The sequence below is a fragment of the Streptomyces sp. NPDC101191 genome, from assembly GCF_044767915.1.
GTDB lineage: Bacteria > Actinomycetota > Actinomycetes > Streptomycetales > Streptomycetaceae > Streptomyces.
On the sequence record NZ_JBIWOU010000012.1, the window covers coordinates 161,293 to 218,963 of the forward strand.

General features: G+C 72.7%; 43 protein-coding genes, 1 other RNA gene and 1 pseudogene (1 of these 45 running past the window's edge). 16 read left to right on the forward strand and 29 right to left on the reverse strand.

Annotated elements, in window-relative coordinates; genetic code table 11:
- Nucleotides 1-169: 169 nt before the first annotated feature.
- Both ACIRQF_RS34615 and ACIRQF_RS34620 read right to left on the reverse strand, forming a co-directional pair.
- On the reverse strand, nt 170-460 hold the full coding sequence (locus ACIRQF_RS34615; protein WP_037879418.1) for a DUF3039 domain-containing protein: 291 nt from the start codon (nt 458-460) through the stop codon (nt 170-172).
- A gap of 50 nt (nt 461-510) precedes the next feature.
- Nucleotides 511-1,071 carry a YqgE/AlgH family protein gene (locus ACIRQF_RS34620; RefSeq protein ID WP_376637851.1) on the reverse strand — a complete coding sequence of 187 codons (561 nt, stop codon included), beginning with the start codon at nt 1,069-1,071 and terminating at the stop codon, nt 511-513.
- A 263-nt stretch (nt 1,072-1,334) separates the two neighbouring features.
- Between ACIRQF_RS34620 and murA the strand changes: the two genes are divergently transcribed.
- The gene (gene murA / locus ACIRQF_RS34625; protein WP_376637852.1) at nt 1,335-2,681 is read left to right on the forward strand and encodes a UDP-N-acetylglucosamine 1-carboxyvinyltransferase; all 1,347 of its coding nucleotides are present in this window, start codon (nt 1,335-1,337) and stop codon (nt 2,679-2,681) included.
- Nucleotides 2,682-2,868: 187 nt separating this feature from the next.
- On the opposite strand, the gene ACIRQF_RS34630 is transcribed toward murA, so the two are convergent.
- The 4 genes from ACIRQF_RS34630 to ACIRQF_RS34645 all read right to left on the reverse strand — a co-directional run bounded on the left by ACIRQF_RS34630 (nt 2,869) and on the right by ACIRQF_RS34645 (nt 8,277).
- Complete coding sequence (locus ACIRQF_RS34630) at nt 2,869-3,150, reverse strand: HU family DNA-binding protein (RefSeq protein ID WP_017237029.1); 282 nt, start codon at nt 3,148-3,150, stop codon at nt 2,869-2,871.
- A 347-nt stretch (nt 3,151-3,497) separates the two neighbouring features.
- Complete coding sequence (locus tag ACIRQF_RS34635) at nt 3,498-4,937, reverse strand: NAD-dependent malic enzyme (RefSeq protein ID WP_376637853.1); 1,440 nt, start codon at nt 4,935-4,937, stop codon at nt 3,498-3,500.
- A gap of 351 nt (nt 4,938-5,288) precedes the next feature.
- Nucleotides 5,289-7,655, reverse strand: a complete 2,367-nt coding sequence (locus tag ACIRQF_RS34640; protein ID WP_404098549.1) for a HelD family protein — start codon at nt 7,653-7,655, stop codon at nt 5,289-5,291.
- Between the two features lie 61 nt (nt 7,656-7,716).
- On the reverse strand, nt 7,717-8,277 hold the full coding sequence (locus ACIRQF_RS34645; RefSeq protein WP_404098553.1) for an ABATE domain-containing protein: 561 nt from the start codon (nt 8,275-8,277) through the stop codon (nt 7,717-7,719).
- Between the two features lie 339 nt (nt 8,278-8,616).
- Between ACIRQF_RS34645 and ACIRQF_RS34650 the strand changes: the two genes are divergently transcribed.
- Nucleotides 8,617-9,441 (forward strand): helix-turn-helix domain-containing protein, encoded by an 825-nt coding sequence (locus tag ACIRQF_RS34650; RefSeq protein ID WP_404098556.1) that lies wholly within the window; start codon nt 8,617-8,619, stop codon nt 9,439-9,441.
- A gap of 185 nt (nt 9,442-9,626) precedes the next feature.
- Nucleotides 9,627-10,172, forward strand: a complete 546-nt coding sequence (locus ACIRQF_RS34655) for a DUF1772 domain-containing protein (RefSeq protein ID WP_403531266.1) — start codon at nt 9,627-9,629, stop codon at nt 10,170-10,172.
- Nucleotides 10,173-10,260: 88 nt separating this feature from the next.
- Here the strand turns inward: ACIRQF_RS34655 and ACIRQF_RS34660 are convergent, their stop codons facing one another.
- From ACIRQF_RS34660 to ACIRQF_RS34670, 3 genes are all read right to left on the reverse strand, one after another.
- The gene (locus ACIRQF_RS34660; RefSeq protein ID WP_382484668.1) at nt 10,261-11,418 is read right to left on the reverse strand and encodes a uroporphyrinogen-III synthase; all 1,158 of its coding nucleotides are present in this window, start codon (nt 11,416-11,418) and stop codon (nt 10,261-10,263) included.
- Nucleotides 11,419-11,532: 114 nt separating this feature from the next.
- Nucleotides 11,533-12,900: a nitrate/nitrite transporter gene (locus ACIRQF_RS34665; protein WP_376637858.1), complete on the reverse strand. Its 1,368-nt coding sequence runs from the start codon at nt 12,898-12,900 to the stop codon at nt 11,533-11,535.
- 95 nt (nt 12,901-12,995) lie between these two features.
- Nucleotides 12,996-13,979, reverse strand: a complete 984-nt coding sequence (locus ACIRQF_RS34670) for a LysR family transcriptional regulator (protein WP_404098559.1) — start codon at nt 13,977-13,979, stop codon at nt 12,996-12,998.
- An 84-nt stretch (nt 13,980-14,063) separates the two neighbouring features.
- On the opposite strand from ACIRQF_RS34670, the gene ACIRQF_RS34675 reads away from it, so the two are divergent.
- On the forward strand, nt 14,064-15,521 hold the full coding sequence (locus ACIRQF_RS34675) for an MFS transporter (RefSeq protein WP_404098561.1): 1,458 nt from the start codon (nt 14,064-14,066) through the stop codon (nt 15,519-15,521).
- Nucleotides 15,522-15,692: 171 nt separating this feature from the next.
- On the opposite strand, the gene ssrA is transcribed toward ACIRQF_RS34675, so the two are convergent.
- The 5 genes from ssrA to ftsE all read right to left on the reverse strand — a co-directional run bounded on the left by ssrA (nt 15,693) and on the right by ftsE (nt 19,620).
- Nucleotides 15,693-16,061: a transfer-messenger RNA gene (gene ssrA / locus ACIRQF_RS34680) on the reverse strand.
- Nucleotides 16,062-16,163: 102 nt separating this feature from the next.
- The gene (gene smpB, locus ACIRQF_RS34685; protein ID WP_376637861.1) at nt 16,164-16,709 is read right to left on the reverse strand and encodes an SsrA-binding protein SmpB; all 546 of its coding nucleotides are present in this window, start codon (nt 16,707-16,709) and stop codon (nt 16,164-16,166) included.
- A gap of 18 nt (nt 16,710-16,727) precedes the next feature.
- A complete protein-coding gene (locus ACIRQF_RS34690; RefSeq protein WP_404098564.1) occupies nt 16,728-17,912 on the reverse strand; it encodes a S41 family peptidase in 1,185 nt (394 codons plus the stop codon).
- A gap of 79 nt (nt 17,913-17,991) precedes the next feature.
- Nucleotides 17,992-18,909 carry a permease-like cell division protein FtsX gene (ftsX, locus tag ACIRQF_RS34695; RefSeq protein ID WP_376637864.1) on the reverse strand — a complete coding sequence of 306 codons (918 nt, stop codon included), beginning with the start codon at nt 18,907-18,909 and terminating at the stop codon, nt 17,992-17,994.
- A gap of 21 nt (nt 18,910-18,930) precedes the next feature.
- Nucleotides 18,931-19,620 carry a cell division ATP-binding protein FtsE gene (ftsE, locus tag ACIRQF_RS34700; protein WP_046910798.1) on the reverse strand — a complete coding sequence of 230 codons (690 nt, stop codon included), beginning with the start codon at nt 19,618-19,620 and terminating at the stop codon, nt 18,931-18,933.
- 225 nt (nt 19,621-19,845) lie between these two features.
- Between ftsE and ACIRQF_RS34705 the strand changes: the two genes are divergently transcribed.
- A complete protein-coding gene (locus tag ACIRQF_RS34705; RefSeq protein WP_376637865.1) occupies nt 19,846-20,031 on the forward strand; it encodes a hypothetical protein in 186 nt (61 codons plus the stop codon).
- A gap of 121 nt (nt 20,032-20,152) precedes the next feature.
- Here the strand turns inward: ACIRQF_RS34705 and ACIRQF_RS34710 are convergent, their stop codons facing one another.
- The 4 genes from ACIRQF_RS34710 to ACIRQF_RS34725 form a co-directional block, all read right to left on the reverse strand.
- On the reverse strand, nt 20,153-20,821 hold the full coding sequence (locus ACIRQF_RS34710) for a hypothetical protein (protein WP_404098569.1): 669 nt from the start codon (nt 20,819-20,821) through the stop codon (nt 20,153-20,155).
- A gap of 394 nt (nt 20,822-21,215) precedes the next feature.
- A complete protein-coding gene (gene prfB / locus ACIRQF_RS34715; protein ID WP_376637867.1) occupies nt 21,216-22,328 on the reverse strand; it encodes a peptide chain release factor 2 in 1,113 nt (370 codons plus the stop codon).
- A 43-nt stretch (nt 22,329-22,371) separates the two neighbouring features.
- Entirely contained in the window at nt 22,372-23,613 is a 1,242-nt protein-coding gene (locus tag ACIRQF_RS34720) for a serine/threonine-protein kinase (protein ID WP_376637868.1), read from the reverse strand.
- 127 nt (nt 23,614-23,740) lie between these two features.
- A complete protein-coding gene (locus ACIRQF_RS34725; protein ID WP_389758493.1) occupies nt 23,741-25,525 on the reverse strand; it encodes a serine/threonine-protein kinase in 1,785 nt (594 codons plus the stop codon).
- Between the two features lie 480 nt (nt 25,526-26,005).
- On the opposite strand from ACIRQF_RS34725, the gene ACIRQF_RS34730 reads away from it, so the two are divergent.
- The 4 genes from ACIRQF_RS34730 (at nt 26,006) to ACIRQF_RS34745 (ending at nt 33,485) form a co-directional block, all read left to right on the forward strand.
- Entirely contained in the window at nt 26,006-29,614 is a 3,609-nt protein-coding gene (locus ACIRQF_RS34730; RefSeq protein ID WP_404098574.1) for an FtsK/SpoIIIE domain-containing protein, read from the forward strand.
- A gap of 119 nt (nt 29,615-29,733) precedes the next feature.
- A complete protein-coding gene (locus ACIRQF_RS34735; RefSeq protein ID WP_404098577.1) occupies nt 29,734-31,101 on the forward strand; it encodes an ABC transporter substrate-binding protein in 1,368 nt (455 codons plus the stop codon).
- 3 nt (nt 31,102-31,104) lie between these two features.
- Nucleotides 31,105-32,529, forward strand: coding sequence for a carbohydrate ABC transporter permease (locus ACIRQF_RS34740; RefSeq protein ID WP_404098580.1), 1,425 nt, complete (start codon nt 31,105-31,107; stop codon nt 32,527-32,529).
- A complete protein-coding gene (locus ACIRQF_RS34745) occupies nt 32,526-33,485 on the forward strand; it encodes a carbohydrate ABC transporter permease (protein WP_382484638.1) in 960 nt (319 codons plus the stop codon). Before ACIRQF_RS34740 ends, ACIRQF_RS34745 begins: the two co-directional genes overlap by 4 nt.
- 280 nt (nt 33,486-33,765) lie before the next feature.
- Here ACIRQF_RS34745 and ACIRQF_RS34750 read toward each other — a convergent pair whose 3' ends face one another.
- A complete protein-coding gene (locus ACIRQF_RS34750) occupies nt 33,766-34,380 on the reverse strand; it encodes a TetR/AcrR family transcriptional regulator (protein ID WP_376637874.1) in 615 nt (204 codons plus the stop codon).
- Nucleotides 34,381-34,522: 142 nt separating this feature from the next.
- Here ACIRQF_RS34750 and ACIRQF_RS34755 point away from each other — a divergent pair, with 142 nt between their 5' ends.
- From ACIRQF_RS34755 to ACIRQF_RS34765, 3 genes are read left to right on the forward strand one after another with little or no spacing between them, the layout of a single operon-like run.
- On the forward strand, nt 34,523-35,455 hold the full coding sequence (locus ACIRQF_RS34755) for an ABC transporter permease (protein WP_389758480.1): 933 nt from the start codon (nt 34,523-34,525) through the stop codon (nt 35,453-35,455).
- Nucleotides 35,448-36,179 carry an ABC transporter ATP-binding protein gene (locus ACIRQF_RS34760; protein WP_376637876.1) on the forward strand — a complete coding sequence of 244 codons (732 nt, stop codon included), beginning with the start codon at nt 35,448-35,450 and terminating at the stop codon, nt 36,177-36,179. Before ACIRQF_RS34755 ends, ACIRQF_RS34760 begins: the two co-directional genes overlap by 8 nt.
- A 26-nt stretch (nt 36,180-36,205) precedes the next feature.
- Complete coding sequence (locus tag ACIRQF_RS34765) at nt 36,206-37,603, forward strand: glycosyltransferase 87 family protein (protein ID WP_404098585.1); 1,398 nt, start codon at nt 36,206-36,208, stop codon at nt 37,601-37,603.
- Nucleotides 37,604-37,707: 104 nt separating this feature from the next.
- On the opposite strand, the gene ACIRQF_RS34770 is transcribed toward ACIRQF_RS34765, so the two are convergent.
- Nucleotides 37,708-42,666, reverse strand: a complete 4,959-nt coding sequence (locus ACIRQF_RS34770; protein WP_404098588.1) for an NAD-glutamate dehydrogenase — start codon at nt 42,664-42,666, stop codon at nt 37,708-37,710.
- A 380-nt stretch (nt 42,667-43,046) separates the two neighbouring features.
- Between ACIRQF_RS34770 and ACIRQF_RS34775 the strand changes: the two genes are divergently transcribed.
- Complete coding sequence (locus ACIRQF_RS34775; RefSeq protein ID WP_389758469.1) at nt 43,047-43,604, forward strand: DJ-1/PfpI family protein; 558 nt, start codon at nt 43,047-43,049, stop codon at nt 43,602-43,604.
- Nucleotides 43,605-43,707: 103 nt separating this feature from the next.
- Here ACIRQF_RS34775 and ACIRQF_RS34780 read toward each other — a convergent pair whose 3' ends face one another.
- Nucleotides 43,708-44,367, reverse strand: coding sequence for an HAD family hydrolase (locus ACIRQF_RS34780; protein WP_376637880.1), 660 nt, complete (start codon nt 44,365-44,367; stop codon nt 43,708-43,710).
- A gap of 48 nt (nt 44,368-44,415) precedes the next feature.
- Nucleotides 44,416-44,922: a DUF6912 family protein gene (locus ACIRQF_RS34785; RefSeq protein WP_404098592.1), complete on the reverse strand. Its 507-nt coding sequence runs from the start codon at nt 44,920-44,922 to the stop codon at nt 44,416-44,418.
- A gap of 287 nt (nt 44,923-45,209) precedes the next feature.
- On the opposite strand from ACIRQF_RS34785, the gene ACIRQF_RS34790 reads away from it, so the two are divergent.
- A complete protein-coding gene (locus tag ACIRQF_RS34790; protein WP_389758465.1) occupies nt 45,210-45,638 on the forward strand; it encodes an Rv3235 family protein in 429 nt (142 codons plus the stop codon).
- 257 nt (nt 45,639-45,895) lie between these two features.
- On the opposite strand, the gene secA is transcribed toward ACIRQF_RS34790, so the two are convergent.
- Nucleotides 45,896-48,700 carry a preprotein translocase subunit SecA gene (gene secA, locus ACIRQF_RS34795; RefSeq protein WP_376637883.1) on the reverse strand — a complete coding sequence of 935 codons (2,805 nt, stop codon included), beginning with the start codon at nt 48,698-48,700 and terminating at the stop codon, nt 45,896-45,898.
- 253 nt (nt 48,701-48,953) lie between these two features.
- Between secA and ACIRQF_RS34800 the strand changes: the two genes are divergently transcribed.
- Nucleotides 48,954-49,535, forward strand: coding sequence for a GNAT family N-acetyltransferase (locus ACIRQF_RS34800; protein ID WP_404098597.1), 582 nt, complete (start codon nt 48,954-48,956; stop codon nt 49,533-49,535).
- 66 nt (nt 49,536-49,601) lie between these two features.
- Entirely contained in the window at nt 49,602-50,765 is a 1,164-nt protein-coding gene (locus ACIRQF_RS34805; RefSeq protein ID WP_404098599.1) for a winged helix-turn-helix domain-containing protein, read from the forward strand.
- 61 nt (nt 50,766-50,826) lie between these two features.
- Here the strand turns inward: ACIRQF_RS34805 and ACIRQF_RS34810 are convergent, their stop codons facing one another.
- The 6 genes and pseudogenes from ACIRQF_RS34810 to mtrA all read right to left on the reverse strand — a co-directional run.
- The gene (locus tag ACIRQF_RS34810) at nt 50,827-51,582 is read right to left on the reverse strand and encodes a response regulator (RefSeq protein WP_376637886.1); all 756 of its coding nucleotides are present in this window, start codon (nt 51,580-51,582) and stop codon (nt 50,827-50,829) included.
- Between the two features lie 235 nt (nt 51,583-51,817).
- The gene (hpf, locus tag ACIRQF_RS34815; RefSeq protein WP_376637887.1) at nt 51,818-52,495 is read right to left on the reverse strand and encodes a ribosome hibernation-promoting factor, HPF/YfiA family; all 678 of its coding nucleotides are present in this window, start codon (nt 52,493-52,495) and stop codon (nt 51,818-51,820) included.
- A 294-nt stretch (nt 52,496-52,789) separates the two neighbouring features.
- A pseudogene (locus ACIRQF_RS34820) lies at nt 52,790-53,619 on the reverse strand (ComF family protein).
- A gap of 158 nt (nt 53,620-53,777) precedes the next feature.
- Nucleotides 53,778-55,544 (reverse strand): LpqB family beta-propeller domain-containing protein, encoded by a 1,767-nt coding sequence (locus ACIRQF_RS34825; protein WP_389758451.1) that lies wholly within the window; start codon nt 55,542-55,544, stop codon nt 53,778-53,780.
- 97 nt (nt 55,545-55,641) lie between these two features.
- Nucleotides 55,642-57,630: an MtrAB system histidine kinase MtrB gene (gene mtrB / locus ACIRQF_RS34830; RefSeq protein ID WP_376637890.1), complete on the reverse strand. Its 1,989-nt coding sequence runs from the start codon at nt 57,628-57,630 to the stop codon at nt 55,642-55,644.
- Between the two features lies 1 nt (nt 57,631).
- Nucleotides 57,632-57,671: the end of a two-component system response regulator MtrA gene (mtrA, locus tag ACIRQF_RS34835; protein WP_030250475.1), read on the reverse strand. The gene runs 638 nt beyond the window's last position; 40 of the gene's 678 nt are visible here — the last part of the coding sequence; the start codon falls outside the window, past its right edge — the gene reads right to left on this strand; it ends in the stop codon at nt 57,632-57,634.

The window sequence follows — 57,671 nt, forward strand, 5'->3', positions numbered from 1 at the left end:
GCGGGTATCAAAACTACTCCGCGTCCCCCCCCGGGGGGCCCCGGGCCCCCCCCGGCCCGGGGGGGCCCCCCCCCCCGCCCCCCCCGCGGCCCGGGCCCCGCGGGGCCCCCCCCCCCCCGGGCCCCCCCCCACGCCGGGGGCCGTCCCCGACCGCCGGGAGGACCGGCGGCTACTTGCCCTTGCCGCCCTTGTCCTTGTCCTTGTCTCCGCCGGAGCCCATGGACTCGTAGATCTCCTTGCACATCGGGCACACGGGGTACTTCTTGGGGTCGCGCCCCGGTACCCAGACCTTGCCGCAGAGTGCCACCACGGGAGTGCCGTCGAGGGCGCTCGCCATGATCTTGTCCTTCTGGACGTAGTGGGCGTAGCGCTCGTGGTCGCCGTCACCGTGGGACACCTGCGGCGTCGGCTCGACGAGGGTTCCCGTACCTGCCCCGCGCTCGGGCTCGAGAGTGCTCATGCGCTCCAGGGTACTGAAAGACCCGGGGCCCGGGCGCCGCCCGGCCCGGCTCAGTTCAGCGAGGGATCGTCCGGGTACGTGGCGACCATGGCCAGGTCGCCGCGCTGGCGGCGGAGGACCTGGCGCCAGAGGGTCTCGGGGCGGGGGGAGGAGACGTCGCCGGGCTCGGACTCCACGACGTACCAGGCTCCGTCGCCGAGCTCGGTCTCCAGCTGGCCCGGGCCCCAGCCCGCGTAGCCGGCGAAGATACGCAGGGCCCCGATGGCCGGCCCGAGGAGTTCCGGCGGGGTCTCCAGGTCGACCAGCCCGATCGCCCCGTACACCCGGCGCCAGCCCAGTGGACCCTCGTCGCCGGGGATCACGGCGAGGCCGAGGGCCGCGTCGAGGGAGACCGGACCGCCCTGGAAGACGACGCCGGGTTCCCCCGCGAGGTCGGCCCAGGGCGCGAGGATGTCGCCGACGGTCACGGGGGTCGGCCGGTTCAGGACCACGCCGAGGGAGCCCTCGTCGTCGTGGTCGAGCAGGAGGACGACCGCGCGGTCGAAGTTCGGGTCCGCCAGCGCGGGCGTGGCGACCAGCAGTCGCCCTGTGAGCGAGGACACCTCGGTCATGCGACACATGATCCCGCATCTTCGGCGATTAGGGGGGTTCTCCGGCCGGGTCCGGGGTAGGCGTGCGCCACCGCAGGTCAGCCGCGGCTCCCGGAGGGCGGTCGGAAACAAGTGGACGGTGACGCTCCGCAAGATCACGGGAACGGAGGGTGTTGTGCCGAATTCATTACGTTCGCGGGGCACCCTCAGCCATACAAGTGGGGTCTCCTTGACCCTTACCCTTTTCTCTGGCCACCCGACCGACGACCCGGAACGCGAGATTCATGACCGGCACAGACAGCCATGATGTACTGCTTGTCCACGGCGGTACCCCGCTGGAGGGCGAGATCCGCGTCCGCGGCGCGAAGAACCTCGTGCCCAAGGCGATGGTCGCCGCACTGCTCGGCAGCGAGCCGAGCCGCCTGCGCAACGTGCCCGACATCCGTGACGTCCGCGTGGTCCGCGGACTGCTCCAGCTGCACGGTGTGACGGTCCGCCCCGGCGAGGAGCCGGGTGAGCTGATCATGGACCCGACGCACGTCGAGTCCGCCAACGTGGCCGACATCGACGCCCACGCCGGCTCGTCCCGCATCCCGATCCTCTTCTGCGGCCCGCTGCTGCACCGTCTCGGGCACGCCTTCATCCCGGGCCTGGGCGGCTGCGACATCGGCGGCCGGCCGATCGACTTCCACTTCGACGTGCTGCGCAAGTTCGGCGCGACGATCGAGAAGCGGGCGGACGGGCAGTACCTGGAGGCCCCGCAGCGCCTGCGCGGCACCAAGATCGCCCTCCCGTACCCCTCCGTCGGCGCGACCGAGCAGGTACTGCTCACCGCCGTCCTGGCCGAGGGCGTCACCGAGCTGTCCAACGCGGCCGTGGAGCCGGAGATCGAGGACCTCATCTGCGTTCTGCAGAAGATGGGCGCGATCATCGCCATGGACACCGACCGGACCATCCGGATCACCGGCGTCGACAAGCTCGGCGGCTACAACCACCACGCGCTCTCCGACCGCCTGGAGGCGGCCTCCTGGGCGTCCGCGGCGCTCGCCACCGAGGGCGACATCTACGTGCGCGGCGCCCAGCAGCGCTCGATGATGACCTTCCTCAACACGTACCGGAAGGTCGGCGGCGCCTTCGAGATCGACGACGAGGGCATCCGCTTCTGGCACCCGGGCGGCTCGCTCAACGCGATCGCCCTGGAGACGGACGTGCACCCCGGCTTCCAGACCGACTGGCAGCAGCCGCTGGTCGTCGCGCTGACCCAGGCCGCGGGCCTGTCCATCGTGCACGAGACGGTGTACGAGTCGCGGCTCGGCTTCACGTCCGCGCTGAACCAGATGGGTGCCCACATCCAGCTGTACCGCGAGTGCCTGGGCGGCTCGGACTGCCGCTTCGGGCAGCGCAACTTCCTGCACTCGGCGGTCGTCAGCGGCCCGACCAAGCTGCAGGGCGCCGACCTGGTCATCCCGGACCTCCGCGGCGGCTTCTCGTATCTGATCGCCGCCCTCGCGGCCCAGGGCACGAGCCGGGTCCACGGCATCGAGCTGATCAACCGCGGCTACGAGAACTTCATGGAGAAGCTCGTCGAGCTGGGCGCCAAGGTCGAGCTCCCGGGCAGCGCGCTCGTCTGACCGGACTGCGAGGCGCGGCCCCCGTCCCCGTCAGGGGGCCGGGGGCCGCGCCTCGCAGCGCGTCCGTCCGGCGCTCCCACCGGCCCCCTGAGGGCATACGAGAGGGCGGCCACCCCCTGACAGGGTGGCCGCCCTCTCCGCTTGCCTCAGGCCGCCTGAGCGGCCTCAGCGCGCTGCCTGCAGGCCCTTACTTGCCCTTGGCGGCTTCCTTGAGCTTCGAGCCCGCGGAGACCTTCACGCTGTAGCCGGCCGGGATGTTGATCGGGTCGCCGGTCTGCGGGTTGCGGGCGGTGCGAGCGGCACGGTGGGTGCGCTCGAAGGTCAGGAAGCCGGGGATGGTGACCTTCTCGTCACCCTTGGCGACGACCTCGCCGACGGTCTCGGCGAGCGCGGCCAGAACGGCGTCGGCGTCCTTGCGGGTCACCTCGGCACGGTCGGCCAGGGCGGCCACCAGCTCACTGCGGTTCATTTCGTTACTCCCGTGTTTCTTCTTGCCTGTGAGGCGGGTTGCCTGTGAGGCGGGCCACGCGGCGGGGCCGCATGATGGGCACTGCGAAGCCGATGCTGCCAGGGCCCTCGGACAGTGCCCGGACCCGGGTCTGGTGCCAGACCCTCGCGCCCAGACCGCATCCTGCCCCCACCAGCGGCGGGAACGCCAATCCGGCACCCTCTGGGGTCACACGAAAAGCGCCAGTGCCCCTTGGTGGTGACGTAGCGTCGACTCCTCACGAACCGTGCGGAGCCGGACTACCACCCTAAAGGCGGGTTTCGGGTGCGGCGACCCGCGACACGCGCCGCGGGCCGCCTCCCCGCCCGTCAGACCAGCGTGGAGGAACCGTGGTTGGCGCCCGCGCCGGCGGCCTTCGCCGCGGTGCGGACGGCGCCGGCGACGGCTCCCGCGACCTTGTCGTTGAAGACCGACGGGATGATGTAGTTCGGGTTGAGCTCGTCCTCGGTGACGACGTCGGCGAGGGCGCTCGCGGCGGCCAGCATCATCTCGGTGTTCACGGTGCGCGACTGGGCGTCCAGCAGACCGCGGAAGACGCCCGGGAAGACCAGCACGTTGTTGATCTGGTTCGGGAAGTCGGAGCGGCCGGTGGCGACCACGGCGGCCGTCTGGCGGGCGATCGCCGGGTCGACCTCGGGGTCGGGGTTCGCGAGCGCGAAGACGATCGCGCCCTCCGCCATGGCGGCCACGTCCTCGGCGCCCAGCACGTTCGGGGCGGAGACGCCGATGAAGACGTCGGCGTCGACGACGGCCTGCTTGAGGGTGCCGGTGACGCCCTCCGGGTTGGTGTTGTCGGCGATCCAGCGCAGCGGCGAGTCGGGCGTGGCGTCGACCAGGTCCTCGCGGCCCGCGTGGACCACGCCGTGGATGTCGGCGACGACGGCGTGCTTGACGCCGGCCGCGATCAGCAGCTTGAGGATGGCCGTACCGGCGGCGCCGGCACCGGACATGACGACCCGTACGTCGCCGATGCCCTTGCCGACCACGCGCAGGGCGTTGGTGAGGGAGGCGAGCACGACGATGGCGGTGCCGTGCTGGTCGTCGTGGAAGACCGGGATGTCGAGGGCCTCGCGCAGCCGGGCCTCGATCTCGAAGCAGCGGGGCGCGGAGATGTCCTCCAGGTTGATGCCCGCGAAGCCGGGGGCGATGGCCTTGACGATCTCGACGATGGCGTCGGTGTCCTGGGTGTCGAGGCAGATCGGCCAGGCGTCGATGCCGGCGAAGCGCTTGAAGAGGGCGGCCTTGCCCTCCATGACCGGCAGGGCGGCCTTCGGGCCGATGTTGCCGAGGCCGAGGACGGCGGAGCCGTCGGTCACGACCGCCACGGAGTTGCGCTTGATGGTGAGGCGGCGGGCGTCCTCGGGGTTCTCGGCGATCGCCATGCACACGCGGGCGACGCCCGGGGTGTAGACCATGGACAGGTCGTCACGGTTGCGGATGGGGTGCTTCGACGCCATCTCGATCTTGCCGCCGAGGTGCATCAGGAACGTACGGTCGGAGACCTTGCCGACGACGACGCCCTCGATGGTCCTGAGCTGCTGGACGATCTCGTCCGCGTGCGCCGTGGAGGTCGCGGCGATGGTGACGTCGATACGGAGCTTCTCGTGGCCGGAGGCGGTCACGTCGAGGCCCGTGACGGAGCCGCCGTGGGTCTCGACGGCCGTGGTGAGCTGGGAGACCGCGGTGCCGCTCGCGGGCACCTCCAGGCGGACCGTCATCGAGTACGAGACGCTGGGCGCCGTTGCCATGGCCGTGTTCCTCTTTCCCTAGCTGCGTTGCTACGCCGGCCCGGCTGGTTGCCCGGCGGCGCCCTCCGATCGTCGCACCTACCCGCCGGTAGCAGGTAATACGGTCGTTTCGTTTTCGGAAAGTAGTTTCCACCATACGAGAGACGGTGGGGAAACAGAAGAGGCCCCCGTCACCCGAAGGTGACGAGGGCCTCCACACGTGAGCGGCACCGACCCGCCATGCTCGCCTCGCGGCAAGTGGTCCCTCTGAGGGACGAAGGTTGGGCCCGGGGGCTTGGATCGAGCCGGTGCCACGACCAGGCTAACAAACCACCCCGGCAAGTGATTCCTCCGGCGCGGGATGACTCGAAATCAGTCCCGCAGCAGGTCCGGTACCCCGTCGGCGTCCGGCAGGTCGCGGTCGCCCGCGACCACCGTGAGGGCCTGCGTGGAGCGGGTCAGCGCCACGTAGAGCACCCGCAGACCGGCCGGCGACTCGTCCGCGATCTCCGCGGGCGAGACCACCACCGTGGCGTCGTACTCCAGGCCCTTCGCCTCCAGGGAGCCCAGCGCCACCACCCGGTCGCCGAGCCCGGCGAGCCAGCGGGCGGCCTGGGCGCGCCGGTCCATGGCGACGACGACGCCGACCGTGCCGTCCACCTCGGAGAGCAGCCGCTCCGCCTCCGACCGCACGGTTTCGGCCAGCCGGCTCTTGTCCTCCACGGAGACGAAGCGGGGCTTGACGCCCGTCGAGCGGACCGCCTTCGGGGACTCCTTGCCGGGCATCGCGAGCGCGAGGACCTTGGCGGCGAGCTCGGCGATCTCGGCCGGGTTGCGGTAGTTCACGGTGAGCTCGAAGCGGCGGCGCGGGCGGGTGCCCAGGGCCTCGTCGCGGGCCGCCGCGGCCTCGTCCGGGTCGGACCAGGAGGACTGCGCCGGGTCGCCGACGACCGTCCAGGTGGCGTGCCGGCCGCGGCGGCCGACCATGCGCCACTGCATGGGCGTGAGGTCCTGCGCCTCGTCGACGATGACGTGGGCGTACTCGGTGCGCTCGGCGGCGAGCCGCTCGGCCCGTTCGCGCTGGGTCTCCTCGCGCACCGGCATCAGCTCCTCCAGGCCGGAGAGCTGGTCCAGCGGGTCGTACTCGCGCTTCTTGCGGGGCCGGGCCGGCGTGCCGAGGAGCGTGGCCAGCTCGTCGAGCAGGGCCACGTCGTGCACCGAGAGGCCGGGGCGGCGCAGCGAGCGGGCGAGCCGGCGCACCTCGCCGGGGTTGAGGATCCGGCGGGCCCAGCGCCCGAGGCGCTTCTCGTCGCCCATGGCCTCCAGGACCCCGCGCGGGGTGAGCTCGGGCCACCAGGCGTCCAGGAAGGCGAGGAAGGAGTCCTCGGTGGACACGTCCTCGTCGAAGGAGGAGCGCAGTTCGGCGGCGAGCTCGGGATCGCTGTGCCGGCCGGCGGCGCCGGACCTGGCGTACAGCGCGTCGAGCAGCAGCCGGCGGGCGCGGGGGCGGAGCAGGTTGACGGGGGCGGTGCCGCCGAGAACGTTGTGACGGATGCGCCGGAGCTCGTCGGCGCCGAGCTCCAGGCGGCGCCCGAAGGCGACGACGCGCAGCAGGGTCGGGGTACCGGCCGGGGCGCGGGGGGCCTCGTCCTCGTCCGACTCGCCCAGTGCGAGCTGTCCGCCGTCGGCGGCGGGTCGGGGCGCGGGCGTCTCCAGGGCGCCGCGGGCGGCCTTGCGCAGGACGGCGACCATCCGGGAGGAGCCCTTGACCCGCGAGACGGCGGGCTCGTCGTACGCGTCGGCCTCGGCACCGTCGACCAGCGAGCCGAGGGCCCGGATGGCGACCTGGCCCTCCTCGCCCAGCGAGGGGAGCACGCCCTCGGTGTACGAGACCAGCAGCGGGGTCGGGGAGACGATCAGGATGCCGCCGGAGTAGCGCCGCCGGTCCTGGTAGAGCAGGTACGCGGCACGGTGCAGCGCCACGGCGGTCTTGCCGGTGCCCGGCCCGCCCTCGACGTACGTCACGGAGGCGGCGGGGGCACGGATGACCAGGTCCTGCTCGGCCTGGATCGAGGCGACGATGTCGCGCATGGTGTGGCCGCGGGCCTGGCCCAGCGCGGCCATGAGGGCGCCGTCGCCGATGACGGGCAGCGCCTCGCCGTCGAGGGTGGCCGTCAGCTCGGGACGCATCAGGTCGTCCTCGACGCCGAGGACCTGGCGGCCCTTGGAGCGGATGACGCGGCGGCGCACGACCCGGCCGGGGTCGACCGGCGTGGAGCGGTAGAAGGGTGCGGCGGCGGGGGCGCGCCAGTCGATGACGAGCGGGGCGTAGTCGGCGTCGAGGACGCCGATGCGGCCGATGTGCAGGGTCTCGCCGATCTCGGCGTACTGGCCGGTGCCGTCGGTCCGCACGGCGTCCTCGGCGGGCTCGACGGAGGTGTAGGCGCCGTCGGGCCCCTTCTTGCCGTCCTTGCCGAAGAGCAGGTCGATCCGTCCGAAGAGGAAGTCCTCGAACTCGTTGTTGAGCCGGTTGAGGTGGATCCCGGCCCGGAAGACCTGGGCGTCGCGCTCGGCGAGGGCGCCGGGCGTGCCGACCTGGCCCCGCTGGGCGGCGTCGTTCATCAGGAACTCGGCCTCGTGGATCTTCTCCTCGAGACGCTGGTAGACCCGATCCAGATGTTCCTGTTCGACACCGATCTCGCGGTCTCTGACCGTGTCGACGGCTTCCTGCGCGGCCACCTGGCCCCCTTCTCACGTGCACTGAGCAGCCTTCGAGGCTACGCCACCGGGGGGTGCCGTGTCAGGCCTGGTGGCGGGCGGGCCGGGGGTGGGCGGCACGGTGCCGGGCGACGCGGGCCCGGTTGCCGCAGACCTCGCTGGAGCACCAGCGTCTGCGGCGGCCGCGGGAGGTGTCGAGGTAGCACCGCCGGCAGCCCGGTCCTTCGCAGCGGCGGAGCAGGGCGCGGGCGGCCGGATCGGTGAGCAGGTCGACCGCGTCGCGGGCGACGGCGGCGAGCAGGGCACGGCAGTCGGGCTCCCCGCTGAGGGCGCGCACGAGAACACCGGATCGAGTGCGTACGGCGCGGGGCGCGGGGGGCGCGGAGGCGGCGGCGAGGGCGTTGAGGAGCTCCAGGGCCGCGGGCCGGGCGGGCCGGCCCTCGACCTGGTCGCCGACGAGTTCGGCGACGCAGTCGCGCAGCTCGCGGAAGGCGGCGAGCCAGCGCGTGTCGAGGGCGCGCAGCCGGGTGCCGGGCGGGACCAGGCCGGTGGTGCGCAGGAAGCGGACGAGGGCCTCGGGGCGGTCGAGGGGTTCGTCGGCGAGGTCGAGGCAGACGCGTCCGGAGTCGAACCGCACTGTCATGCTCCTGCCACCCCCTGGCCCGGGAACGTCCCGACCAGAGTGCCCACGGACGGGGCGGGTGGCTAGGTCGCGGCCCTCGGATCAGACCGGATCAGGCTGGATCAGGGCGGGCGGCCGGCGCGAGAGGCGGGCGACGGCATGGGGACACAGGTCGGCCCGGGCGTACGGGGGAGCCGCCCGGGCCGACCGGTAACCGGACCGCTCGGGGGAGGGCTGTCCGGTTGTCCGGGTGCGTCCGTGCAGGTCAGCACGGGGCACCCACAGCATTAACGTTCAACTGTTTATTATCTACGGACTGTTTTTCCTACCAATTCACACACGGACTTATCGGGGGGTGCGGTGAACAGGACGGCGCTACGGGCCCTCCTCAAGGAACGCCGGGAGCTGATCGCCCCCGAGGCGCGCGGGCTGTCCCGGCCGACCGGCCGCGGCCGCCGGGCCCGCGGGCTGTCCCAGCACCAGGTCGACGAGCTCACCTGCCGTGCGGTCGACACGTACAACCGCCTGGAGACCGGCCGCTACCCGAACCCGCCCGCCGACTACCTGCGGCAGGTCGCGCACCTCTTCGGCCTCACCGAGCAGGAGTGGGTCCTGCTCTGCCGCTACGCGGGCATCGGCGACCCGCCCGGACCGCTGCACGCCTCCTCCGGCCTGGAGATCCCCGGCGTGTGGCAGGAGGCCGTCGACGGCATCGGCCACATGGCGTACGTGACCGACGCCTCCTGGAACCTGATCGCGCACAACCGGCACTTCGCCGACCTGTACCCGGGCGGCCGGGCCCCCGCGAACACGATGCGCTGGATGCTCCTGGACAAACAGGCCCGCGAGACCACGATCATCGACTGGCGCCGGGTGTGGGCACCGCTGATCCTCCCCCAGCTGCGCGCCGCCCTGGCCGTGCGCGGCGAGGACGAGACCCTGCGCGGCATCGAGCGGGAGGTCCGCGCCGACCCCGACCTCGGCCCGCTGTGGGCGGCCGGCGGCGTCACCGTCCACCCCGACGGCGACGAACGCCCGCTCCACCACGCCCTCCTGGGCCCGGGCCACGTCAGCATCTGCGCCGCCCAGCCCCTCACCGCCCCCGGCGCCCGCCTGATCATCATGATCTTCCGCACGGGCCTGCAGAAGTCCCACCCCCGGGCCCCGATGCTGCGGGCCCGGTGACCGCGCGGATCACTGCTCGGCGGTGACCCTCCAGCGGACCGCCGAGGGCGCGGTGATCACGCCGGGCGCCGCCGGCGCGGTGGTACGCCGGGGGCGGGGGCGCCGCCGTGGGGTGTAGACGCCCGCGTATGCCGGTGCGACGCAGAACGATGTCCTCCGGTCGACTCCGGCCCTTGAATGAGGACATGACACAGAGCAGCAGGGACGGAAAGGGCGCCGGAGCGGTCCTCGGCGCGGCGACGGTGGCGACCGGACTGGTCGCGGGGATCTGGTTCGCGTACGGGTGCTCGGTGATGCCGGCCCTCGCACGCAGCGACGACCGGGTCTACGTCGAGGTGATGCGGAACATCAACGACGTGATCCAGAACCCGGTGTTCTTCACGCCGTTCTTCGGAGCGCTGCTCCTCACGGCGGTGGCCGCCTGGCAGCACCGCGCCGGCCGCGCCCGCGGCTGGACCTGGGCCGCGCTCGCGCTCTACGCGGCCGTCTTCGTCGTCACGTCCGCGGCGAACGTCCCCCTCAACGACGCCCTCGCCGCGGCCACGGACCCGGTCCGGGCCCGCGCAGACTTCGAGGGCCCGTGGGTGGCCTGGAACCTCGTCCGCGCGGTCCTGACCGTCGCCGGATTCGTCTGCCTCCTGCGCGCCTCGGCCGTCCGCGGCCGCGGACGGCGGGACGGCCACGACACCGCGTACGACGGGACCCGCCGCGGGACGACGACGCCCGTCTAGACGGTCCCCGGACCTCGCCGGTCAGGTGGGGTCGGCAAGCCCCTGACCCCCGCCCCGCTCATCGTCCCGACTCCCGCCCCCGCCCCACTCATCGTCCCGACTCGTCCTCGGCGCCGTACTTGGTCTCCGACACCGGGTCCAGCGCCAGCCGGTAACCCCGCTTCACCACCGTCTGGATCAGCTTCGGGGTGCCGAGGGCCGTCCGCAGCCGCGCCATCGCCGTCTCCACGGCGTGCTCGTCGCGGCCCGCGCCCGGGAGGGCGCGGAGGAGCTCGGGACGGGCGACGACCCAGCCGGGCCGCCGGGCGAGCAGGCCCAGGAGGGCCATGCCGGCCGGCGGGACCGGGCGCAGGGCGCCGTCGACGAGGACCGCGTGGCCGCGGATCTCGATCCGGTGCCCCGCGACCGGCAACACCCGGGCCCGGGCGGGCAGTTCCCGGCAGAGCAGCTGCACGAGCGGACCGAGCCGGAAGCGCTCGGGCTGATGGGTGTCGACGGCGAGGGCCTGCAGCGGCAGTGCCGTGACCGGGCCCACGCACACCGCGAGCACGTCGTGGCGCAGGGCCGCCGACAGCTCGTCGAGCAACCCGCGTTCCCGCGCCCGGTCGATGAGCGAGGCGGCGGCCGGGGCGCTGGTGAAGGTCACCGCGTCCAGCGCGCGGGACACGGTCGCGTCCAGCAGCCGGTCGAGCGGGCCGAGGTCCTCGGGCGGCATCCAGCGGTAGACCGGGACGGGCACGACCTCCGCCCCGCCGGCCGTGAGCGTCTCCACGAAACCGGGCAGCGGCTCCCCGTGCAGCTGGAGGGCGATCCGCCGCCCGGCGACGCCCTCGTCGAGGAGCCGGTCGAGGACCTCCGCCATCGACTCCGACGACGGCGACCAGTGCTCCGTGAGCCCGGCCGCCCGCACCGCGCCCTTCACCTTGGGCCCGCGGGCGAGGAGTTCGACCCCCCGGAGCCGGTCGAGCAGCTGCTCGCCGTGGCCCCAGCCGTCGGCCGCCTCGACCCAGCCCCGGAAACCGATCGCCGTGGTGGCGACGACCACGTCCGGGGCGTGGTCGATCAGGTCCTTGGTGGCGGCGAGCAGTTCGGTGTCGTCGGCGAGCGGCACGATCCGCAGCGCGGGACCGTGGACGACACCCGCGCCCCGGCGGCGCAGCAGCGCGATCAGCTCGTCCGCGCGCCGTGCCGCCGTGACCCCGACCGTGAAGCCCGCCAGGGGGCCCTGCTCCTGCTGCTCGTCCATCTCGCGCTCGCCCCTGTCGTCCTCGTCCCTGTCGGCCGAGAGTGCCGGGGCCGCGTGTCGGTCTCGGTTCACGCGCATTTCCTGGTCGTTACGGCCGTGCGGGGCCACTGTGACTCACACCTCGGCGGCTTCGCGCGCGCCGGACGCGCTCGGCTCGACGCCCGCGGCGGTGTCGGGAACGGGGGCCACGGCGGCGGGCCGGCGAAGGTATACCGCCCAGGTGACCAGCATGCACACCCCGTAGAAGGCGAGGAAGGCGACGAAGGCGCCCGTACCGGAGCCGACCGAGAGGAAGGACTGCCGGAAGGCGAGGTTGATGCCGAGCCCGCCGAGCGCGCCGACCGCGCCGATGAGGCCCATGGAGGCGCCGGAGAGCCGCCGCCCGTACGCCTCCGCCGCCTCGCCCGACAGGCCCTTGCGGTGCCCCTGGGTGAGGAAGATCGCCGGGATCATCTTGTACGTGGAGCCGTTGCCGAGGCCGCTGAGCGCGAAGAGCGCGATGAAGCCGACCAGGAAGATGCCCAGGGACGCGACGACGGACGCGTAGAGGACGACTCCGGCGGCGGCACTCATCGCGGCGAAGGTGGCCAGGGTGATGCGGGCCCCGCCCACCCGGTCGGCGAGCGCGCCGCCGACCGGCCGGACGACCGAGCCGAGCAAAGGGCCGACGAAGGTGAGCGAGGCGGCCTGCAGCGGGGTGCGCCCGAACTGGGTCTGCAGGACCAGGCCGAAGGCGAAGCTGTAGCCGATGAAGGAGCCGAAGGTGCCGATGTAGAGGAAGGCCATGATCCAGGTGTGGCGGGAGCTCACCGCCTCCTTCACGGCGCCGGTGTCGTTCCTGACCGGAGCCAGGTTGTCCATGAACAGGGCGGCGCACACGGCGGCGACGACGATCAGCGGCAGGTAGACGCCGAGGACGATCCTGGGGTGCAGGGCCCCCGCGGTGCCGATGACCAGCAGGCCGACCAGCTGCACGACGGGGACGCCGATGTTGCCGCCGCCCGCGTTCAGGCCGAGCGCCCAGCCCTTCTTCCGCAGCGGGAAGAAGGCGTTGATGTTGGTCATCGAGGACGCGAAGTTGCCGCCGCCGACCCCGGTGAGCGCGGCGACCAGCACGAACGTCCCGTACGAGGTGCCCGGCTCCATCACCGCGAAGGCGAGGCCCGTCGGCAGCAGGAGGAGCAGCGCGCTGATGACGGTCCAGTTGCGCCCGCCGAAGCGGGCGACCGCGAAGGTGTACGGGACCCGGATGAAGGCGCCCACCAGGGTGGCGGTCGCGATCAGGAAGAACTTGCCCGCCGGGTCGACCCCGTACTGCGGCCCCATGAAGAGCACCATGACGGACCACAGGGTCCAGATGGAGAACCCGATGTGCTCGGCGAGCACCGAGAACCACAGGTTCCGGCGCGCGACGCGCTCTCCCCCCTCACGCCAGAAGGTCTCGTCCTCCGGCTCCCACCGTTCGATCCACCGGCCGCCCATGTCGTACCTCCACGGTGTCGTTTCGCTTTCCGGTGACGCTAGAAAGGCCGCGTTTCAGGGCGGTGCCGGGAGGTGACGGGAGCGGAACCTTGCTCTCACCCGGCGCTCGGGACCGCTGTGAGCGCCCCCAGGACCTCTCCGTCCGGCAGCCAGGAACCGGCCGGGCGCTCGTACCAGCCCTCCTGGGCGGAGAGCTCGGCGGCAGCTTGGCGCAGCGCGTCGAGGCCGGGGTGCCGCAGCCCCTTGCGCCAGACGAGGCTAACGGGCGACAGCGGCACCGGGTAGACCAAGGGCCGCAGGACGCTGCCGGGCATCGGCGGGAAGTCGACCACGGCGAGCACCGGGGTCGGGGCCTTGGCCATGACCCGGCGGAACTCCTCCATCCCGACGACGAGCGGCGCGGGCGGGGCGACGCGGATGCCGTGGCCAGCGAAGAGCCGCGCGGCGAGCTCGGTCCACTCGGGCGTACGGTCGTTGCCCGCGCCCGCGTAGACGTCACGACCGGCCAGGGCGGCGAGCGGGACCTCGGGCAGGGCGGCCAGCGGGTCGTGCTCCGGGAGCAGCACGGCCATCGGCTCGTACCGCACGAACTGCGCCTCCAGACGGGACCGCAGCCCGGGCGCGAGCCCGCCGTAGCGCCCGAAGGAGGCGTCCAGGCGCCCGGCAAGGATCTCGTGGACGGCACCGGTCAGGCCGCTCTCGTAGCGGGCCATCAGCTCCAGTTCCGGGGCGAGTTCACGGGCCCGGTGCACGACGCGCTCGTGGCCGAGGCCCGCGCTGTTGAGGTCGACGAGCAGCGGACGGGGCTCGCCGCGGAAGGCCTCGGCGAGTTCGTCGTGCGCGGTGAGCACCGCGTGCGCGTACGGCAGCAGCCGCTCGCCGTCCGGAGTGAGCGCGACCTGCCGGGTGGTCCGCACGAACAGCTCGGCGCCCAGCTCCCGTTCGAGCCGCCGGATGTCCCGGCTGAGCGCCTGCTGGGCGACGAAGAGCCGCCCGGCGGCGCGGGTGAAGTGCAGTTCCGCCGCGACGGCGACGAAGGCGCGGAGGAGACGGGGATCGACGTCGTACGAGGAGGCCACGGCCGGTATCCAACAACAGAGGTGCGTGAATCACCACCGAATAGGTGTTGGACCGCGGAGGACCCGCCCCCGGACCCTTGCCCCATGCCCCACCCGGACCTGACGCACGCCCCAGCGGGGCCGACCCCGGCCCCGCACACCGAGGCTCCCCCGACGCCTGAGACGCCCGACGGGCCCGGGACCCACGAAGCCCCTTGGGCCCAGGCGGCCCACACAGCTCCCGAGGCTCACGAAAGGCCCGAGACCCACGAAGCCCCTCGGGCCCACACAGCTCCCGAGGCTCACGAGGCACGGGCGGCCCGTGCAGCCGCCGAGGCCCACGAGGCCTCCCCGGGGCGGCGCGCCCCCGAGCACACCCGCACCCCCGCCCCCGCCCCCGCGAACCCCTACCGCCGCCTCTTCACCGTCCCCGGCGCGCGGGCCTTCACCCTCGGCAATCTGATCGCACGGCTGCCCGCCGGCATGTTCAGCGTCAGCTCCGTCGTCATGATCGCCGGGGCGTACGGCTCCTACGCCCTCGCCGGCGCCGTCAGCGCGGCCGGCCTGGTGGTCGGCGCGCTGACCGCGCCCTGGATCGCCCGGCTCGTCGACCGCCACGGCCAGGCCCGGATCGCCGTACCCGCCACCGTCTGGGCGGTCCTGGGCCAGCTGACCCTCCTGCTCTGCGCACACGCCCAGGCCCCCGCCTGGACCCTCTTCGCGGCCACCATGACCACCGCGACCGCCCCCAACACCGGCGGCATGTCCCGCGCCCGCTGGGCCCACCTCCTCAAGGACGACCCGGACGCGCGCCACACCGCCAACGCCTTCGAACAGGCCGCCGACGAGCTCTGCTTCATGCTCGGCCCGGTCCTGGCCGCCCTCCTCTGCTCGGCGCTGTTCCCGGAGGCGGGCACCCTCGCCGCCGCCGCCCTCTTCCTCACCGGCGTCCTGCTCTTCGCCGCACAGCGCGCCACCGAGCCCCCGGTCGCCCCGCGCACCACGGCCGGCCCCCCGCTGCGCACCCCCGGCATGCCGGCCCTGCTCGCGGTCTTCCTCGCCACCGGTGCGGTCTTCGGGTCGATGGAGGTGGTCACCCTCGCCTACGTGGACTCCCCGGCCGCCGGCCCGATCCTGGCCCTCCAGGCCGCGGGCTCCTGCGCCGCCGGACTGGTCTACGGCCACACCCGCCGCTCGGCCGGGCTCGCGAGCTGCCTGGCGGCGATGGCGGTCCTGATGACCCTGCCCCTGCTCGCCGCCCTCACCGGCTCGCTGCTCCTCCTCGCGGGCACGCTCCTGGCGGCGGGGACGGCGACCGCCCCGACGATGGTCACGGGCATGACCCTGGTCCAGCGGCTCACCCCGTCGGCCCAGCTCAACGAGGGCATGACCCTCGCGGTGACCGCCCTCCTCGGCGGCATCGCCATCGGCTCCGCCACCGGCGGCTGGCTCGCCGACCACGCCCCGACCACGACGTACGGCTACCTGATCCCGCCCACGGCGGCGGCCGTGGCGTTCGTGCTGTGCGCCGCGACCCGCACGGGCCATCGCGCACCGCGCTGACCGACTCTGCCGCAGCGGCCCCCCTCAGGGCCTGCACGCCGAAGGCCGTGGCCCCGCCCCCGACGCGGGCGGGCACACGGGCATGACAAAGGCCCGGCGGTCGCGTACGACCACCGGGCCTCTGCCCACATGGGATGAGCTGCCCGACGAGGCAGTGCCTCCTCGGACTCTCGGTGGAGATGGCGGGAATCGAACCCGCGTCCAACGGTGCAGAATCAGGGCTTCTCCGTGTGCAGTCTGGTGCGAGTTTCTCAGCCCTCCGGATCACCCAGACAAGTCCGGAACGGGCTCAGTCACTGTTTGATTTCCCTCTTCACCCCGTGACCGGGATCAAGGTTTAGTCCCCTTGATGATGCCAGGATCCGGGTCGGGAACAGCCCCGGGCTGACACTTCGCAAGTCGCTACTTAGGCAGCGAGGGCGAAGGAATCGCGCTTGGTGTTGGCGATTATTGGTTTCGGCGCGTGGTTAACGAGATCATTGCCGCTTCCTCGACACGCTTCCCCTGCTTCGACATCCGCTGTCGAAACCGATCATCCCCATGTTGATTTTTCAATCCGCGCACCCTCCGTGGGGTGCGTGGTCCATCGTACGTGACCAACGCGTACGGTTGCCAGCGCATTCCCGACGGCTGTCGCCAGGGTTACCCGGCGGCCTCCGCCGCCCGCTGCCGGCGACGCGCCGCCGCGATGGCGCGGCTCGCCTCACGGGTGTCCTGCTTCTCCTTGAGCGTCTGCCGCTTGTCGTACTCCTTCTTGCCCTTGGCCAGCGCGATCTCGCACTTCACCCGGCTGCCCAGGAAGTACAGCGCCAGCGGCACGATCGTGTGACCGGTCTCGGAGGCCTTCTGCTCCAGCTTGTCGATCTCGGCGCGGTGCAGCAGCAGCTTGCGCTTCCGCTTCGCCGAGTGGTTGGTCCAGCTGCCCTGGGAGTACTCGGGCACGTGGACGTTGTGCAGCCAGGCCTCCCCGCCGTCGATGTGGACGAAGCCGTCCACCAGCGACGCCCGGCCCATCCGCAGCGACTTCACCTCGGTACCCATGAGCACGACGCCGCACTCGTAGGTGTCGAGGATGTGGTAGTCGTGCCGCGCCTTCTTGTTCTGCGCGATGAGCTTGCGCTCCGGCCCCTTGTCCTGGGCCTTCTTCTTCGCAGGCTTGCCCTGCACGTTGACGAGTCCCTTTGCCATAGTGCGGTCATTTTCGCACTACGAGGCCCCTCCGAGGCCACTCAATACCGTGCGGGCCCGTTCCTCGGCCCGGTCCCCGACAGCGCCGCCGACCGCGACGTCCGGGGTGATGCCGTGGCCGTCCACCGCGTGCCCGGCGGGCGTGCGGTAGTGGCCGACGGTGAGCTCGGCGACGGAACCGTCGGGCAGGGCGCTGGGCATCTGCACGGAGCCCTTGCCGAAGGTGCGCGAGCCGACCGTGACCGCCCGGCCCCGGTCCTGCAGGGCCCCGGTCAGCAGCTCCGCCGCGCTCATGGTGCCGCCGTCGACCAGGGCCACCAGGGGCCGTACGGTGTCGCCGCCGCCCGCCGCGTACACCGCGCGCTGGTCGCCGTCGACGTCGTAGGTGGCGATCAGTCCGCCGTCGAAGAAGGCGGAGGCCGCGGTGGCGGCCTCGGCGAGCAGTCCGCCGGAGTTGCCGCGCAGGTCCAGCAGGACGCCGGCGCCGGGCGGGGCGGCGCGCACGGCCGTCCGTACCCGCTCGCCGGTGCCCTTGGTGAAGGCGGCGACCCGGATGAGGACCGTGCCGTCGTCGTAGCGGCGGACGGTGACCGGGTCGGTGGCGAGCCGGGCGCGGCGCAGGGTCTGCGTCCAGGTGGCGCGGCCGCGCTCGACGCCCAGGGAGACACTGCTGCCGGAGACGCCCCCGCCGCGCAGCAGGGAGACGACCTCGGAGACGGAGAGCCCGCCGACCCGGCGCCCGTCGACGGCGATGAGCCGGTCCCCGGGGCGCAGTCCGGCCCGCTCCGCCGGTCCGCCGGGCTGGACGCGGCTGATCTCGACACGGTCCGGGGCGGCCTTGCGGGCGGAGAGCCCGACCCCGGTGTAGACGCCGTCCAGGGCCTGCTCGAACTCGGCGTACTCCCGCTTGTCGTAGACGGCACCCCAGCGGTCGCCGCTGCGGCTGACGAACTCCTCGGCGGCCTTCTTGCCGGACTTGCCGTCCGCGATGGCCTCGGCGGCGGCACGGGCGAGCGCGGCCCGGTCGACGGTGGCCCGGGTGGCCGCGGGGGCCGGCGCGGCCTCGGCCGCGTCCTCGCGGCGGGGCAGCGACCCGGTGGCCGCGGCGGTGCCGAGCACGCCGGCGAAGACCAACGTCAAGGCGGCCCCACGGAGAACTCCGCGGGGCCGTCGACAGAATTCGGGGCCGGCACCGGCACGCATGTCGCCCACTCTAGGACAAGCGGATGGCGCCGTACGGCGGTTGGCCGTACGACGCCATCTGCTCACGCCGAGTTAACTGTCACACCTTCAGGTACTTGCGCAACGCGATGAATGCGGCCAAGGCGGGCATCAGGAGGCCGATCGCGATGACGAGCGGCAGCTTGGCCAGGACCGCGTCCCAGCCGATGAAGTTGACCAGCTGCATCTTGTCGGCCAGGGCGATGCCGTGGTCGATCAGGAAGTACCGGCCGACGAGCAGCATCACGCAGGCGACGGCGCCGCCGAGGAGACCGGCGAAGGCGGCCTCCATGATGAACGGCATCTGGATGTAGAAGTTGGTCGCGCCGACCAGCCGCATGATGCCGGTCTCACGGCGCCGGCTGAAGGCGGAGACGCGCACGGTGTTGACGATCAGCATCAGCGCGATGACCAGCATGAGGCCCATGACGCCGAGGGCGGCGATGTTCATGCCGTTCATGAGGTCGAAGAGGTTCTGCAGGATGTTGCGCTGGTCCTGCACGGACTCGACCCCGTCGCGCCCGGCGAAGGCGGTGGCGACGACCTTGTACTTCTCGGGGTCCTTGAGCTTGACCCGGAAGGACTCCTGCATCTGGTCCGGCGTGACGACCGACGCGATGGCGGTGTCGCCGTACTGCTCCTTGTAGTGCTTGTAGGCCTCGTCGGCGGTCTCCCGGTGGACCGTCTCGACGATGTCCATCTTCTTCAGATCGGCCTCGATCTGCTCCTTCTGCTGCGCGGTGACGGCGCCCTTGGCGCACTTGGCCGAGGTGGCACCGTCACTCTTGTTGCAGAGGAAGATGGAGACGTTGACCTTGTCGTACCAGTAGTCCTTCATCGTGCTGACCTGCTCGCGCATGAGCAGGGCGCCGCCGAAGAGGGCGAGCGACAGGGCCACGGACACGATGACGGCGAAGGTCATCGTCAGGTTGCGCCGGAGACCGACCCCGATCTCCGAGAGCACGAACTGAGCGCGCATGTGTGTGTATCCCCTACTCGCTCAGTGCTGGTAACCGTAGACGCCGCGCGCCTGGTCGCGGACGAGGCGACCCTTCTCCAGCTCGATGACGCGCTTGCGCATCTGGTCGACGATGTTCTGGTCGTGGGTCGCCATGACGACGGTGGTCCCTGTCCTGTTGATGCGGTCGAGCAGCTTCATGATGCCGACGGAGGTCTGCGGGTCGAGGTTGCCGGTGGGCTCGTCCGCGATCAGCAGCATGGGGCGGTTCACGAAGGCCCGGGCGATGGCGACGCGCTGCTGCTCACCGCCGGAGAGCTCGCCGGGCATGCGGTCCTCCTTGCCGCCCAGTCCGACAAGGTCGAGGACCTGGGGGACGGCCTTGCGGATCTCGCCGCGGGGCTTGCCGATGACCTCCTGGGCGAAGGCCACGTTCTCGGCGACGGTCTTGTTGGGGAGGAGGCGGAAGTCCTGGAAGACGGTCCCCAACTGGCGGCGCATGTGCGGCACCTTCCAGTTGGACAGCCGGGCGAGGTCCTTGCCCAGGACATGGACCTGTCCCTGGCTGGTGCGCTCCTCGCGCAGGATCAGCCGCAGGAAGGTCGACTTTCCGGAGCCGGAGGAACCGACGAGGAAGACGAACTCCCCCTTCTCGATCTCCAGGGAGACATCCCGGAGCGCGGGGCGGTTCTGCTTCGGATAGGACTTGGAGACGTTGTCGAATCGGATCACGGATGCACCACGGTCGGCCGGGAGTAGGTGTGCGTGACCATACGCGAACGGGGATAGCCCGCGCAGTCGCGGTCCGGGCTTGTGTGCTTTATCCTTTTCATCCCTCCGATCGCGGTTCCGTGGGGCGCGCCGAAAAGCCGCGGAGCTGGCACAGTGGTAGGGGAACGCGCGGCTCCCCCGGAGCGTTCTTCCGGTGAGGATCCCCGTGCGGGAGGAGGAGAGCGCATGACCTATGACCGACTGGTGTGCGCCAACTGCGCGGCCCCCGTCGCGGAGGGCCGCTGCCCCGTCTGCCGCGCGAACCGCGAGCGACTGCCCCAGCCGACGGGCCTGACCCCGGCGATGCTGCTGACCCTGGTGATCGCGCTGGTGGCGACGATGGCCCTGCTGGCGGCCCTGAAGGGCACGTAGACCGCCCGTGCAGCAGCAGAAGGGCCCGGACCCCCTCGGGGGGTCCGGGCCCTTCTGTACGTCCCTGCGGCCCGCGCCGGGCCCGCGTGGGCGCCTAAGCGCCTACGCGGCCCTCACGGACTCAGACAGCGGCACGCCCGCCGCCGACGAGGCGCGGCAGGAAGCGGAAGCCGATGCCGCCGGCGATCATGGTGGCGGCGCCGATGATCAGGAACGAGGTCTCGGCGGCGCCGGTCTCGGCCAGCTCCTCCTTGGCCTTGCCCTGCTCGACGGGCTGCGAGCCGGCGTTGTTGGTGCCCGGGTTGTTGTCGACGCACTCGGCACCGTCGAGGTCGACGGTGCAGGTGCCGGCGCCGTTGTCGTCGTCGTCGTCATCGCCCGGGGTCGTGGGCTGGCCGGTCGGCTTCGGGTTGTCCGTGGGCTTCGGGTCCCCCGTGGGCTTCGGGTTGTCCGTGGGCTTGGGGTCCTCGGTCGGCTTCGGGTCCCCCGTGGGCTTGGGGTCCTCGGTCGGCTTCGGGTCCTCCGTCGGCTTGGGGTCCTCGGTCGGCTTCGGGTCCTCCGTCGGCTTGGGGTCCTCCGTCGGCTTGGGGTCCTCCGTCGGCTTCGGGTCGCCCGTCGGCGTCGGGCAGAGCGTCGGGTCGATCTCGCAGGTGGGCGGCTCGTCCTCGGTACCGAGCGTGACGCTCACACCCACGGCCTGCGCGGCACCGGCCGCCGTCAGCGACGCACCGGCGGCGATGACCACACCGGCGGCGACCCGCGCAAAGCGGACCCGCGTCTTCTTCGTCATCTGGCTGCTACCCCCAGTAGCTCAAATTCGTCTGTAGAGCTGCGCTCGGGGCTTCGGGCACCGGGGGCGGTCGCATGTGCTGGGCCTGTCCCCGTTTCACACGCGCCCCAGAACACGCATGCTGCGTGTCACCCTTCCGAGTTTCCGATGGCTCGTCAAGGTCGTTGCGCGTGCGATGCCCGAAAGATCCACTTCTGCCCGCCATGCGGGGATGCAACTGTGACGTAAACCCGGAACTCCCGGCTCCCCTATGGCAGTTCGCATGTCGACAAAGCGTCAGGATCACCCATCCGGCGCTTGCGGCAGCGAATTCGACTGCGCGGCTCTCGCCGGAAACGAGACGGGCCCCGCTCACCATCGGTGAGCGGGGCCCGCCCCATGAGAAGTCCGGAGACTACTGCGTCTGCTCCTGCTGCTTGCGCCAGCGGATGCCCGCCTCCAGGAAGCCGTCGATCTCGCCGTCCAGGACGGACTGCGGGTTGCCGACCTCGAACTCCGTGCGGAGGTCCTTGACCATCTGGTACGGGTGCAGGACGTACGAACGCATCTGGTTGCCCCAGGAGCTGCCGCCGTCGCCCTTGAGCGCGTCCATCTTGGCGCGCTCCTCCTGGCGCTGGCGCTCGAGGAGCTTGGCCTGGAGGACGTTCATGGCGCTCGCCTTGTTCTGGATCTGGGAGCGCTCGTTCTGGCAGGAGACCACGATGCCGGTCGGGAGGTGCGTGATGCGCACCGCCGAGTCGGTGGTGTTGACGCCCTGGCCGCCGGGGCCGGAGGCGCGGTAGACGTCGACGCGGAGGTCCGAGTCGTCGATCTCGACGTGGTCGGACGACTCGACGACCGGGAGGATCTCGACGCCGGCGAAGGAGGTCTGGCGGCGGCCCTGGTTGTCGAAGGGCGAGATGCGGACCAGGCGGTGGGTGCCCTGCTCGACGGAGAGGGTGCCGTAGGCGTAGGGGGCCTTGACCACGAAGGTGGTCGACTTGATGCCGGCCTCTTCCGCGTACGAGGTCTCGTAGATCTCCGTCGAGTAGCCGTGGCGCTCGGCCCAGCGCAGGTACATGCGCTGGAGGCGCTCGGCGAAGTCGGAGGCGTCGACGCCGCCGGCCTCGGCCCGGATGTTCACCAGGGCCTCGCGCTCGTCGTACTCGCCGGAGAGGAGGGTGCGGACCTCCATCTCGTCGAGCGCCTTGCGCACCGCCGTGAGCTCGGTCTCGGCCTCGGCCCGGGTGTCCGGGTCGTCCATCTCCTCGGCCAGCTCGAACAGGACCGCGAGGTCGTCGATGCGGCTCCGCAGCGCCTCGGCCTTGCGGACCTCGGCCTGGAGGTGCGAAAGCTTGCTCGTGATCTTCTGCGCGGCCTCGGGGTCGTCCCACAGGGACGGGGCCGCGGCCTGCTCTTCGAGCACGGCGATGTCTGCCCTCAGCTTGTCGAGGTCCAGGACGGCCTCGATCGACCCCATGGTCGAGGAGAGGGACTTCAGCTCTTCGGATACATCGACGACTGCCACGCGTCCAGCGTAACGGCTCGTGGCAAGGACCTGGACCCCGCGACTACGGCCGTGCCGACGGGCGGCTGTCCTGGGGCGGGGTCTCGGCGTCCCCGGAGGCCGCGAGATAGCCGCCCGCGCCGAGCGCGCCCGCGATCACCACGGCCGCGACCGTGAGGGTGATCCGGCGCTTGCGGACGGCGTCGGCCTTGTGCCGGGCGGAGCCGGGCCGCCGGGCGCCGGCCGGGCGCGGGGCCCGGGCGGTGCCGAGGGGGCCGCCGGAGAGCTCGTCGGGGCCGGGGACCCGCATGGAGGTGTGGGTGTCCCGGTTGGAGTCGGTGGAGGCGCCGGGGACGAGCGGGACGGCGGCGCGGCGGGGCGCGGGCTCGTCGGCGCCCCCCTTGGCCGGGTAGGGGTCCTCGTCGTACGCCGGCTCCGCCGCGGGGTCGGCGTCCGGTTCGTCCACGTCGAGCGGCGGGATGCCCTTGAGCATCGGCAGCACGTCCCGCAGCCGGGTCCCGAGCTCGGAGGCGCGCAGCCGGGAGGCCGGGGCCTTGGCGAGGCACTGGACGATCAGCTGCCACAGCTCCTCGGGGATGCCGGGCAGCGGGACGACGGTCTCGGTGACGTGCCGGCGCAGGACGGCGCCGGAGTGGCCGCCGCCGAACGGGGTGAAGCCGGCCAGCAGCTCGTACAGGACGGTCGCGAGGGCGTAGATGTCGACGGCGGCGCGCGGCGGCAGACCCTCGACGATCTCGGGGGCGAGGTAGTCGGGGGTGCCGATGATGCGGGTGGCCTTGGTGCGGCCGGGGGTGTCGATGAGCTTGGCGACGCCGAAGTCGGTGAGGAGCGCCGGGTGGGATCCGCCGGGGCCGAGCGGGCCCTCCATGTCGAGCAGGATGTTCTCGGGCTTGACGTCGCGGTGGACGACGCCGGCCTTGTGGGCGGCGGCGAGGCCGTCGGCGACGTCGGCGATGATCGCGACGGCGGCCTCGGGCGCGAGCCGGCGCTCGCGGTCCAGGCGGGTGCGCAGGTCGGTGCCGCGGACCAGGTCCATGACGAGCGCGAGGTCGTTGCCGTCGACGACGAGGTCGCGGACGGAGACCACGTGGGGGTGGTCGAGTCCGAGCAGCGCGGTGCGCTCCTGGACGAAGCGGCCGACGAGCTCCTGGTCGGAGGCGAGGTCCTCGCGCAGCAGCTTGATGGCGACGGGGCCCTCGGGGCCCTCGCCGAGCCACACCGTGCCGGCGCTGCCCCGCCCGAGGATCTGGTGGGCCGTGTAGCGGCTGCCGATATTCCGTGCCAAGACTGCTCCCTCAGCGGCTGCGGTTCGCGTCAAAGTTACGCGGCCGAGGGCGCCGACCGGCACTTCCGAGGGGAAATCACCCCTCGGAAGTCGACAAAGCGACAGAATCGCCGGTGTTTACCGGTCCTTACTGGCCCGTACCGCCGCCGGAGCCGTTGCCCGACCCGGTGTTCGCGCTGTCGAAGAGCTTGGAGGCCCAGTCGGTGAAGGAGCTGATCCCGTCGCCGATCGCCTGCCAGTAGCCCTTGCCCTCGGCGACCCAGTCCTGCAGCGGGGTGAGCTCCCAGATGAGCCAGCCGGCGATCACGAAGAGCACGATCGTGAAGAGGCAGCCCTTGAGGCAGCCGAGGCCGGGGATGCGCATCGGGTTGGCGCCGCGCTGGCGCGGCGGGCGCGGCTCGCGCGCCGCCGGGGCGGGCGCGGGGGCCTGCGGGGGCGGCTGCGGGGGCACGTACTGCTGCTGGGGCGGCTGGGGCGCGTACTGCTGCCGCTGCGGCGGCTGCGGGGCGTACGGCTGGGGCTGGCGGCCCTGCTGCTGGTACGGCTGCGGCGGACGCTGCTGGTACTGCTGCGGCTGCTGCTGGTACGGGGGCTGCTGCTGGTACTGCTGCGGCCCTCCCTGCGGCGGCTGCGGGCGGCGCTGCGGACGCCGGCGCAACGGGTCCTCGCTCGGGTCGAGGTACTGCACCTGGGTCTGCTCGTTGCGGTCGCGGAGCGCGCCCAGCTGGGTCTGCCACGGGTGCGGCTGCTCGGCCGGCGGGTCCTGCGGCACGGGCGGCATGACCGCGGTCGGGTCGGCGGCGTCCGCCGGGCCGCGGCCGGTGGTGGGCAGCATGGCGGTCGGGTCGGCGGCGCCGGGAGGACCGCCTGCCGGGCCGTTGACCGGCAGCACACCGGTCGGCGCCGCGGGGTCGTACTGCGGCGGCTGCGGGGCGCCGCTCGGCAGGACCTGGGTCGCGCCGGCCGGGTCGACGCCCGGGACCTCGGGGACCGGCGCCGGGGCCGGGTCGGGCGCGAGGAGCGCGCCGACGCCGTCGGCGGCCTCGATCTGGGCGGGGGTGGCGTGCACGCCGATGCCGGCGGCGACCGTACGCAGCCCACGGGCCAGGTTCTCGGCGCTGGGCCGCCGGTCCGGGTTCTTGCTGAGGCAGCGCTCTATCACCGTCCACAGCGGTCCGGGCACGGTCGAGGGCCGGCGCGGCTCCTCGCTCAGGTGCCGGTGCAGGACCTCGAGGGCGGTGCCGCCGGCGAACGGCGGCCGGCCGGTGACCAGCTCGTACAGCAGGATGCCGGCGCCGTAGATGTCGACGGCGGAGGTCTGCGGGCGTCCCTCGGCGGACTCGGGGGCCACGTAGGCGGGGGTGCCGACGAACTCGTGGGTGCGGGTCAGGCCCGGGGAGTCGGCGAGGCGCGCGATGCCGAAGTCGGTGAGCATCGGGAACATCGCGCCGTCCCGCTCGGCGAGCAGCACGTTCGCGGGCTTGAGGTCGCGGTGCACGACGCCGTCGGCGTGGCTGGCGGCGAGCGCGTCCGCGATCTGCGCGGTGAGCAGGGCGGCGGCGACCGGGGTGAGCGGGCCGTTCTCGCGGATGTAGCGGTGCAGGTCGGGGCCCTCGACGAGGTCCATGACCAGGGCGAGGACGTCGCCCTCCACGACGAGGTCGCGGGTGCGCACGATGTTGGGGTGGGTGAGCCGCAGCAGCACGGACCGCTCGCGCAGGAAGCGCATCACGATGTCCGCGTCGTTGGCCAGCTCCTCCTTGAGGACCTTGATCGCGACGGTCTCGCCGGGCTGCCCCGCCACCGCCGCCTCGGCGCCGGCCGTCTCCCGCTGGCGGGCTCGCCAGACGGTGCCCGTGGCGCCGCGGCCGAGCGGCTCCTCGAGCAGGTACTTGCTGCCGATAGGCCGCACGTCACGCGCTCCCTGCTGATCGTGGTCCTGGGGTCCCAGGTCCTGGGGTCCCCGGGGTGGTTCGTCGAAGTGTCCCCGGGGTCCCTGTGTGTTTCTGTGTCCCGTCCGGGTGTCCGACCCACTTTAGTGCCGCCGAACGGGTCACCGACGGTCGGCGAGACGGCCGATTCCGATGCCGTACGTGTCCGGAAAGAAGACGCCCGGATCGCGCCGGGGGTTGCCGGAAGCACCGCGAGACATACGCAACCAGGCGAATTACCGTCCGGAGTGGCGTCGAGCGCGACCGAACAAGATCACTTCCGGGCGACCCGGGGGCGGGTTGTCAGTGGCAGGTGCGAGGATGCCTACAGCACGTCGTGTCGGGGGTCGGGAGCCCCCGCGCCGTGCCGACCTGTACCGGACGACGCGTCCGTGCCGGGTGGGGGGAGCGAGTGGGATTCCCCTGCCGGGTGCGCCGCGCAGAAGGGACCGCTGACGGCGATGCAGATCCGGCTGACCGTCCTCGCGCCGAACGCCGGCCACGGCGCGGGGCGCGCCTGCGACGTGCTCGTCACCGCGCCCGCGGGGACCGAGCTGGCCGCCGTGGCCTCCTCCCTCGCCGCGGCCGTCTCCGTCCCGGACACCTCGTCCTCCGGGACCACCGTGCTCTACGCGGGCGCGGAGCGTCTGGACACCCGCCGCTGCCTGCTCGGCGTGCCCCCGCTGGTCGACGGCGCCGTGCTCTCCCTCCAGGTGCCCGGCGCGGACGACGGCGTCGGCGAGGGCGCCCCCGCCCGGCTGCACGTGGTGGCCGGACCGGACGCCGGCGGAGTGCATCTGCTGCACGGCGGAGCGATCAGAATCGGCCGTTCTGTCGACGCGGACGTGCCGCTCGACGATCCGGACGTCTCGCGCTCCCACTGCACGGTGACGGTCGGCGCGGACGGCCGTGTCACGGTCACCGACCCGGGCTCCACGAACGGCACGAGCGTCGACGCGGTCCCCGTCGGCCCGGAGCCCGTCCGTTTCCCGCCCGGCTCCCTGCTGCGGGTCGGCGAGTCCGCCCTGCGCCTGACCGGCCCCGGCGGTACCGGCGAGACCGACCGGGCGCTGCCCACCGCCGCGGACGGCGAGGGCCATCTGCGGGTGGCCCGCCCCGAGACGGCCGGCCCCCTCGCCCCGGCCGGCGCGGGCCCGGCGGCCTACGCCCCGCCGTACGCGACGGGCGCGGGCGCCGAGGACGCCACGCACGGCGCCGGCATCGCGCACACCGACGTCGAGGGGCACGCGCGCGCGGAGGACCCCGCCGAGGGCCCGGGCGAGATCGAGGCGCACAGCAGGACCCGGCAGACCCGCAAGCGCGGGCTCGGCGCCTGGGCCCGGCGGCTCGCGGGCGGCCGCGAGGAGCCGTCCTCCGGCGAGTACGGGGTCGAGCCCGTGCCCGCGTTCGCCGGCGCCGTCCCTGGGACCGCCCCCGGCGCGGGACCCTCGCCCGACAGCTGGCCCGATCCCGCCGCCGTGCTGCTCACCGCGCTCGGCCCGGGACCGCGCCTGTGGGAGCGGGGCCCCGAGCATCCCGAGACCCTCGTGGTGCGCCTCGGCACCACGGACCGCGCCGAGCTGTCCGGGGTGCCCGTCACCGTCGGACTGCGCGAGGCCGGCTCGCTCGGCCTCGCCGGACCCGCGCCCCGGCTCGCCGGGCTCGCCCGCTCCGTCGTCGCCCAGCTCGCCGCCCTGCACTCCCCCGCGGACCTGGAGATCGTGCTGGTCAGCGCCGACCGGAACCGCCCGCTGGAGGAGCGGCGCCGGGCCTGGGGCTGGCTGGGCTGGCTGCCGCACGTCCGGCCCGCGCACGGCCAGGACTGCCGGCTGCTCCTCGCGTACGACCGCGAGCAGGCGCACGCGCGGCTGACCGAGCTCACCCGCCGCCTCGACGACGGCCCGCTCGGCCCGGGCTGGCCGAGCGCCGACCGGGCGGCGGTCGCCGAGGCCGCCGCGCGCTACGAGGGGCCCGCGACGGTCGTGGTCGTCGACGGCGACCCGGGCTCCGCCGCGCTCCGGGAGACGGCGGCGCGGCTCGCCGGGGCGGGCGCCGCCGCCGGCATCCATCTCGTCTGTCTCGCCGAGGCGCCCGCCGCCTCGCCCGCGTCGCCGGTCGCGGCGACCTACGAGGAGGCCTGCGCGGCCTCCTTCGCCTTCCGCGAGTGCGGGGCCGCGGCGCTGCTCAGCGGCGACGTGGCCACGGCGCTGCGGCTGCTGCGCACGGCCGGCGGCCGGGTCGCCGGGCACGGCACGGTCGGCGTGGTGGACGCGGTGTCCGTCGCGTGGGCCGAGCGCTTCGGACGGGCCCTCGCCCCCCTGCGTACGGAAACGGCCGGCGGCCCCGGACCGGGGCGCGCGGCCGCCGCGCTGCCGCCCTCCGCCCGGCTCCTCGACGAGCTGGGCCTGGCCCGGGCCACCCCGGCCTCGCTGATGGCCCGCTGGGCCTCCTCGTCGGACGGCACGGCCGTCCTGGGCGCCGGACCCCGCGGTCCGGTCGCCGTGGACCTCACGCAGGAGGGCCCGCACCTGCTGATCGAGGGCCCGGCCGGCAGTGGCCGCACCGAGCTGCTGCGCTCGGTCGCCGCCTCCCTCGCTGCCGGCGGCCGCCCCGACCGGCTGGGGCTGCTCCTGGTCGACGGTGCGGGCGGCGAGCGCGGCGAGGGCCTCGCGGCCTGTACGGAGCTGCCGCACGTCACCGAGCACCTGGTGGCCTCCGATCCGGTCCGCATGCGGGAGTTCGCCCAGGCCCTGGGCGCCGAGCTGAAGCGCCGCGCCGAGCTCCTCGGCGACACCCACTTCGCGGACCGGCGTTCCGGCCGCCTGATCGGCCAGCGCTCGCCGAGCCCCGCCGAGTCCCTCCCGGCGGGCGCGCGCGCCACGGCCCGCATCCCGGACGCCCGGACGGGCGGGGCCGACCTGTCCGACGCGGGCAGCGGCCGCGTGTCCCGCACCGGCGCCACGCCCCTGGGCGACCGCACCCCACCCCCGGGCCCGGACCTCCTCGGCGACCGTCCGAGCGGCCGCACCCTGCGGGTGGCCCCCGACGGTGCGGTCGGCGACACCCCGAGCGGTCGCCTTCCCCGGCACGGCGCGGCCTCGTACGCCGACCGGACACCGCCCCCGGGCTCGGACCTGCTGGGCGACCGCCCGAGCGCCAGGACGTACCGCACCGGAAGCGGCGGCGGGACCGACCGGACGCCGCCACCCGGCTCGGACCTGCTGGGCGACCGCCCCAGCGCACGGACGTACCGCACGGGCGCGGGCGCCATCGACGACGCGCCCGGCGGCCGCACCCACCGCGCCACCACGGGCGAGGTGTACGACCAGGACGGCGGGTCGGGCCACCGCACCCCGCCGCCCGGCTCCGACCTGCTCGGCGACCGCCCGAGCGCAAGGACCTACCGCACGGGCACGGGCGCGTTCGACGACACGCCCAGCAGCCGCACCCTGCGCACGGACGGGGCGGGCGCGGGCGAGCCCGGTGCCGCGCAGCCGGGCACCCGGGCCGGTGCCGCCGAAGGCGCCGGCGCGCTCCCGCGGCTCGTCGTCCTCGTCGACGACTTCGACGCGCTGGTCGCGCCCGCGCTCGGCGCGCCGGGACGCCCGGCGGCCGGGTCCGTGGTGCGGGCCCTGGAGGCCGTGGCGCGCAACGGGGCGCGGCTCGGGGTGCATCTGGTCGCCACCTCGGCGCGGCCGGACCGTACGGCGGACACGGAGCTGGCGCACGGGGCACGGCTGCGGATCGTGCTCGACCCGCCGCCCGCGGCGCCCGGCCAGGCCCCGGACGAGCCGCAGCCCGGTCGCGGCCGGCTGGGGCATCCGGACGGCCGGGTGACGCCGTTCCAGACGGGCCGGGTCACCGGGCGCATCCCGCGCACGGCCACCCAACGGCCCACGGTCGTCCCGCTGGAGTGGGAGCGGATGGGCGACCCGCCCACCCGGCGCCCGGTCCGCGAGCTGGGCAACGGGCCCACGGATCTGGCCCTGCTGGCCAGCGCTCTCGACCGTGCCGCGCGGTCCGTGGAGGCCACTCCCGTGGCACCGCTCACCTCCCCCACCCACGCCTGACGACACGTCACGAGCCGATCACGATCCCCCGTTCGACACGGAAGGCGGTATTGCGGGCCTCCGGCACCGGGCGTAGACCTGAGCGCGGGATCGGTACACGTGGGAGAGGCGGGGCTCGGATGCGTAACGGCAGAACTCTTCGACTCGGCGTCGTGGCGGCCACCACGGCCGCCGTGCTCGCGGCCGCGGGCTGCGGCGGCGCCGACGACGGCGGAGGTACGGGCGCCGCGCCCGGCACGAAAGCCCCCACGAACGGGTCCGGCCTGGCCTTACCGTCCCTGAAGGGCGAGAAGATCGAGGTCGCCGCCGTCTGGACCGGCCCCGAGCAGGCGAACTTCACGAAGGTCCTCAAGGAGTTCGAGGAGCGCACGGGCGCGACCGTCACCTTCGTGCCCGCCCAGGACCCGATCGTGAACTTCCTCGGGACCAAGATCGCCGGCGGCTCGCCGCCGGACGTGGCGATGCTGCCGCAGGTCGGCGCGATCCACCAGGCAGCGGCCCAGAAGTGGATCAAGCCCTTGGGCCCGGAGGCGAAGGCCCAGCTGGCGAAGAACTACTCCAAGGGCTGGCAGGACCTCGGCGCGGTCGACGGCACGGCGTACGGCGTCTACTTCAAGGCCGCCAACAAGTCCCTCGTCTGGTACAACGCCGCCGCGTTCGACAACGCGGGCGCGAGCGAGCCGAAGACCTGGAAGGACTTCCTCGCCACCGCCGAGACGATCTCCGCCTCCGGCGTCACGCCGGTCTCGGTCGGCGGCGCGGACGGCTGGACGCTCACCGACTGGTTCGAGAACGTCTACCTCTCGCAGGCGGGCCCGGAGAAGTACGACCAGCTGGCCAAGCACACCCTGAAGTGGACGGACCCGTCGGTCGCCGAGGCGCTGACGACCCTGGCGGGGCTGTTCGGCAAGCCGGCCCTGCTCGCGGGCGGCACGAACGGCGCGCTGCAGACCGAGTTCCCGGTCTCCGTGACGCAGACCTTCACCGGCGGCGACCGGGCCAAGGCGGCGATGGTCTTCGAGGGCGACTTCTCGGCGGTGAACATCGCGGAGACCGGCGCGAAGATCGGCACGGACGCGAAGGTCTTCCCGTTCCCGGCCGTCGGCGACGGCGCGGCCCCGGTGGTGACCGGCGGCGACGCCGCGGTGGCCCTGAAGGACACCAAGGGCGCACAGGCCCTGCTCACCTTCCTGGCCTCGCCCGACGCGGCGAGGATCTGGGCGGCCGAGGGCGGCTTCCTGTCCCCCAACAAGGCGCTGGACCCGGCGGCTTACCCGAACGACGTGCAGCGCACGATGGCCACGTCGCTGATCGGGGCGGGGGACGGCTTCCGCTTCGACATGTCGGACCAGATGCCGCAGTCGTTCGGCGGGACGCCCGGCAAGGGTGAATGGAAGGCGCTCCAGGACTTCCTGAAGAACCCGAAGGACATCGCCGGGACACAGGCCCGGCTGGAGGCCGAGGCCGCCAAGGCGTACAAGGGCTGAGCCGTGACCGGCACCGAAGCGCACGCATCGCCCGACGGCCGGGCGGCCGCGGACGGGTCCGGCACCGGAGGCCTCGTCCGCGCCGGAGGTTCCGGCCGCACCGCACGCTCCGGCCCGCCGGGCCGGAGCCGCCGCCGCGGCAACCGCACCACGCTCACCGCCGCGGCCTTCCTCCTCCCCGCCCTCGTCCTGCTCGGCGCGCTCGTCGTCTACCCCATCGGCTTCTCGGTCCAGCGTTCCTTCTTCGACCGGTCCGGAGACTCCTTCGCCGGCCTGGACAACTACGTCACCCTGTTCACCGACGAGTCGATCCGCACGGCCGTCCGCAACAACCTGATCTGGGTGGTGGTCGCCCCGACCGTGGCGACGGCGCTCGGCCTCGTCTTCGCGGTGCTGACCGAACGGGTGCGCTGGGGAACGGCGTTCAAGCTGGTCGTCTTCATGCCGATGGCGATCTCGATGCTCGCCGCCGGCATCATCTTCCGGCTGGTGTACGAGCAGGACCCGGACCGCGGGGTCGCCAACGCGGTCTGGGTCGGCGTGCACGACACCTTCGCCGAGGCATCGGTCTTCCCGCGCGCCCGCCCGCTCCCCGTGCACCCGCTGGAGGCGGCGGGCGGCGGGGCGTACGTCACCAAGGCCCCGGTCCGTACGGGGGAGATCGCCCGGCTGCCGCTGGTCGGCGTGGCCCCCGCCCAGATGCCCGGGGACGCGCGGCCGGCCCGTACCCCCGCCCCGGCGGACGAGGGCGTCACCGGGATCGCGTGGCTGGACTTCACCCGCGGCGGTGGCGGACGCCCGAACGCCGTGGATCCGAAGGAACTCGGCCTGAAGGGGCTGCGGATCGAGGCGGTGAAGGACGGTCGGGTGGTCGCGCGGGCCACGGCCGGCGCCGACGGCACCTTCACGCTTCCGGCCGCCGCCGACGGGGCCCTCCTGCGGCTGCCCGCGAGCAATTTCCGCGAGCAGTACAACGGCGTCGAGTGGCTCGGCCCCACGCTCGTCACGCCGGCCATCATCGGGAGTTACGTGTGGATGTGGGCCGGCTTCGCGATGGTGCTCATCGCCGCCGGGCTCGCGGGCCTGCCGCGCGAACTCCTGGAGGCGGCGCGGGTGGACGGGGCCAACGAGTGGCAGGTGTTCCGCAGGATCACGGTCCCGCTGCTCGCGCCGGTCCTCGGCGTCGTCCTCGTCACGCTGATGATCAACGTCCTGAAGGTCTTCGACCTGGTCTTCATCATCGCGCCGGGCTCGGCGCAGGACGACGCGAACGTGCTGGCGCTCCAGCTCTACCGCTCGTCCTTCGGCACGGACGCGGACCTCGGGGTCGGCTCGGCCATCGCCGTGCTGCTCCTGCTGCTCGTCCTGCCGGTGATGGCGGTCAACATCCGTCGTGTCCGCCGCGCGCGAAGGGAGACCCGCCGATGAGCGGCGAGACGATCCGGCCGGCCGGCAGCCCGGTGGGCCCTCCGGCCGATGGGAGGGCGAGCGGCTCCGTGAGCGGCGCAGCGGGCGGCCCCGGGGGCGGGAGGGCGAGCGGCGCGGTGTCCCGGATCGCCGCCCGCGCCGCCTCCGGCGGGGTGCGGATCCTGCTCGTCCTGGTCGCCCTGTTCTGGCTGATGCCGACGGTCGGGCTGCTGATCTCCTCGCTGCGCTCGCCCTCCGACATCGCGTCGGGCGGCTGGTGGCAGGTGTTCACGGCCCCCGCGCAGCTGACCACCGAGAACTACCGCCACCTCCTCTCCAACGAGGCGATCACCGACTCCCTCGTCTCCACCGTCCTGATCACCGTCCCGGCGACGCTCCTCGTGGTCGTCATCGGCGCCTTCGCCGGGTATGCCTTCGCGTGGCTGGACTTCCCCGGCAGGGACTGGTGGTTCCTCCTGGTGGTGGGGCTGCTGGTGGTGCCGGTGCAGGTGGCGCTCGTGCCGGTGTCGAAACTGTTCGGCGCGGTCGGCATCTTCGAGACGACGCTGGGCGTGGTGCTGTTCCACACCGCCTTCGGGCTGCCGTTCGCGATCTTCCTGCTGCGGAACTTCTTCGCGGAGATCCCGCGCGAACTCCTGGAGGCCGCGCGGCTCGACGGGGCCGGCGAGGTACGCCTGTTCACCCGGGTGGTGCTGCCGCTAGGCGGCCCGGCGCTGGCCTCGCTCGGGATCTTCCAGTTCCTGTGGGTGTGGAACGACATGCTGGTGGCGCTGATCTTCGCGGACGCCCAGTCGCCGCCGATCACGGTGGCGTTGCAGCAGCAGGTCCGGCAGTTCGGCAACAACGTCGACGTGCTCGCGCCGGGGGCCTTCGTCTCGATGGTGATCCCCCTGCTGGTCTTCTTCGCCTTCCAGCGGCAGTTCGTGTCGGGCGTGATGGCGGGCGCGGTGAAGTGACGCGTACGGCGCGGCGATGCGGGCCTTGCGGCGCGGTGGAGTGACGCGTACGGCCCGGTGATGCGGGCCTTGCGGCGCGGTGGAACGAGCCGTGCGGCCCGGAGATGCAACCCGCGGGCGGCACGGTGGGGCGAGCCGCGCGGCCCGGTGATGCAACCGCGGGCGGCACGGTGGGGCGAGCCGTGCCGCACGGTGGTCCGGGCTGTGCCGCACGGGCGTGGGGCCCTTCGAAGCGGGGGGCGCGCCTACGGTCCCGGGGGTCACGCCCTCGGGCGCGGTCTCACGCCGTCAGCGCGGCGACCGCCGAGCGGGCCAGGTCGTCGAGGTAGCCCTTCGGCGGCTCGGTGCGGACCACGACGAGCCGCCAGTAGAGCGGCCCGATCACGAGGTCGAGGGCCCGGTCGGGGTCGGCGCCCGCGGGCAGTTCGCCGCGCTCGACGGCCGCCCGGACGACCTGGGCGACGACGCCCTGCTGGGGGTCGAGGAGGGCGGCCTTGAGGGTGTCGGCGATCTCGGGGTGCCGGACGGCCTCGACGAGCAGGTCGGGGATGACCTGCGAGGCCACCGGGTGGCGCAGGGCGTGGGAGGCGACCTCCAGGAGGGCGCGGACGTCGCCGTGCAGGGAGCCGGTGGCGGGCGCGGGCAGGCCCTGGAGGGCCACCGCGCCGACGAGGTCGAGGACGAGCGAGAGCTTGGACTTCCAGCGCCGGTAGACGGCGGTCTTGCCGACGCCGGCGCGGCGGGCGATGCCCTCGATGGACATGCGGGCGAAGCCGACCGCGGCCAGCTCCTCGAAGACGGCGGCGCGGATGGCCTCGGTGACGTCCTCCCGGAGCACGGCGGCTCCCGCGGGGGCGCGGCGAGGGGTTCCCGAGGGTCCGGAGGGTGTCGTCATGCACAGGATCCTAACCAGCGGTCACGCGGCGGGGCGCGAGACGACGACACGGTTGCGTCGCGACGTGAGAGCGTCCTACTCTCCTCGTAGCGACGATACGGACCCGTTCCAACGTACGGGCTCCACCGCCCCACCGAAGGCGATGCACGTGACGACCCAGACCCTCGCCCCACCGGAACGGCCCACGCCGCCGGCCCCGCCCTCCTCGGAGGAGCTGCGCGCCCTCGCCCTGCGCCACGGGCTCACCGTGAGCGGCGCACGCCCCTCGCTCCCCGTGTACGCGCGGCAGCTGTGGTCCCGGCGCGACTTCATCACCGCGTTCGCGACGGCCAAGCTGACCGCGCAGTACAGCCAGGCCCGGCTCGGCCAGCTCTGGCAGGTGATGAACCCGCTGCTCAACGCGGCCGTCTACTACGCGATCTTCGGCGTCCTGATGGACGTGCAGCGGGGCGTCCCGGACTACGTCCCGTTCCTGATCACGGGCGTCTTCGTGTGGACCTTCACCTCGCAGACGATCATGACCGGCACCCGCGCCATCAGCGGCAACCTGGGCCTGGTGCGCGCCCTGCACTTCCCGCGCGCGAGCCTGCCGATCGCGCTCGCGATCCAGCAGCTCCAGCAGCTGGTGTTCTCGCTGGGCGCGCTGGTCGCGATCCTCTTCTGCTTCGGCGAGTTCCCGCGCTGGAGCTGGCTGCTCGCGGTCCCCGCGCTGCTGCTCCAGACGCTCTTCGGCACCGGGCTCGCGATGGTGACGGCCCGGCTGGCCGCCCGGACACCCGACATCGCCCAGCTGATGCCGTTCGTGCTGCGCACCTGGATGTACGCCTCCGGCGTCATGTGGTCGATCGCGCACCTGACCCACGGCCGCGACCTGCCCCACGCGGTGATCGTGCTGCTCCGGGCGAACCCGGCCGCGGTCTACATCGACCTGATGCGTTTCGCGCTGGTCGAGAGCTTCACCGGCTCCCAGCTGCCGCCGCACGTGTGGGCGCTCGCGGCAGGCTGGGCGGCCCTGGCCTTCACCGGGGGCTTCGTCTACTTCTGGAAGGCAGAGGAGAGCTACGGCCGTGGCTGAGCGAGCGGAGCGGGAGCCCACCGTCGTCGCCGACGGCGTCCACGTCAGCTACACCGAGCGGGGCGGCAAGCAGAGCGTCCACGCGGTCAGGGGCGTCAGCTTCGCCGCGTACCGGGGCGAGGCGATCGGCCTGATCGGTTCGAACGGATCGGGGAAGTCCACCCTCCTGAAGGCCGTGGCCGGCCTGCTGCCCACCACCGCGGGCCGGGTCTACACCCGCGGCCGCCCCGCCCTGCTCGGCGTCGACGCGGCCCTCATGGGCGATCTGACGGGCGAGCGGAACGTCATCCTCGGCGGGCTCGCGATGGGCATGAGCCGCAGCGAGATCGCCGACCGCTACGCCGGGATCGTCGAGTTCTCCGGGATCAACGACAAGGACGACGAGGCCATCTCCCGGCCCATGCGCACGTACTCCTCCGGCATGGGGGCCCGTCTGCGCTTCTCCATCGCCGCCGCCCGCAGCCACGAGGTGCTGCTCATCGACGAGGCGCTGGCGACCGGCGACGCGTCCTTCCGGCGCCGCAGCCGGCGGCGGATCGACGAACTGCGCGCCGAGGCGGGCACGGTCTTCCTGGTCAGCCACTCGAACGCGACCGTCACCGAGACCTGCGACCGCGCCCTGTGGCTGGAATCCGGGACCCTGCGGATGGACGGGCCGGCGGACGAGGTGGTGGCGGCCTACGAACACTTCACCGGGACGGAGGCCAAGAGAAAGGGCAAATAGGGCATAGCGGTCTAGAGTGCGGAGGAATGACGACCGACCCGCCTCCGCACGAACCCGCCACCGGAAGCCCCTCCGGAGCCGCCGCCGGATCGGCCGCCGCCCCCGGAACCGCGACCGGCCGCCCCGGCGGACCGCCCGCAGGACCCGACGGCGCCGCCCGCTCCGGAGCGGCACCGCCCGCCCTCACCCGGTCCCCCTTCGAGTCGGAGACCTTCACCTCCGCCACCTTCGTGACCGTCGGACGCGGCCCGCTGCTTGCCCTCGGCGTCGTGTGGCTGCTCACCCGCGCCGGCATGCTCCTCCTGCTCGACCGCGACTCGCTCGGCATCGGCGGCGTAGCGAGCGAGGTCCACGTGCTCTACCGGTACTGGTACGGCCAGTTCGCGCAGGGCACCTTCCCGCCCGACGACGTCACCTGGCAGTACCCGCCGGGCGCCGGCCTGGTCATCATGGCGCCGGGAGCCCTGCCCTCGCTCACGTACTTCCAGGGCTTCGTCCTGCTCACCCTGCTCGCCGACCTGGCGGTCGTCGCGGCCCTGGCGCGCGCCGACAGCGCCCGGCTCACCCACGGCGCCTGGTACTGGGTGCTCGGGCTCCCGCTGCTCCTGCACATCCCGCTCGCCCGCTACGACGTGCAGACCACCGCGCTCGCCGTCCTCGCCCTGCTCGCCTTCAACGCCCGCTTCCCCGCCGTCCACCGGATCGGCGGAGTGCTCGCCGGCCTCGGCGCCATGGTCAAGGTCTGGCCCGCGCTCACGCTGATCGGCACCCCTCGGGGGCGCACCACCCGCGAGGCCTGGACCGCCGCCGCGGTCACCGCCGTGGCCCTCCTCGCCGCCCTGGCGCTGCTCTTCTCCGACTCCCTCGGCTTCCTGCGCCAGCAGGGCAGCCGCGGTGTCCAGATCGAGTCCCTCGGCGGCACCGGCCTCGCCCTCGCGAAGGCCACCGGCGCCTGGCCGGGCGGGGTGGAGTTCCGCTACGGCGCCTTCGAGTACGTCGGCCCGTACGTCTCCACCGTCGGGCACCTGGCCCTGCTGCTGACCACCCTGGCCTTCATCTGGCTGCTGCTGTGGCGCGTCCGGGCCCGCCGCTGGACCGCGGCCACCCCGCTCGACGCCGCCTTCGCCGCCGTCCTGCTCTTCACCGTCACCAGCCGGGTGATCAGCCCGCAGTACATGGTCTGGCTCCTCGGCCTGGCCGCCGTCTGCCTGACCTCCCGCAGCACGGTCATGCGCCCGGTCGCGCTGCTGCTCCTGCCCGCCGCGGCCCTGAGCGCCCTCGCGTACCCGGTGCTCTACGAAGACGTCGTCACCGGCACCTGGCCGGGCCTGGCCGTGATGGTGCTGCGCAACGCCCTCCTGCTCGCCGCGGCGGCCCTCGCCGCCCGGCGCCTGTGGACGTCCACGGTCGGCCCGGCCGCCTGACGGAGCCCGGGGACAAGGAACACGAGGCAGCGGAACGCGAGGAAATGGGGACGCCCCCGCCGGTCGTGAAGAACCGGCGGGGGCGTCCCCGCGTCGCCGAGCGATCAGCTGTGCGTACGGAGCAGCGAGCGCATCGTCCGCATGGCGACCGACAGGTTCGCCAGGTCGAAGTCGTCCGAGCCCTGGATCTCCTCCAGGGTCGTGCGCGCACGGCCCAGGATCGCCGCGTTCTCGGCCTCCCAGGCCTTGAACCGCTCCTCCGGGGTGGAGGTGCCGTTCCCGGCCGCGAGGACGTCCGAGGTGAGCGCCGCGTGCGCGGCGAACAGGTCCTCGCGGATCGAGGCCCGGGCCATCGACTGCCAGCGGTCGGCCCGCGGCAGCTCGATGATCCGGTCCATCAGGCTGGTGATCCGCAGCCGGTCGGCCAGGTCGTAGTAGACCTCGGCGACCGCCAGCGGGTCCTTGCCGGTGCGGTCCGCGATCGCGACGATGTCGAGCGTCGGGAAGGCCGAGGAGAACCCGGCGACCCGCAGCGCGAGCACCTCCGGGACGCCGACCGCGGTCAGCTCCGCGAGGATCGACTCGTACCACTCCAGGTCCGCGCCGCGCAGCAGCTGCGGCAGCTTCTCCCAGACCTGCCCGACCCGCTCCGAGAAGAACTCGATCGTCTCGCCGAGCTGGAGCGGCTGCGGGCGGTTGTTGAGCAGCCAGCGGGTGCCGCGCTCGACCAGGCGGCGCGAGTGCAGGCGCATCCGGGTCTGGAACTCGGCCGCGACCTTGTTGTCGAGGTCCTCGACGGCGTCCCAGACCTCGCCGAGGCGGAAGATCTCGCGGGCCGCGGTCTGCGCGCGGACGATCTCCTCGATCGACGCGCCCGACTCCTCGCGGAGGCGGTGCAGGAAGGTCGAGCCACCGGTGTTGACGGTGTCGTTGACCAGGACCGTGGTGATGATCTCGCGGCGCAGCGCGTGGTTGTCGACGGCGTCCGTGAACTGCTCGCGCAGCAGCGTCGGGAAGTACGCGTGGAGCAGCCCGCGCAGGTACGGGTCGTCCGGCAGCTCGGTGCCGATCAGCTCGTCGGCCACCGTGATCTTGGTGTACGCGAGCAGGACGGCGAGCTCCGGCTGGGACAGGCCGCGGCCGCTGTTCAGCAGCTCGCGGATCTGCCGGTCGTTGGGCAGGAACTCGAGCGAGCGGTCGAGCGCCCCGTCGCGGCCCAGGCGGCGCATGAAGCGCTGGTGGGCGTGGAGCAGGGACGGCGACTGGGCGACGGCGTTGGCCAGGGCCGTGTTCTGCGCGTAGTTGTTGCGCAGCACGAGCGCGCCGACCTCGTCGGTCATCTCGGCGAGGATCTTGTTGCGCTGCTTGACGGTCATGTCGCCCTCGGCGACGAGCCCGTTGAGCAGGATCTTGATGTTGACCTCGTGGTCGGAGGTGTCCACGCCGGCGCTGTTGTCGATGGCGTCGGTGTTGATCTTGCCGCCCTCGCCCTCGGGTCCGCCGGAGCGGGCGAACTCGATGCGGCCCAGCTGGGTCGCGCCGAGGTTGCCGCCCTCGCCGACGACCTTGGCGCGGACGTCCTGGCCGTCGACGCGGATGGCGTCGTTGGCCTTGTCGCCGACGTCGGCGTTCGACTCGGCCGAGGACTTCACGTACGTGCCGATGCCGCCGTTCCAGAGCAGGTCGACGGGCGACTGCAGGATCGCCTTCATCAGCTCGGCCGGGGTCAGCTTGGTGACGCCGGCCTCGATGCCGAGGGCGGCCCGCATGTGCGCGTTGACCGGGATCGACTTGGCGGTACGCGGGTGGATGCCGCCGCCCGCCGAGAGCAGCTCGGTGTTGTAGTCGGCCCAGGAGCTGCGCGGCAGCTCGAAGAGACGGCGGCGCTCGGCGTACGAGGAGGCCGCCTCCGGGTTCGGGTCGATGAAGATGTGGCGGTGGTCGAAGGCGGCGACGAGGCGGATGTGCTCGGAGAGCAGCATGCCGTTGCCGAAGACGTCGCCGGACATGTCGCCGACGCCGACGACGGTGAAGTCCTCGGTCTGGGTGTCGTGGCCCAGCTCGCGGAAGTGCCGCTTGACGGACTCCCAGGCGCCGCGGGCGGTGATGCCCATGCCCTTGTGGTCGTAGCCGGCCGAGCCGCCGGAGGCGAACGCGTCGCCCAGCCAGAAGCCGTAGGACTCGGCGACGCCGTTGGCGATGTCGGAGAAGGTCGCGGTGCCCTTGTCGGCGGCGACGACCAGGTAGGTGTCGTCCTCGTCGTGGCGGACCACGTCGACCGGGGGCACGACCTCGCCGGCGACCAGGTTGTCGGTGATGTCGAGGAGCGCGGAGATGAAGGTCTTGTACGAGGCGACGCCCTCGGCCATCCACGCGTCACGGTCGACCGACGGGTCCGGCAGCTGCTTGGCGACGAAGCCGCCCTTGGCGCCGACCGGCACGATGACGGTGTTCTTCACCATCTGCGCCTTGACCAGGCCGAGGATCTCCGTACGGAAGTCCTCCCGGCGGTCGGACCACCGCAGACCGCCTCGGGCGACCTTGCCGAAGCGCAGGTGGACGCCCTCGACGCGCGGCGAGTACACCCAGATCTCGAAGGCCGGGCGCGGGGCCGGCAGGTCCGGGATGGCCTGCGGGTCGAACTTCATCGACACGTAGGAGTGCGGCTTGCCGTCGGCGGCCTTCTGGAAGAAGTTCGTCCGCAGGGTGGCCTTGATGACGGTGAGGAAGGAACGCAGGATGCGGTCCTCGTCGAGGGAGGCGACCTGGTCGAGGGCGCCGTCCAGCTCCTCCAGGAGTCCGTCGATCAGCTCGGTGCCGGCGCGCTGCCGCTCCGGGGCCATGCGGGCCTCGAAGAGGTTGACCAGCAGCCGGGTGGTGTGGACGTTGTTGCGGAGGGTGTCCTCCATGTAGTCCTGGCTGAAGGTCGAACCGGCCTGGCGCAGGTACTTCGCGTAGGCGCGCAGCACCATCGCCTCGCGCCAGTTCAGCCCGGCGGACAGGACGAGCGAGTTGAAGTTGTCGTTCTCGGCCAGGCCGGTCCAGGTGGCCGAGAAGGCCTCCTGGAAGCGCTCGCGGGCGTCGTCGGCGAGGTAGTCGCCGCCGTTGCCGCCGGTCAGCGGCATCCGCAGGCCGAAGTCGTAGATCCACACGTGGGTGCGGTCGGAGCAGCGCAGCTCGTACGGGCGCTCGTCGGTGACCTCGACGCCGAGCCGGTTGAGGACCGGAAGGACGGCCGACAGCGAGATCTGCTCGCCCGTCTTGTAGATCTTGAAACGGCGCTCGCCGCTGCCGGAGGCGACCGGCTCGTACAGCGACAGCGCGAAGTCCTTGTCGCTGTCGGCCAGGGCCTCCAGGTGGCACAGGTCGGCGACGGCGGCGCGCGGCGAGTGGTCGGCCTTGTAGCCCTCGGGGAAGGCGTTGCCGTAGCGGCGCAGCAGCTCGGCGGCGCGCTCCTCGCCCAGCTCGGCGTTGAGCGCCTCGCCGAAGCCGTCGGCCCAGGAGCGGGCGGCGTCGGCCAGCCGGGACTCGATGCGGTCGACGTCGGCCTCGGTCAGCTTGGTGAGGACGGTGCCGGGCTCGACGCGGATGACGAAGTGCAGCCGGGAAAGGATCGACTCGGTGTTCCAGGCCGTGAAGTCGACCGAGGTGCCGTTCAGCTCCTCCTTCAGGAGGTCGATGATCCGCAGCCGGACGCGGGTGGTGTAGCGGTCGCGCGGCAGGTAGACGAGGGCCGAGTAGTAGCGGCCGTACTCGTCCTGGCGCAGGTAGAGGCGCAGACGCCGCCGCTCCTGCAGGTACAGGACGCTGGTGACGATGGACTGCAGCTCGTCGACCGGGGTCTGGAAGAGCTCGTCGCGCGGGTAGGTCTCCAGGATCTGGAGCAGGTCGCGGCCGTCGTGGCTGCTCGGCGCGAAGCCGGCGCCCTCGAGGACCTCCTGGACCTTGCGCTTGACGACGGGGACGCGGCGCACGGACTCGGTGTAGGCCGCCGAGGAGAACAGGCCGAGGAAGCGGCGCTCGCCCACGACGTTGCCGTCGGCGTCGAACTTCTTCACACCGACGTAGTCGAGGTACGAGGGCCGGTGCACGGTCGAGCGGCTGTTGGCCTTCGTCAGGATCAGCAGCTTGTGCTCGCGCGCCTTGGCGCGGGCGTCGGCGGGCAGCCGGCTGAAGGACGGCGAGACGGGGTGGGCGTGGTGGTCGTCGCCGCTGTGGTGCGGGTCGGAACGCAGGATGCCGAGGCCGGTGCCGGGGACGGCGGACAGGGCGTCACCGTTGACCAGCTCGTACTCGCGGTAGCCGAGGAAGGTGAAGTGGTCGTCGGCCAGCCAGCGCAGCAGCTCGCGGGCCTCCTCGACCTCGGTGGGCCGCAGGTCGGAGGCGGTGGGCTCGGCGGGCAGGCCCTCGGAGATGCGCAGCGCGGCGTCGCGCATCTTCTCCCAGTCCTCGACGGCCTCGCGGACGTCGGACAGGACGCGCAGCAGATCGGCGGTGATCTGCTTGAGGTCGGCCTTGTCGGTCTCGCGGTCGACCTCGACGTGGATCCAGGACTCGGTGAGCACGTCGTGGGGCAGCTCGCCCTTGGGCGCCTTGGCGAGCACCTCGATGAGCTTGCCGGTCAGGTCGCGGCGCACGGTGACCTGCGGGTGGATGACGACGTGGATGCCGCGCCCCTGGCGCGACAGCTCGTTCGTCACGGAGTCGACGAGGAACGGCATGTCGTCGGTGACCACCTCGACGACGGAGTGGCTGCAGGTCCAGCCGTTCTCCTCGACCGTCGGGGTGTGGACACGGACGTTCGCGGTGCCCTGCGGACGGTTCTCGGCGAGGCGGTAGTGCGAGAGCGCGGCGCCGAAGACGTCTTCCGGCTCGCGGCCGGTGAGGTCCTCCGGCGCCGTGTGCAGGTAGTAGCGCTGGAGGTAGTCGAGCAGGGTCGCGTGGTCCGGACGGTTCCCCTTCTCCGGCCCCGTCGGAAGTCGCCCCCCGGCCGGGCTGTTCTCAGCTACCCGGGCGGCCCGATCGAGCAGCTCGGCCTTGGCTTCGTCCAGCTTGGTCTGCATGTCCTCTGACTCCTGTCGCGCGCCGTTGCGTGACGTCGGTGGAAGAAAGGACACAACGCCACGACGCGGTGGTACCGGTCGCAAGAGACGTTATGCCGCGATGAGAGATGTCCGGGCGCTTCTCGGCCACCGGACGAGAGATCTCCGCGAACGCACCGTCGGCCCGGCCGCTGAGGCGTACCGGGCGGAGGCCGGGGGCTGCGTTGCCCCCTCGGCGTATCGCGCTGATCACGGGAAAAGCCTATCGCTGATGCCCCCCCGGCCGTCATGAGCCTTATGTGTACAAAAGCGGGACGGTAAGTTTGACGATCTGGACAGCGACGAATGGTTCTCCGGGGCACACGGCCACAGACGGATCCGACAGACCCGGGAGAGTCGCCATGGCGAAGATCTTGATCGTGACGGGAGACGCGGCGGAGTCGCTGGAGGTGATGTACCCGTACCAGCGCCTCCTGGAGGAGGGCTACGAGGTCGACATCGCGGCCCCGGCCCGCAAGCAGCTGCGCTTCGTCGTCCACGACTTCGAGCCCGGCTACGACACCTACACGGAGAAGCCGGGCTACACCTGGCCCGCCGACCTGGCCTTCTCGGAGGTCGACCCGGGCGACTACGTGGCCGTCGTCATCCCGGGCGGGCGGGCCCCGGAGTACCTGCGCAACGACCCGGAGCTCCGCAAGATCCTGAAGTCCTTCTTCGACGCGGACAAGCCCGTCGCCCAGATCTGTCACGGTCCCCTCCTCACGGCCGCCCTCGGCAGCCTGGAGGGCCGCCGCGTCACCGCGTACCCGGCCCTGGAGCTGGACATGCAGTCGGCGGGCGCGACGTTCCAGGACACGGCGGCGGTGGTCGACGGCCGGCTGGTCTCGTCCCGGGCCTGGCCGGACCACCCGACCTGGATGCGCGAGTTCCTGAGGGTCCTCCGCGAGGCGAAGGCCTGACCCGACCCGTCCGCCGCACCCCGGCCGCCGGGGTGCGGCGGCCGCAGGCCCCCGGCGCCGGGGTTCGCGGGCAGTCGTTGCCCTGCCGGGCGGACGCGAGGTCCTAGACCAGCTCGTCCGCGACGGCGACCGCCTCCGCGAGCGAGTCGACCACCGGCACCCCCACCCGCGCCAGCGACGCCCGGCTGTGCGAGCCCCCGGTGTAGAGCACCGCCTTCGCTCCCACGAAGCGCGCCGCGATCGCGTCGTCCGCCGCGTCGCCGATGACGACCACCCGCTCCGCCGGCACACCCTCCAGCGCCGCCAGGTGCCGCACCATGTGCCCGGACTTGCCGTCCGTGGACCGGTCGGTCCGCCCGTCGACCCGCACGAACCGCTCCTCGATCCCGTGCCGCCGCACGAGCGGTACGAGCTCCGTGTGCGGCGCGAGCGAGAGCAGCGACTGGGTGAACCCGGACGTCTGTCGCACGGCGAGCAGCTCCGCCGCGCCGGCGGTCAGCCCGCAGTCCTCGGCCTGCAGCCAGTAGTGGCGGTGGAAGGCGTCGTCCATGACGATCCACTCCGCGTCGGTGGGCAGCCGTCCCATCAGGCGCTCGTAGAACTTCGGCACCGGCACCGTGTACAGATCCCGGTACCGCTCCAGCGTGATCGGTTCGAGCCCCAGCTCGGCGAAGGCCGCGTTGGTGGCGCCGATGACCGCGCTGATGTCGTCGAGCAGAGTGCCGTTCCAGTCCCAGACCAGGTGCTTCGCGTGCTTCGCCATGGGAAGCACGGTACCGGCCGAACGGGTGGGGTCGGCGAGGCGGAGGCCTCAGCCGAGCAGGGCGGGGATCTCCTGCACGCCGTACCAGAGCAGCTCGTGGTCCTCGGCGCCGTCCACGACGAACCGGGCGTCGTCGTCGCCCTGGTCCGCCGCACCGAGCGCGTCGGCGGCCGCCGAGACGTCCGGCTCGGCGTCGTCGGCGTCGGCGTGCACGGCCGCGGCCTTGGCCAGCGGTACGGCGCCGGCGATCCGGACCTCGCCGAGCGAGCTCGCGTCCAGTCCGCGGTCGGGGTCGACGACGGCCTCCTTGTCGGCCACGTCCACGGCGACGACGACGCGCCGCCGGGTGGCCTCGGGGTCGCCGGCGAGCAGTCGGAGGGAGGCGGCGGCGGCACGGTTGAGCGCGGCGTACTCCAGCTCTTCGATGTCGTCGGAGACGTACCACTCGCGCAACGCGGGGGTGACGGCGTAGGCGGTGAGCGGGCCGGGACCGAGCTCGCCCGCCTTGTGCGCCTGTGCGAGACCGGGGAGGGTCAGGGGGACGTACACGCGCATGGCTGGCCGCTTTCGTAGTCGGAGACAGCCTCAGGATACGTGCGGAGTCCCCCTTCGGGGGCAGGTCCCCCCGCACCTCCCGGCGCCGTCGGCGCAGTCCCGGCGCGGCTCCCTCGTACGCCCGTGCACCCCTTTCCGGCGTCTGTCCCCCTGATAGGTGAATCGCCCTGCGTGACGGGCGGTCCGGGCGCCCGCCTTGCCGGTCCGTCCCGGGCCCCCGTAGAAGATCCCCAGCGAAGTTACCGCCCGGTACCGCCCATGTACCCAGCGCTACGAACGGGGATCCCATGACCACGCCCATGACCACGCGCCGGCCCGCCGCCCCACGCCGCCCCGCCGGCGCCGCCGGCACCCGTCCGGGAGGCCGTGCGGGCACCGCCCCGCGCCGGGTGCTGCCGGCCCACGTCGTGTTCGCGGAGCGCCTGCTGGCCGTCCTGAGCGGCGAGCGCCCGGTCCACTGGATGCTCGGCCACACCGTCGGCGAGGCGTACGAGCAGCTGGTCCACCTCGCCCCGGCGACGCCCTTCCGCTCCTCGGGCCCCCGCCCGGTCCTCCAGCGCTGCCACAGCCGCGTCCCGGCCGAGGACACCCTGGAGGCCTGCGCGACCGTCACCACGGGCGACCGGGTCCGCGCCATGGCCTTCCGCCTCGAACGCGGCCGGGACCGCCGCTGGCGCTGCGCGGCGGTGGAACTGGACGGCCTGCCGAACCCGTAGGGCCCACGGCCCCGCCGGGCGCCCCCGACCGGGGCATCGAGCCGGACATCGAGCCGGACAATCCCCGAAAGCACCCACCGCACCGCCCCGCGAAGGCACGGGACACCCTGACCGCGCGGCCGTCCGCGGGGGGCGCGCCCCGCCGCCGCGGCCGCACGCCCCGCGCACGCGAAAGGGCCGGTCGCCCGGCGACCGGCCCTTCCTCAGCGCTGTGGTGCTCCCAGCGCCTCACGCATGCTCACGCGGCCACTCGGCGGCTACTTCTTGCGCCGACGCCCGCCCGCGCTCTTCTGCGCCTTGCGGCGCTCCGCGCGGGTCATGCCGTCGCCGGAGGGGTCGCCGTCCGAGGCGAAGTCGCCCTCGACGACCGAGCCGTCACCGTCGACCTTCGGCGCGGAGAAGTGCAGGCGGTCCGGGCGCTGCGGGGCGTCCAGGCCCTTGGCGCGGATCTCCGGGCGGCCGGCGCCGGCCGGGACCGCGTCCTGCTTCTGCAGGGACGGGGAGTCCTGCACCGGGACCTCCTCGACCTGCTGCTCGACCTGGACCTCCAGGTTGAACAGGTAGCCGACGGACTCCTCCTTGATGCCCTCCATCATCGCGGAGAACATGTCGAAGCCCTCTCGCTGGTACTCGACCAGCGGGTCCTTCTGGGCCATCGCGCGCAGGCCGATGCCCTCCTGGAGGTAGTCCATCTCGTAGAGGTGCTCGCGCCACTTGCGGTCGAGGACCGAGAGGACGACGCGGCGCTCCAGCTCGCGCATGATCTCCGAGCCGAGCTGCTTCTCACGCTGGTCGTACTGCTCGTGGATGTCGTCCTTGACGGACTCGGCGATGAACTCGGCGGTGATCCCCGCGCGGTCGCCGGCGGCGTCCTCCAGCTCCTCGACGGTCACCTTCACCGGGTAGAGCTGCTTGAACGCGGTCCACAGCCGGTCCAGGTCCCACTCCTCGGCGAAGCCGTCGGCGGTCTCCTGGCGGATGTAGTCGTCGATGGTGTCGTCCATGAAGTGGCGCACCTGCTCGTGCAGGTCCTCGCCCTCCAGGACGCGGCGGCGCTCGCCGTAGATGACCTCGCGCTGGCGGTTGAGGACCTCGTCGTACTTCAGGACGTTCTTGCGCGTCTCGAAGTTCTGCGACTCGACCTGGCCCTGCGCGGAGGCGATGGCGCGGGTGACCATCTTGTTCTCGATCGGCACGTCGTCCGGCACGTTGGCCATGGCCATGACGCGCTCGACCATCTGCGCCTTGAAAAGGCGCATCAGGTCGTCGCCGAGCGACAGGTAGAAGCGGGACTCGCCCGGGTCGCCCTGACGGCCGGAGCGGCCGCGGAGCTGGTTGTCGATACGACGGGACTCGTGGCGCTCGGTGCCCAGGACGTAGAGGCCGCCGAGCTCCTTGACCTCCTCGAACTCCGCCTTCACGGCCTTCTCGGCGCGCTCCAGGGCGCCCGGGAGGGCCGCGGCCCACTCCTCGACGTGCTCGACCGGGTCGAGGCCCGCCTGGCGCAGCTCGGCCTCGGCGAGGTCGTCCGGGTTGCCGCCGAGCTTGATGTCCGTACCACGGCCGGCCATGTTCGTGGCGACGGTGACGGCGCCGCGGCGACCCGCCTGGGCGACGATCACGGCCTCGCGCTCGTGGTGCTTGGCGTTGAGCACCTCGTGCGGGATGCCGCGCTTGCTGAGCTGCTGCGACAGGTACTCGGACTTCTCGACCGAGGTGGTGCCGACGAGGACCGGCTGGCCCTTCTCGTGCTTCTCCGCGATGTCGTCGACGACGGCGGCGAACTTGGCGACCTCGGTCCGGTAGATCAGGTCCGGCTGGTCCTTGCGCTGCATGGGCTTGTTCGTCGGGATCGGGACGACGCCCAGCTTGTAGATCTGGTGGAACTCGGCCGCCTCGGTCATGGCCGTACCGGTCATGCCGGAGAGCTTGTCGTAGAGGCGGAAGAAGTTCTGGAGGGTGATCGTGGCGAGGGTCTGGTTCTCGTCCTTGATCTGCACGCCTTCCTTGGCCTCGATGGCCTGGTGCATGCCCTCGTTGTAGCGACGGCCGGCGAGGATACGGCCGGTGTGCTCGTCGACGATCATGACCTCGCCGTCGATGACGACGTAGTCCTTGTCCTTCTTGAACAGTTCCTTGGCCTTGATGGCGTTGTTCAGGTAACCGACGAGCGGGGTGTTCACCGACTCGTACAGGTTGTCGATGCCCAGCCAGTCCTCGACCTTGGCGACGCCGGACTCGTGGATGCCGACGGTGCGCTTCTTCTCGTCGACCTCGTAGTCGCCGGTCTCCTCGATGCCCTTGAGGGGGTTCCCCGGCTCGCCCTTGACGAGGCGGGTGACGAGCTTCGCGAAGTCGCCGTACCACTTGGTGGCCTGGTCCGCCGGACCGGAGATGATCAGCGGCGTACGGGCCTCGTCGACGAGGATCGAGTCGACCTCGTCGACACACGCGTAGTTGTGGCCGCGCTGGACGAGCTCGTCCTGGGACCACGCCATGTTGTCGCGCAGGTAGTCGAAGCCGAACTCGTTGTTCGTGCCGTACGTGATGTCGCACGCGTACTGCTCACGGCGCTGGGCCGGGGTCATGTTGGCCAGGATGCAGCCGACGCTCAGGCCCAGGAAGCGGTGGACGCGGCCCATCATCTCGGAGTCGCGCTCGGCCAGGTAGTCGTTCACCGTGATCAGGTGCACGCCCTTGCCGGACAGCGCGTTCAGATACGCCGGGAGGGTACCGACGAGGGTCTTGCCCTCACCGGTCTTCATCTCGGCCACGTAGCCGAGGTGGAGGGCCGCGCCGCCCATGATCTGAACGTCGTAGTGGCGCTGGCCGAGGACGCGCTTGGCGCCCTCACGGACGGTGGCGAACGCCTCCGGAAGCAGGTCGTCGAGGCTCTCGCCGTCGGCGTACCGCTGCTTGTACTCATCGGTGAGCGCCCGCAACTCGGCGTCGGAGAGGTTGACGAAATCCTCTTCGATGGAGTTGACCTGGTCCGCGATGCGGTGCAGTTTGCGCAGGATCTTGCCTTCGCCTGCACGCATGAGCTTGTTGAAGACGGACACTGAGGCTGGTCTCCTTGCCGGTCGGGCCTGGCACTGGGTCTTTGTCATGACTCGGGCGCGGGCACGGCAGGTGGTCCCCACCGCAACGGCCATCGTAAGCGAGACCGCCCTCACGAAGGGAGGCCCGCAGTGCCGGAGCTCCGTTCGCGCCCGTGACGCCTCCCGTGAAGAAAGAACGCACGAGGCCGCCGGAAGGTGCCGCCCCTCCCGAAAACCGTTCGCACGGGCCCGGGCGGGTCAGCAGAATTCCGTCATGGAGCCCATCACACTCACCACCGAGCGGCTGCGGCTGCGCCCCTTCACGGCGGCGGACGCCGACGCCGTGTACGAGGCCTGTCAGGACCCCGACATCCAGCGCTGGACCACCGTCCCCTCCCCGTACACGCGTGCGGACGCCGAGCTCTTCGTCACCCGCCTCGTGCCCGACGGCTGGCGGCAGGACGGCGAGTACGCCTTCGCCGTCGAGTCCCTGGGCGGCGGCCCGGTGCTCGCGGCCACCGGGCTGCACGCGCGCGGCCCGGGCGTCCGAGAGGTCGGCTTCTGGCTGTCCAGGGAGCACCGCGGCCGGGGCTACATGACGGAGGCCGTCGGCGCCGTCGCCCGCTGGGCCTTCTCCATCGGCGTCCACCGCCTGCTGTGGCGCGCCGAGGTCGGCAACGCCCCCTCGCGCGCGGTGGCCGAGCGGACCGGCTTCACCATCGAGGGCGTCGAGCGGGCCGGCCTGGTCCACCACGACACCGTCCGCGACTGCTGGCTCGGCTCGCTGCTCCCCTCCGACCTGGGGCTCCCCTCGCCGCTGCCGTACCTCCCGGCGAAGGCCACGACCGAGGCCTGAGCCCGCCGGGGCCCGCCCGCGAGCACGGGCCCGGCGGTGTCAGTGCCGCGCCCTAGGCTGCGGACCATGACGACCGCTCCGCGCCCCGCCGCCGAACTGTCCGCCGACGAAGCCCGCCGGATCGCCCTGCGGGCCCAGGGATTCCTCGGCGCCCCGGACCGCCGGGCCGGCGTCCGGGGCGTGCTGCGCCATCTCGGTCAGGTCCAGCTGGACACCATCTCGGTCCTGGCCCGCTCGCACGAGCTCATCCCGTACGCGCGGCTGGGCGCCGTCGGCCGCGGCACGGTCGAGGACGCCTACTGGACCGAGGGTCACGCCTTCGAGTACTGGTCGCACGCGGCCTGCATCCTGCCGGTCGAGGAGTGGCCGCTCTTCGCCTTCCGCCGCCGCGCCTACCGAGACCGCCCGCACTGGGGCCACCAGCTGTCGGACGGCGCCTACGAGGCGGTCATCGCCCAGCTCAGGGCGGAGGGGCCGCAGACCGCGACCGAGCTCGGCGGCGCCAAGAACAAGGGCGAGTGGTGGGACTGGTCCGACTCGAAGATCGCCGTCGAGCGGGCACTGATGTACGGCGAGGTGGTGGTCACCGAGCGGCGCGGCTGGAAGCGGGTGTACGACCTGGCCGAGCGCGCCGTCCCTGACGCGCTGCTGCACGACGACCTCGACGACACGGAGTGTCTGCGCCGGCTGGTCCGCCAGGCGGGGGAGGCGCTCGGCGTCGGCACCCGGGCGGACATCACCGACTACCACCGGATCAAGGCCGAGGCCTTCGACGCGGTGGTGGCGGACTCGGGCCTGGTCCCGGTGACGGTGGCGGGCTGGGGGAAGCCGGCCTGGGCCGATCCGGCGGCGCTGGCGACGGAGCCGCGCGGCCGGCACCGGACGACGCTGCTGTCGCCCTTCGACTCGCTGATCTGGGAGCGGGCCCGCACCGAGCGCATCTTCGGCTTCACGCACCGCCTTGAGGCCTACGTGCCCAAGCAGAAGCGGATCCACGGGTACTTCGCGATGCCCGTCCTGGCCGGCGGCCGGCTGGTCGGCCGGGTGGACCCGGCGCGCGACGGCCGCACCCTGGTCGCGCGGCAGGTGTCGCTCGAGGGCCCCAAGGCGGTGCCCGCGGTGGCGACCGCGCTGCGCGAGGCGGCCGCGTGGGTGGGCTGCGACGCGGTGGCGGTGGAGCGCGTGGACGCCCCGGAGCTCGCCCCGGACCTGGTGAAGGCCCTCGGCTGAGGTCGGCCCGGTCCCGGGTCCCCGCGGCCGGCGGAGGGGAGGGACATGAGGCGACGGCGGGTCAGCGGATCTCGAGGATCTTCTCCCGCATCGCGTAGACCACGGCCTCCATCCGGGAGTGCAGCTGCAGCTTCTCCAGGATGTTGCGGACGTGGTTCTTGACGGTGTTCTCGGAGATGAACAGCTCCTTGGCGATGTCCCGGTTGTTCATCCCGGTCGCGACGAGCTTGAGGACCTCCAGCTCGCGGTCGGTCAGCCGGGGTGCGGGCACCAGCCGGCGCTCGTCGGTGCGCTGGATCATCGACTTGAACTCGGTGAGGAGCTTCGACGCCATCGACGGGCTGATCTGCGACTGCCCGTCGGCGACCGCGCGGATCGCGGTGGCGACCTCGTCGGTGGAGATCTCCTTGAGGAGGTAGCCGGTCGCGCCCGCCTTGATCGCGTCGTAGAGGTCCGCCTCCTCGTCGCTGATCGTCAGCATGATGATCTTCGCGCTGGGGGCGACCTCCTTGATGGAGGTACAGGCCTCGATGCCGCCCCGCTTGGGCATCCGGACGTCCATGAGGACGATGTCGGGAAGCAGATCGGCGGCTTTGTCGACGGCCTCGGCGCCGTCACCCGCCTCGCCGACGACCTGGATGTCCTCTTCCTGCGCGAGGACGATCTCCAGACCGCGACGGAAAAGGGCGTGATCGTCCACGACAAGAACCCGGATCGGCTCGTCTCGTGACGAACCGTTGGCCGATTCCGACCCCTCCGAGTCCACCGGGCCGTGCCCGCCCCGCCCGCTGTGCACCGGCCCGAAGCCGTCCGCCATCGTTCCTCCCCCTGAAGGCCGTGGCCTGAAGTCGTCTTTTGATTGTGCTTTCGGTCCTCCAACCGCTGCTCGGGGAGCACCGGTTGGCGTGCACGCCATGATTTCATGCCGCGGCGGCCGCGCGGTGATCCCGTGGGCGCGTGGGGGCGCACAGGGGTGCCCCTGGGGGCGCGGGGGGCGCTCCAGGGGCACCGGGGTGTCGTGGTCTGCGGTGTCGTGTTCCTGCGGCCGAGGGTCAGCCGCCCAGCGCACCGCCCGCGCCTCCGCTCTCGGCGAGCGGGTCGCTCTCGAGGTGGATGACGCCGTAGTCGTAGGCGTGCCGCCGGTAGACGACACTCGGCTGCTTCGTGTCGGAGTCGACGAAGAGATAGAAATCGTGGCCGACCAGTTCCATCTCGTAGAGCGCCTGGTCGAGGGTCATGGGGGCGGCCTTGTGGGTCTTCTCCCGGACCACCAGGGGGCCTTCGCCCTGGACCTCGATCGAGCCCATCATCGTGGTCGGCACGTCGGGCTCGTCGGCGACCAGTTCGCCGTTTCCGTTGAGCTGGGCGACACCGGGCACGACGTCGGGGACCTCCGCGGCCGACAGCCTGCCGTTGCCCCTGCGGGTGAACCGCTTGTCGTGCTGCTTGCGCAGACGCGCTTCCAGCTTGCCGTGGGCGAGGTCGAGCGCTGCGTACGGGTCGCCTGCTGCCGCTTCCGCCCGGATCACCGGGCCTCGGGAATGGACGGTGATCTCCACGCGGTCGGACCGGTCGGCCTGCCGCGGATTGTGTTCCTTGGACACCTCGACGTCGAGGCTGATCACCTTGCCGTCGAGCTTCTGGATCTTCTCCAGGTTCAGCTTCTCGGCCACGTGCTTCCGGAAGCGCTCGGGCACCTCGGTCTTGCGGCCCTTGACGACGATGTCCACGCAGAACTCCGTTCCCGGATCGCTCGGTCCGGCTCCTTGGCCGGTGAGCATCTCCCTTTGCACCAGACTCCGGCGATTACCGGAGTCGTCGGACTTGGCGAACTGACCTCCTCCTCCCCCGTGATCAAGCTCCCCATCCCACCAACCAGAGGTTAATTCGCCCTGAACTCCTGTCCTGGAGGCGCACCCGTGCATTCGGCGAGGCGTGGCATTCGCCATTCCTCACAACCGAACATAGCTCCTTCTGACGGGTGTCGGCACCCGCTGCGGCCACTTACCTCCATTCGGGTGCATTCACCTCTCACCACCTGCAACGATGCAACTTCTCCGCGAGTTCCTGTTTATCTCGAACGAGGACGGAGAGGATGCGACTACCGCCGCTGCCGGCTGTTCGAATAGTGCTTCCGTCGCCGCCCCCTTCGGACCGTCCGGTAATGCCGGAATGAACGGACGGTGGACGCCGGGACGAGCCGCCGCGAGCGCCCGCGCCGCCTCCGCGAGCGAGACCCCGGTGGTCATGAGGTCGTCGACGAGCACCACCGGCCGCCCGTCCGCGCGGCCTCGTCGAGCAGCCGCACGCCGCTCCCGTCGACCTCCAGCGCTCCCGTCAGGTTCGCGAGCCGCTCCCGCGCGCCGAGACCCGACTGGTCGGCCACCGGCCGCCGCTGGCGCAGCACCGGCAGCATCCGCGCAGCCCGTCCCCCACGGCGCAGCCGCCCGGCCGCCGCCAGCGCGATCCGCCGCGTCGGATCGTGGCCACGCGCGCGCACGGAGCGCCGCGAGGACGGCACCGGTACGAGAAGCAGCGCGCCGGCCCCGGGCCCGCCAGAGAACCGCTCGGCGGCCTCCACGGCACCGGCCAGGGCGCCGCCCAGCGGTCCGGCGAGCGCCAGCGCACCACGTTCCTTGTGGGCCAGGATCAGGGCGCGCACGCCGCCCTCGTAAGGCGCCGCCGCGTGCACCGCCGGCAGCCCCCGGGGCTCCGGTGTCGGCCGCACCCTGCGGGGCCCGCTTCCGTGGAGCCCGGCCGTGCACGTCGGGCACAGCGCCGTCCCGTGTCTCCCGCATCCGCCACAGGAGACCGGCAGCATCAGCCCGGCGAACTCTCGCCACCACCCCCGCATGAGTCCACTGTCCCCCCGTCCGCCCGCTCCGGCCACCCCTGTGGAAAACCCCCGTCCGGGCGTCCGGCGGGGGGTTTCCACAGGGCGGGGCCGCCGCCGGGGAGGCGTGCTTCCCCACGGGCGGGGCCGACGCCAGGAGGCGGGGCCCGGAGCCCGGGTCAGCCCGGGTAGACCGGGGAACTGCCCTCCTTGACCACGGGCTGCCAGTTCGCGCCCGGCACCAGGCGCACGATGCCGTCAGGCCCGGAGTCCGCGACCACGGGGGCCTGCTCGCCGTGCGGCGCGGCCACCGCCGTGACCCCGTTGAGACCTGGCAGGACGGACGTCGTCGACGTCGAGCCGTCCGTCTGCACGTACCGCACCTGCTGCACCCCGCCGGCCTCCGTGCCCACCACGACGAGCCTGCTCGGACCCGCCCAGGACACCGCGGTGACGGACTCCAGGCGCGGCGCCGCGTTCTGCAGGTCCATGACCGACACGGCCTCGTGGCCGTCGGTGTAGCTCCGCTCGACCCGGCCGATCTGCAGGGTGGTCTTCTTGTCCTTCGTCACCAGCAGCGCGATGCGGACGCCGTCCGCGGAGACCCGCAGCGACTCGACACGGGCACCGTCCTTCAGCCACGGCGTGCTGACCTCGACCCGCTCGCCCCGGCCGCCCGGCACCATCCACAGGCGCGGCTTCACCGGATTGCGGTCGGCGACCCACAGGTCGCCGCGGCCGTCCCAGCTCGGCGCCGACAGGCGGTCCTCGGGCCTGAGCGCGCTGCTCGTCACCACCGGCGCCGGCAGCTCCTCCTCGGAGTCGAGGGAGCCGACGCGCAGCTCACGCCCCTCCTGTACGACACCGGCCGCCTGGCTCTCGTCGCGGTCCACCGCCACGTACCGCAGCGGCGCCACGCCCTTGCCGAACGGGCCGGGCGCCTCCGTCGGCCGGTCGGCCTGCTTCGCGCCGACCGACATCATCATCAGCTTGCCGTGGTCGTCGACGAAGTACGGGTTCTCCCCCCGGCGCGGGTCGCGCACCGGCGAGTACTCCTCCAGGGCCTGCCCCTTGCCGAGGCGGCACAGGGAGTTGCCGTCGCTGCCGAGGATCTCGACCTGCTCGACCCGGACCGAGGTCAGGTCGCCCAGCGTGAACAGCAGCTGCGCCGCCATGCCCTTGCAGGCGGGCGAGCTCACGTGGTCGGCCTTGGCGTTGAGCGGCACCTTCAGCGTGGACTGGTCGTCGGTCGTCAGCGACGTCACTCCGGTCCGCAGCTGCGTACCGGACGGGAAGCGCGAGTCGACGGCGCGGCCCAGCCAGCCCGTCGGACCCTCCAGAAGCGCCCTGACGGTCTGCGTCACCGGGTCCATGCGGGTCACCGGGTCCTGGCGCTGCCGGATGTAGACCGGGTCGGCGACGACCCAGTTCTCGCCGGAGGCGAAGTAGTACTTGTTGACCGAGCGGTAGTTGCGCAGGAAGTCCGCCTCGCCGAGCACCAGGCCCTTGGGCAGGTTGTCGATGCGCCATTCCTTGGTCTTGCCGTCGGCCGAGACCTGCTGCACCACGTGGACCGACTGGTTGAACTCGGCGGGCGCCTGCGGCTGGTAGGCGTGACTCGCGTCGACCGTCGCGATCCGGCGCCCGGACAGCGGATACGTCCGCCCCTTCGACTCCGGGTCGGCCAGGTGGTCGGCCTGGTCACGGTCGGGCGCGTTGGTGAGCACCGTGATGCTCTCCTCCGGCTTCCACGTCCGGGCCGCCTGCTTCGTCAGGTACTTCCGCGCCGTCGCGAAACCGGGGTCGTCACTCGTCATGGCCTCCAGGAAGCCGTCGACGATCTCGTCCGGATCCGCGTTCTCGCGGGGCGCGACCGCGTAGACCCGCACCTGGGAGTCGCCCGGGTTGGACGCCTTCACCGCGCGCACGTCACCGCTGTCGGGCATGGTGGCGCAACCGGCCACCAGCAGCGAACCGCATGCCGCGAGGACCACGCCCCGCACCGACCGTCCCCGCCCCGGGGCCTCCCACGCCCCTCGAAGGTCAGCGCCCACGTGTTCCGTCCTCCCGCTCGGCGCGCGTCGACGCCATCGCCTCACCACCGTCGCCGTCCTGCCCCTCGGCGTTCCTGGCCACCACCCTGGCACCGTTGCCCGGCAGGGCCGTCGGGTCCACCGTCGTCCTCGGCACGGGAGGCATCCGCGGCGGTACGGACAGCGCGGCCTGGCGGTCCCCGGCCGGCTGCGCCGGCACCGCCGTCAGGCGTGCCCCGGCCCCGGCCGCCGCCTGCTCGCGGTTGCGCCGGGAGTCCTCCGGTTCCAGCGGGATCGGGGAGCCGCGCAGCGGCTCGTCCGCGGTACGCGGCAGCGTCAGCCGGAACTGCGATCCGCCGCCCGCCTCGCCCCACGCCTGGAGCCAGCCGCCGTGCAACCGCGCGTCCTCCACCGCGATCGACAGGCCGAGGCCCGTACCACCGGTGGTACGGGCCCGCGCCGGGTCGGCGCGCCAGAACCGGTTGAAGACCCGGGTCGCCTCGCCCGGCTTGAGCCCCACGCCGTAGTCCCGGACGGCCACGGCGACGGCACCTCCGGCGGCGGCGAGCCGCACGACCACGTCCCGGCCCTCGCCGTGCTCGACGGCGTTCACGACCAGGTTGCGCAGCACCCGCTCGACTCGGCGGACGTCCGCCTCGGCGACCACGGGCTGCTCGTCGCCGACGACGACGATCCGGCAGCCCTTGCGCTCGGCCAGCGGCTCCGCGCCGCCGATGACGCGCCGGACGACCTCCCGCAGGTCGATCGGCGCGGCCTCCAGAGCCGCCGCGCCCGCGTCGAAGCGGCTGATCTCCAGGAGGTCGGCCAGCAGCGACTCGAAGCGGTCGAGCTGGTCGCCGAGCAGTTCGGCGGAGCGCGCGGTGACCGGGTCGAAGTCGGCCCGCGCGTCATGGATGACGTCGGCGGCCATCCGCACGGTCGTCAGCGGGGTGCGCAGCTCGTGCGAGACGTCCGAGACGAAGCGCCGCTGCATCCGGGACAGCTCCTCCAGCTGCATGATCTTGTGCTGGAGGTTCTGCGCCATCTTGTTGAAGGCCTCGCCGAGCCGCGCGATGTCGTCCTCGCCGGTGACCTTCATCCGTTCCTGGAGCCGGCCCGCGGAGAGCCGCTCGGCGATCCCGGCGGCCATCCGCACGGGCGTGACGACCTGCCGTACGACGAGCCACGCGATGGCGCCGAGCAGCACCACCACGAACAGGCCGGCCGTCGCCAGGGTGCCCTTGACCAGGGCGAGGGAGTCCTCCTCCTGCGTCAGCGGGAAGAGGTAGTACAGCTCGTACGGGGTGCCGTCGGCGTCGTTGAGGCGCTTGCCGACGACCAGGCCGGGCTCGGAGGTCTTGCCGCTGGTGTAGTGGATGCGGGCGTACGACTGGAAGGTGCTGGTGCCCTGCGCGACGCTGTGCCGCAGGTCGGCGGGGATGCTCGTGGTCGGGTCGACCTCGCCGGAGGCACGGGCACCGCGGCTCGCGGTGTCCCCGGTCTCCAGGGAGAGCGCGACGACGTTGAAGGCGCTCTGGCCACCGCTCGCGAGCTGCTCGACAAGGGTGGAGCGCCAGTTGACCGAGGAACCGGCCCGGCCGCCGCCCTGGTCTCCGCCCGGCGCGGACGGCGTGGTCGCCGCCCGGTCCTGCGCGGCGGAGAAGCCACCGGCCGCCTGGCTCTGCGCGGCCTTCTCCTTGGCGTCGAGCAGGCCGTTGCGGACCTGGCCGATGACGACCAGGCCGAGGAGCAGCACCACTCCGAGCGACATCAGCAGGGTGCCGGCGACGACCCGCACCTGGAGGTTGCGCCGCCACAGCCGCACGGCGGGCAGCAGCGGCCTGCGCACCCAGCGCGCGAGAAGCCGGAACACCGGTCCACCCGGTGTCCCGTCCTGGAGCAGACGGCCAAGACTCGAGCCCCCCCGCCCCGGTCCGGCAGCCCGCCCCGTACGGACTCCCGGGTCACCGGGCTTCGGAGCAGTACTGCCTGCGTTCATGTCAGCTCGGTCCTGCCTTGTATCCGACACCGCGGACGGTG

What these genes read in the sequence shown, in the direction of transcription:
- ACIRQF_RS34615 (WP_037879418.1), bottom strand. Translation starts at nt 460, where the DNA reads ATGAGCACTCTCGAGCCCGAGCGCGGGGCAGGTACGGGAACCCTCGTC.
- ACIRQF_RS34620 (WP_376637851.1), bottom strand. Translation starts at nt 1,071, where the DNA reads ATGACCGAGGTGTCCTCGCTCACAGGGCGACTGCTGGTCGCCACGCCC.
- murA (WP_376637852.1), top strand. Translation starts at nt 1,335, where the DNA reads ATGACCGGCACAGACAGCCATGATGTACTGCTTGTCCACGGCGGTACC.
- ACIRQF_RS34630 (WP_017237029.1), bottom strand. Translation starts at nt 3,150, where the DNA reads ATGAACCGCAGTGAGCTGGTGGCCGCCCTGGCCGACCGTGCCGAGGTG.
- ACIRQF_RS34635 (WP_376637853.1), bottom strand. Translation starts at nt 4,937, where the DNA reads ATGGCAACGGCGCCCAGCGTCTCGTACTCGATGACGGTCCGCCTGGAG.
- ACIRQF_RS34645 (WP_404098553.1), bottom strand. Translation starts at nt 8,277, where the DNA reads ATGACAGTGCGGTTCGACTCCGGACGCGTCTGCCTCGACCTCGCCGAC.
- ACIRQF_RS34655 (WP_403531266.1), top strand. Translation starts at nt 9,627, where the DNA reads ATGACACAGAGCAGCAGGGACGGAAAGGGCGCCGGAGCGGTCCTCGGC.
- ACIRQF_RS34660 (WP_382484668.1), bottom strand. Translation starts at nt 11,418, where the DNA reads ATGGACGAGCAGCAGGAGCAGGGCCCCCTGGCGGGCTTCACGGTCGGG.
- ACIRQF_RS34665 (WP_376637858.1), bottom strand. Translation starts at nt 12,900, where the DNA reads ATGGGCGGCCGGTGGATCGAACGGTGGGAGCCGGAGGACGAGACCTTC.
- ACIRQF_RS34675 (WP_404098561.1), top strand. Translation starts at nt 14,064, where the DNA reads ATGCCCCACCCGGACCTGACGCACGCCCCAGCGGGGCCGACCCCGGCC.
- smpB (WP_376637861.1), bottom strand. Translation starts at nt 16,709, where the DNA reads ATGGCAAAGGGACTCGTCAACGTGCAGGGCAAGCCTGCGAAGAAGAAG.
- ACIRQF_RS34690 (WP_404098564.1), bottom strand. Translation starts at nt 17,912, where the DNA reads ATGCGTGCCGGTGCCGGCCCCGAATTCTGTCGACGGCCCCGCGGAGTT.
- ftsX (WP_376637864.1), bottom strand. Translation starts at nt 18,909, where the DNA reads ATGCGCGCTCAGTTCGTGCTCTCGGAGATCGGGGTCGGTCTCCGGCGC.
- ACIRQF_RS34705 (WP_376637865.1), top strand. Translation starts at nt 19,846, where the DNA reads ATGACCTATGACCGACTGGTGTGCGCCAACTGCGCGGCCCCCGTCGCG.
- ACIRQF_RS34710 (WP_404098569.1), bottom strand. Translation starts at nt 20,821, where the DNA reads ATGACGAAGAAGACGCGGGTCCGCTTTGCGCGGGTCGCCGCCGGTGTG.
- ACIRQF_RS34730 (WP_404098574.1), top strand. Translation starts at nt 26,006, where the DNA reads ATGCAGATCCGGCTGACCGTCCTCGCGCCGAACGCCGGCCACGGCGCG.
- ACIRQF_RS34735 (WP_404098577.1), top strand. Translation starts at nt 29,734, where the DNA reads ATGCGTAACGGCAGAACTCTTCGACTCGGCGTCGTGGCGGCCACCACG.
- ACIRQF_RS34745 (WP_382484638.1), top strand. Translation starts at nt 32,526, where the DNA reads ATGAGCGGCGAGACGATCCGGCCGGCCGGCAGCCCGGTGGGCCCTCCG.
- ACIRQF_RS34750 (WP_376637874.1), bottom strand. Translation starts at nt 34,380, where the DNA reads ATGACGACACCCTCCGGACCCTCGGGAACCCCTCGCCGCGCCCCCGCG.
- ACIRQF_RS34755 (WP_389758480.1), top strand. Translation starts at nt 34,523, where the DNA reads ATGCACGTGACGACCCAGACCCTCGCCCCACCGGAACGGCCCACGCCG.
- ACIRQF_RS34765 (WP_404098585.1), top strand. Translation starts at nt 36,206, where the DNA reads ATGACGACCGACCCGCCTCCGCACGAACCCGCCACCGGAAGCCCCTCC.
- ACIRQF_RS34770 (WP_404098588.1), bottom strand. Translation starts at nt 42,666, where the DNA reads ATGCAGACCAAGCTGGACGAAGCCAAGGCCGAGCTGCTCGATCGGGCC.
- ACIRQF_RS34775 (WP_389758469.1), top strand. Translation starts at nt 43,047, where the DNA reads ATGGCGAAGATCTTGATCGTGACGGGAGACGCGGCGGAGTCGCTGGAG.
- ACIRQF_RS34780 (WP_376637880.1), bottom strand. Translation starts at nt 44,367, where the DNA reads ATGGCGAAGCACGCGAAGCACCTGGTCTGGGACTGGAACGGCACTCTG.
- ACIRQF_RS34785 (WP_404098592.1), bottom strand. Translation starts at nt 44,922, where the DNA reads ATGCGCGTGTACGTCCCCCTGACCCTCCCCGGTCTCGCACAGGCGCAC.
- ACIRQF_RS34790 (WP_389758465.1), top strand. Translation starts at nt 45,210, where the DNA reads ATGACCACGCCCATGACCACGCGCCGGCCCGCCGCCCCACGCCGCCCC.
- ACIRQF_RS34800 (WP_404098597.1), top strand. Translation starts at nt 48,954, where the DNA reads ATGGAGCCCATCACACTCACCACCGAGCGGCTGCGGCTGCGCCCCTTC.
- ACIRQF_RS34805 (WP_404098599.1), top strand. Translation starts at nt 49,602, where the DNA reads ATGACGACCGCTCCGCGCCCCGCCGCCGAACTGTCCGCCGACGAAGCC.
- ACIRQF_RS34810 (WP_376637886.1), bottom strand. Translation starts at nt 51,582, where the DNA reads ATGGCGGACGGCTTCGGGCCGGTGCACAGCGGGCGGGGCGGGCACGGC.
- ACIRQF_RS34825 (WP_389758451.1), bottom strand. Translation starts at nt 55,544, where the DNA reads ATGCCCGACAGCGGTGACGTGCGCGCGGTGAAGGCGTCCAACCCGGGC.
- mtrB (WP_376637890.1), bottom strand. Translation starts at nt 57,630, where the DNA reads ATGAACGCAGGCAGTACTGCTCCGAAGCCCGGTGACCCGGGAGTCCGT.